The following is a 56,849-nucleotide window of genomic DNA, read 5'->3' as shown; positions in this document are numbered from 1 at the left end:
GATGCCGGTGAACCTCGGGACGATCAACCAGTTCTTCCAGGCCGCGTACACGCCGGACCAGGCCCGTGCGCTCGTCAAGGAGCAGGCGGGCGAGTTCGATGCGAAGTCCGCGACGAACTTCGAGGAGAAGGGCATCGCCCTCGTCGGGCGCCCGCTGTTCGAGGCGTTCTTCCGCGACTACACCGCCAAGCAGTGGCAGACCGACCCGCAGAAGCTCTCCGGCGACATCATCAGCCGGCTCCCGGTGCGCTACACCTACGACAACCGCTACTTCAACGACACGTGGGAGGGGTTGCCCACCGACGGCTACACCGCGTGGCTCGAGCGCATGGCCGACCATCCCCACATCGAGGTGAAGCTGGACGTCGACTACTTCGACGAGTCCCAGCCGCTGAACAAGAAGGCCACCGTCGGTCAGGTCCCGGTGGTCTACACCGGTCCCGTCGACCGCTACTTCGACTATGCCGAGGGCGCGCTGAGCTGGCGTACGCTCGACTTCGAGCAGGAGGTGCTGGACGTCCGCGACTTCCAGGGCACCAGCGTCATGAACTATCCGGACATGGATGTGCCGTACACCCGCATCCACGAGTTCAAGCACTTCCATCCGGAGCGCAAGGACGTCTACGAGTCCGAGAAGACCGTCATCATGCGGGAGTTCTCCCGCTTCGCCGAGCGCACCGACGAGCCCTACTACCCGGTGAACACCCCGACCGACCGCGAGGGCCTGCTGGCCTACCGCGAGCTCGCGAAGGGGGAGAAGGACGTCCACTTCGGCGGACGCCTGGGCACGTACCAGTACCTCGACATGCACATGGCCATCGGGTCGGCGCTGTCGCTCTGGAACAACACTCTCTCCTAGACTCGGAATCGTGAGTCACGCTGCTGTCGGGGCGCCCGGGACGCCCCGGCGCTATCTGCATTCGCTGTGGCTGCTGTCGGCCCGTGACCTCAAGGTCCGGTACGCGACGAGCTTCCTCGGCTACGTGTGGTCTGTTCTCGACCCGCTGGTGATGAGCGCGATCTACTGGTTCGTGTTCACCCAGGTATTCCGTCGCGACGTCGGGGAGCAGCCGTACATCATCTTCCTCATCAGCGCGTTGCTGCCGTGGGTGTGGTTCAACAGCTCGGTGTCGGACTTCACGCGGGCGTTCAAGAAGGACGCCCGTCTCGTCCGCTCGACGTCGATCCCGCGCTCCATCTGGGTGAACCGCATCGTGCTCAGCAAAGGCATGGAGTTCCTGTTCTCGCTCCCGGTGCTGGTGCTGTTCATCGTGGTCAACCTCCTGTTCGAGAGCCATCCGGACCAGGTGGTGCAGATCGGCTGGGGCGTGCTCTGGGTGCCGGTGGCGATCCTCATGCAGACGGTGCTGCTCGTCGGCCTCGGCCTGCTCGTCGCGCCGCTGTGCGTGCTCTACACGGATCTCGAGCGCACCACGGCGCTCATCCTCCGGGCGATGTTCTACGCCACCCCGATCATCTACAACGTCACGGACCTGCCTGGCATCTTCCAGACGCTCGGCGCCTTCAACCCCCTCGCCGGGATCTTCATGCTGTATCGCATGCCGTTCTTCCCGGACCAGTGGAACCCGTTCACGCTCACGGTCAGCGCCGTGATGTGCGTGCTGATCCTCGCGCTCGGCGTCTGGGCGTTCCGACGCCTCGAGCGCCCCGTGTTGAAGGAGCTGTGATGGACGCCGCGATCGACGTGCAGGGCCTCGGTGTGCGCTTCCGCCGCAACCGTCGCGGGCAGCGCAGCTTCAAGGACCTGTTCGCCGGAGCGTCCCGACGCTCGCGTCCCGGAGAGTTCTGGGCGCTCCGCGACGTCTCGTTCACCGTGCAACCGGGCGAATCGATCGGCGTGGTCGGGCGGAACGGTCAGGGCAAGTCGACGCTGCTCCGCCTCGTGGCTGGCGTGCTGCTGCCCGATGAGGGCTCTGTCAGCGTCAACGGCGGGGTCGCCCCGCTCATCGAGATCACCGGCGGTTTCGTCGGCGATCTGACGGTCAGGGAGAACGTCCGGCTGACGGCCGGGCTGCACGGCATGTCGAAGGACGAGGTCGCCCGCCGGTACGACGACATCATCGCCTTCGCCGAGCTCGCCGGATTCGAGGAGACGCCGTACAAGCACCTCTCCAACGGCATGAAGGTGCGCCTCGCGTTCTCCGTCGTCTCCCAGCTCGACGAGCCCATCCTGCTCGTCGACGAGGTCCTCGCGGTGGGCGACAAGGCCTTCCGTGAGAAGTGCTACAAGCGCATCGACGAGCTGCTCTCGGACGGTCGCACGCTGTTCTTCGTCAGCCACAACGAGCGCGACCTGCGCCGGTTCTGCACCAGGGGACTCTATCTGGACCGCGGCACGCTCGCCCTGGATGCACCGATCAACGAGGTGCTCGACCGCTACAACGCGGACTACTCCGTCTGAATCGTGCTCGGGCCCAAGGGGCGTCAGAGTCCGACGAGGCTGCGCAGGTCTGCCGCGGCAGCGCGCGCGCTGTCGATGGCCCCTGGCACGCCGGAGCCGCCCTCGATCGCCGCGCGCAGTGCCGTGAGCCGCTGGGCGTAGGTCTCTACGCCGGAGCGCCAGGAGTCCTGGATGGAGGACGGCGGCAGGGCGTCGCCCAGGCGCTGGGCGTCCTCCTGGAGGGAGTCCACGACGGGAAGCGCATCCTGACCGCTCGCCCCGGCGACGATGTCGAGACCCCGATCGGCGGAGTTCAGCCACCCGGACACCTTGTCGCGGAACACCTCGACCGTCGGATCGCCGATCGGGGGCGCCGTCGTGATCGGCGTCGGCTCCGGGGTCGCGGACGGGGTCGTCGTCGGAGTGGGAGTGGCGGTGGGCGTCTCGGAGGGGGTGGCCGTCGGAGACGGACTCGTGCTGCCGACGGGCTCAGGGCCACCGTCGCGCGGGAGCAGGAAGAACAGCAGGATACCGACGATCGCGAGCGCCGCGACGCTCAGACCGACGATCAGCCACACCCGACCGGTGCGCTTCGGTGCTGGGGGGAGCGGGGCCCACCGCACCTCGGGCTGGGGGTCGTCCATCTCAGGCCTCCAGAGGGCTCATCGGCTCCCAGGTGCGGTCGCGGCCGATGCGTCCGCCGTCCCTGAGGCCGCGGAACAGGTTGCTCGTGCCGCGGACCGTGCGCTCCACGAAGACCAGCCGGATCAGCTCCTTGAAGAACGTCGCGGTGGTTCCGAGGCCGAACAGCACGGGGTTGTAGACGCCGTGCGCGCGGTAGTACTGCTTGATGAACGCCCGGTTGCGCATGATGTAGTACCGGTACGCGTTGCTCGACGCGTTCATGTGCCGGATTCCCATGTCCCACTGTCGGATCTCGCGGGTGCGGCGCAGCACGAACTCGTCGACGATGACCGCGGTGGTCCGGCGTGAGGCCAGCCAGCCGTACATCTGGTCGTCCCAGTAGATGAAGAAGCGGGGGTCGGGGAGGCCGATCTGCTGCACGATCGAGCGGTGGATGAACATGCCCTCGAAGCAGCCGCTGTTCATCTCCTTGTATCCCGAGGAATCGAATCCCGCCGGAGCGAAGGGGATCGGGATGCCCATGCGTTCCGCGATCCGGTACTGCCAGTAGAACTCGCTGCCGTCGTAGTCGTAGCGCCGTCCCTGGATGCTCTTGAAGCGCGGCGCCCACGCCCCCATCCGGGCGAGGCCGTCCGGGAGCACCTCGACGTCGTCGTCCATCATCCAGATCCACTCGGCGCCGAGGTCGTACGCCGTGCGCATGCCCTCGCTGAACCCGCCGGAGCCTCCGGTGTTCACGTCGAGTCGACGGTAGACGAGCTCGGTGCCGATGTCCTCACGGAAGGACTCGACGACATCGGTCGTATCGTCCGAGGAGGCGTTGTCGATCACGATCACGCGGCCCGGCTTCGGGTCCATCGCGGTGATGCTGGTGAGCAGGCCCGTCAGCAGGTGCGAACGGTTGAAGGTGACGATGACGATCGCGGCGGACGCCGGATCGAAGGGTGAGGCCTCGGTGGTCATGCCTTCTCCTCGAAGATCTGCTGCCAGGATTCGGGCGAGACCAGGTCTGGAAGGGCATCGCGGTACTGCCGCTGGAGCTCCGGCCATCGCCGCCGCAGTTCGGCATGCAGCCGGACGGACTCCCGCAGCATGCGGCGGTACTTGGCACGGTCGCGCGTGTAGATGTTCTTCCCTGAGCCGTCGGCAGCGCTGACGAGCGCGCTGTCGTACGGCGGGACGCGCCACCAGTGCGCGTCTTCCTTGCCGAACTCGACCTCCGGCTGCGCGATGTTCGCGGGGTCGGGGCGGTGCAGCCAGTGCGAGACGAGTGTCTTCAGGGTGAAGATACGCAGCCGCAGACCCGTCGGGCTGTCGAACTCGTTCTTCGGCAGCCGCTTGAACACCTGACGGCCGCGGCGCGAGTGCAGCACCCTGGCCGGATCGCGGTGAATCACGGTCTCGGGATACTCGGCTGCGAGGGCGCGCGCGGCGGGCATCGCCGTCGCGAGGTTCCTGCGCATGTGCGCGGGGCCGGAGAGCACGTCCCGGAGCGCGCGAGCCCGCAGCGCCACGGGGTAGTACTGCATCATCATGAGGTGTTTGAGGTCCACGCGCCGACTGTGCACGATGAGGCGCCCGCCGCGCGGCGCCGTGGAGTGCAGCAGCCCGGCGACGATGCGGTTCCGGGCGTGGAAGTAGGCCTGCCAGTCGATCGAGTCGTCCTTGTTCACCCAGGACACATGCCACAGCGCGACCCCGGGCATCGCCACGGTGGGGAAACCGGCCTCACCGGCGCGGAGACAGAACTCCGCGTCGTCCCACTTGATGAACGCGGGAAGGGAGAGCCCGACCTCGCGGACCGCATCGAGCGGGATGAGGCACATCCACCAGCCGTTGTAGTCGGAGTCCATGCGCATGTGCAGCAGCGGCGACTGGCGCAGGTTGGAAGCACCGAAGTCGTGCGGCATCTTCTCCTGGTAGAGGTTGCGCCACATGAACGGACCCTCGTCGACGACCTCCGCCCAGCCGTGCAGCTTGGGGCGATCGAGGAGGTCGAACATGTGCCCGCCGACGAGCACGGGCGTCGTGGCGAACTGACCGAAGACGATGGAACGGCGCAGGGACTCCGGCTCGATGCGGACGTCGTCGTCGAGGAGCTGCACGAAGTCGCTCTCCGGGCGCTGCAGGGACTCGTGCATCGCCCTGGCGAAGCCGCCCGAGCCGCCGAGGTTGCCCTGGCGGATCACCTGCAGGGTCTCCCCGAGACGCTCGGCGACCTCCGCGTAGCCGTCCTGGTCAGCCACGAGCTGCGTGCCCTGGTCCACCAGGAAGATGCGGTCGACGAACTCCAGGGCATCGGGGGAGGCGGCGAGCGCCCGGAGGGTCTCGACGCAGTAGTCGGGCTTGTTGTAGGTCGTGATGCCGAGCGAGGCCTTGCCGGTGCGGGCAGGTTCGTGCTCGGTGGTCCACTCCGCGCCCTCGAGCACGGCGGGCTTCTCGTCGGCGACGATGTCGAACCAGATCCAGCCTCCGTCGCTGTACTGCGTGAGGTCGAGGTCGAAGGAGGTCGTCGCCTCGCCGGTGACCTCACGCGTCGCCACGCGCTGACGCACCCCGGAGCCGTTGGAACGATAGACGAGGATCGTGGCCGGCCCTGTGGTCCTGACGGTGAGCTGCACCTCGCGGACGCTGGTCCAGTGCTGCCAGTACGACGCGGGGAACGCGTTGAAGTAGGTGCCGAGCGAGACGCGCCGTCCTGCGACGATGCGTGCGCGGTGCCGACCGAGGATGTTGCCCAGGTGTGCGCGGCTGGAGACCCGGACCGGTTCTTCCTCGATCACGGACCACGTCTCGGGGTCCGCGTACAGCGGGAGCAGGTCGGGGTCGCGATCGAGCGGGAAGACGACGTTCTGAAGGACGTGGGCCACAGGGAGGTTCTCCGTTGTTGGTGCCGCGGCCGCTGCCGGAGGGCAGCGCGGGACTCGACGAGCAGTGAGTAGCCTACCGGTGGTCGCCTTCGGATCTGCGGAGAGCCGAACCCTGGCGCTCGGCGCGGCTGGTTAGACTGACCGCGATGAAGGTACTGATCACCGGCGGGGCCGGCTACATCGGATCGACCGTGGCGACGGCATGCATCGAAGCCGGGATCGAGGTCGTGGTCCTCGACGACCTGTCCACCGGGCTGGCGGCTTTCGGCGCGGGGCGCAACCTCTACGTCGGCGACATCGCCGACGCCGCCGTCCTCGACCGGCTGCTGGCGGAGCACCCCGACATCGATGCCGTCGTGCACTGTGCCGCCCGGATCGTCGTGCCGGAGTCCGTCGCCGATCCGCTCGGCTACTACGACAGCAACGTCGGCAAGACGATCACTCTGCTCCGACGCCTGCGCGACGCCGGTATCGCGCGCATCGTCTTCAGCTCGTCGGCGTCGATCTACGCGGGGGAGACCGGCGACGGGGTGGATGAGAGCGGCAGCCTCGCCCCTTCGAGCCCCTACGCGGCGACGAAGGCCATGGTCGAGCAGATCCTCGCGGATGCGGCCGCCGCAGGCGACTTCCGGGCGATCGCGCTGCGCTACTTCAATCCGATCGGTGCCGACCCAAAGCTGCGGACCGGACTGCAGAATCCCACGCCGTCGCACGCGCTCGGCAAGATCATGCAGGCGCGGGCGGCCGGCGAGCCGTTCCCGATCACCGGCACCGACTGGGCCACCCGCGACGGATCGGGCCTGCGGGACTACATCCACGTGTGGGACCTCGCGCTCGCACACGTCGCGGCGGTGACCAGGTTCGATGATGTCGCGACGCCGGAGCAGCCGTATCAGGTGATCAACCTGGGCACCGGCGACGGTGTGACGGTCCGCGAGCTGGTTCAGGCCTTCGAGAGGGTGACCGGGGACCCGCTGCCCGTCGTCGAGACCGATCGCCGGCCCGGGGACCAGGCCGGCGCCTTCGCGATCGTGGAGCGGGCGCGCGAGGTGCTGGGGTGGCGCGCGGAGCGCTCCGTCGACGACGGCGTCCGCGACGCCCTCGCCTGGGCGGAGAAGCTCCCCACCGTCCGCTGACGGCGCGCCGTCACTCCTGCGGGCGCAGAGTGGGGATGGCGCCGGTATGCGCGGCGTCGATGTTCTCGCGCCATGAGCGGGACTGCCCGGCGCGCAGGGCGCACAGGGCGAGCATGAACCACCCGGCGCCGACGAGTGTGAAGCTCTCGAACATCGAGTCCACCGCGAGCGTCACGAGCGTGATCGGCGTCCAGGCGTAGACGACGGAGCGGCGGACGCTCGCGACCAGCCAGGAGCGGATCAGCGCGATGCCGCCGAGCAGGAGGAACAGCACCAACCCTGCCGCGCCGAGCTGCAGCAGCACGTCGAAGAAGGCGTTCAGTGCGCTCTGATGCCGGTCGTCGAGCTGGAAGTTGATGAACGTGAACGGATACTCTCCTCGGGCCCAGTCGCCGAACCACCCCCATCCGGTGATGGGCTTGACGGCCACGAAGTCGAGGATCATGTTCCACAGCTCGGCCCGCATGGAGAAGTCGGATCCGGCGTCGAGCAGCGCGATGATCTGGTGACGCAGGGCGAACGCGACGGTGAGTGCGAGGGCGACCAGGACGCCCAGCGTCCATTGCACGAGGTTCCGACGGGCCGGGGCGGTATGGCGGACGATGGTGAGCGCGACCGTGACGATTCCGACGGCGACGGCCAGCACGAGCACCGTCGGCGAGGAAGACAGGAAGGCCAGGCCGCCGGCGAGGGCGACGGAGACCACGGCGAGAGGCGGATCGACGGACTGGGTGCGCCACTCGATCACGAAGGTGATCAGGGCGAGCACGGCGATGAAGCCGAGCATGTTCCGGCTGCCGAACAGTCCCTGGACCGGGCCGCCGGAGGCGAGATTGCCCTGGATGTCCAGGAAGGCGAACGGGAGGTCGAGGAGCACGCCCGAGAGGATCTCCACGCCGAGGGAGATCCCGAGCAGGACGCGGAGGGTGTCGCCCAGCGCGCGGACGGTCTGCAGTGTGTCGCGGATGTGTCCGATGGTGATCGCGAGGAATGCGTAGCCGAAGAGCGAGAGCCAGCCCAGGACCGTGTCGGAGCGGTCGGTCGTCCACACCAGGCTCACGAGAGCCCAGGCGAGGAAGGCCAGCAGCGAGGACGGCGCGATGCGCAGCGGGGACAGCTCCTCTCTCCGCACCCAGAGGATCGCGGCGCCGAGCAGGCACAGTGCCGTGATGATGGTGGCGAGGGTGACGGCCGACGTCATCCGTCCGATCGCGAACGAGCCGAACACGGCGGTCAGTGCCGCCAGCGTGAACGCCCGCGCCATCTCCGCCGAGCCGAGGAGCCGGGCGAACGGGTGTGCCACCGTCACGGCACCCGCCGCGGCGTCGCGCCGCGTTCGAAGACGAGATCCCGCTCACCGACGCCCACCAGCGGCACCGACTTGAGCTTGAACGACAGCATCACCAGGAGCAGCCACCCCCACAGCATGATGGGGGTCGACTCGGTGAGCCCCTGCACCAGCAGCACGACGGTGAACAGGCTGGGCAGCAGCGTGAGCGGGGAATAGGGGCGCCGCGCGTCGAGGTCCCACCGGGGACGGTCGACGGCGAAGAACCACGAGCGCCACAGGAGGCTGGCGTAGGCCACGGCCATCAGCACGACGCCCACGATGCCGAGCTGCAGCAGCACGTCCAGCCACATGTTGTGGGCGTGGAACACGGTGATCCCATGGTCGACGATCCAGCCGTCGAAGGCCGGGTCGGTGGGCACCCACGGGCTGGAGAAGCCGTTGCCGATGACGGGGTGCTCGCCGACCCGTTCGAGGACAGCCGCCCAGATCTTGTCGGAGCGGCCGGTGAGGTCGGCGCTGCGGCCGAGGAGGCCGAGGAGGGGCTCGCGCAGCAGCCACACGGCGAGACCGCCGAGGACGGTGGAGCCGATCGCGACGATATAGATCCGGGTGCGCGCGGTGGGCGAGGCGGCTCGACGCATCAGCAGGGCGACGACGAGGACCACGGCGGCCGCGGCGGCGCACACGAGCGCGGTCGCCGACGCGGTGCGGACGAGGAAGTATGCCGCGAGGAGCATCCACAGCGCGAGCGTGGTCCGCCAGCGGGCTCGCGCGGCGAAGAGCACGCCGAAGGTGATCAGCGCGAACAGCGACACGATGCCGAGCAGGTTCGCGTTGCCCAGGATGCCCTGGATGCGTCCGCCGTCGAAGAGGTTGTCGCGGACCCAGTACCACTGGGGGTCGATCTTCCCGGCGGGGATGTCCGCGAAGTTCGGCAGCAGGGGACCGTGGAGGACCAGCGACACCCACAGCTCGAGGGCGAGGGAGAGGCCGAGGATCCATTTGAAGGCCGAGGACAGGGCGCGCACGATCTCGTGCCAGGTGAGCGCGTGTGCGATGAACAGACCGTTCACCGTGACCGCCGCCAGGAGCACACCCGTGGCGACGGTGGGGACACGCCACTGCGACCAGGCGACCGAGAGGAGGGCGAGTGCCGTGTAGCCGATGGCCGCCCACGGCAGCCGACGCCAGCGGAAGGACTGCGGGCGCTTCCTGGCGAGCATCGGGACGCCGATCGCGAGGGTGGCTGCGCTGAAGAGGGCGAGCACGATGGCGGCCCCGATCTCGCCGACGAGGTTGTACACCGCCGAATGCGCGAAGGCCACGAACAGGACGGCGATGACGTATCCACGCAGCAGGAGATGCCCCGTGGACTCGCGCTCTGGCGCGGTGGGCGGGGCTGCCACCGGGTGCTTTGTGTACTGGGCCATCGCGACTCAGGCTACCTCGACGCACCCGGATCCGACCTGTCCGTCGCGCCGGGCTCTACGCTGGGGGCATGCTGCGCAGCCTCACCAACGTGCCCCGCGACTACGCCTGGGGATCGTCTTCCCTCCTCGCCGAGCTCGAAGGCCGCACCCCGACGGGCGCGCCGGAGGCCGAGGTGTGGTTCGGCGATCACCCGGGCGATCCCGCCGACCTCGCGGACGGCGGGACGCTGGACCAGGTGACCGGGGGCACGCTGCCGTACCTGCTGAAGCTCCTCGCCGCCGCGCGGCCGTTGTCGATCCAGGTGCACCCGACCAGGGAGCAGGCGCAGGAAGGCTGGGCGCGGGAGAGCTCGCTGCCGCTGGACGACCCGCGGCGGAACTACCGCGACGCCAATCACAAGCCGGAGCTCATCGTCGCCCTGAGCGACCGCTTCGAGTCGCTCAGTGGCCTGCGTCCGGTCGCGGACACGCTGCGACTGCTCGACGCCCTCGACGACGTTCCGGGCGTGCGATCCCTGCGGGAGCGGCTCTCGGGTGAGGGCGACCCGCTCCGAGACGCGATCGGCTGGCTGCTCGGCGGAGAGGCGCAGGGCGAGGTGGAGGAGATCATCTCTGCCGTCGTCGGCGCCGCCGGTGGTGATGCAGGGGAGGAGGAGCCGGCCCTGCGCGCCGTGGCCGCTATCGCCGAGACCTCGCCGGGCGACCCCGGGGTCGTCGTCGCCCTGCTCATGAACCACGTGGTGCTGCGCCGCGGCGAAGGTGTCTTCCTGCGAGCCGGCCTGCTGCACGCCTACCTCTCTGGCCTCGGCGTGGAGATCATGGCGGCGAGCGACAACGTGCTCCGCGGTGGTCTGACGCCCAAGCGCATCGACGTCCCTGAGCTGCTCGCCGTGCTGGACACCACCCCCGGCGAGGTCCCGGTGCTGCGGCCCACGGTCGGCGAAGCCGTGACGACGTACTCCGTGCCCGTCCCCGATTTCTCGCTCCAGCGGGTCCGGATCGATGACGCGGCGGTCACACTGGATGTCTCCGGCCCGACGATGGTGCTGGCCACGGCCGGATCGGTCCACGTGACCGCGGAGTCCGGCGAGGAGACCGCCGTCCCGGTCGGCACGGTGGCGTTCGCCGACGCCGACGAGCGCTCCCTCACGCTTTCCGGTGCCGGAGAGGCCTTCGTCGCGACTCCCGGCCGCTGAGGCGTCGTCCCGGGTCCGCGACACGCCGAGGAACGTCCAAGAACCTTCAAGAATCGCTTGAGGGTTTACGATCCGCGACTTGACCGGAGCGAATGACACGGGTGTAATTAGGTGAGCACGGCCCGCCAGGGGGGCGGTTTCTGAAGGGTTGGAGGTCGAGATGACGGGTTACCGTTCCGATGTGCCGGAGAACTGGTTCGTCGATCCAGTCAACCTCGGTGTCCCCGGGGTCCGCCGGTCCGACCAGGACGACGACAACGCCCTCGCCTGGCAGAGCGATGCGCTCTGCTCGCAGACCGACCCCGAGGCGTTCTTCCCGGAGAAGGGCGGCTCGACGCGGGATGCCAAGCGCATCTGCACGGCGTGCGACGTCCGTGGCGAGTGCCTCGAGTACGCGCTGGCCAACGACGAGCGCTTCGGCATCTGGGGTGGTCTCTCCGAGCGCGAGCGCCGCAAGCTCAAGCGTCGCGCCAGCTGACCCGACTTCGCGGCGCGGCTTCCCGGGCGCGCCGGGAGCGGTGCGCATCCCGGCGTGACGCCCCGCATAGGCTGACCACGTCATGCCAGCCCGAGTCCATGCCCTCATCGTCGCGCGCCCCGGCCCCTCCGCCCGCGCCCAGCTCCTCCGCACGCTCGATGCCGTGCGTTCGCAGACGCTCCCGCCCGCGGCCGTCACGCTGATCATCTGCGGTGACGCCACCACCGCACGGGAGAGCGAAGCCGTCGCCGCCACCGTCGAGGGCATCATCGAGGCGCGCGCGTCGACCTCGTTCGCCGAGGCCCTCGATCTGGCGCGCCCGCGAGTCCTCGACGGATCGGCGATCTGGATCCTCGCGCAGGACACCGCCCCGCACCCGCGTGCGCTGGAGCGCCTCACGGGCATGCTGGAGCGGTCGCCGTCCGCCGCGATCATCGCGCCGAAACTCGTCGCCACCGACAATGAGCGCGAGATCGTCTCCTTGGGCGTGAGCATGACCACGTTCGGCAGGTCGGTCGAGCTGGCGGCGGGGGAGTTGGACCAGGGCCAGCACGATCGGATGGACGACGCCCTCGGCGCCGACATCCGGGGCCTGCTCATCCGCGGAGAGGTGCGCGAGGCGCTTCGCCCCGATCCCGCCCTCGGGGGTGCGGATGAAGGCCTCGACCTCGGCGTGCGGGCGCGACTCGGAGGTGGCCGTGTCGTCCTCGCTCCGGCTGCGAGGGTCTCCGCCGCCCCCGACGGCCCTGCGGCGCTTCCGGCGGGACGGGCGCGCCGTGCCTTCGTCACCCGCCTCGCGCAGCTGCATCGCCGCCTCGCCTATGCTCCTGCCGCCACCGTGCCGCTGCACTGGCTGACGTTCCTGCCGCTCGCGCTGTGGCGTTCCCTCACTCATCTCATCGGCAAGCGGCCGGAGGCCGTGTTCCCGGAATGGGGGGCGGCTCTCCTCGCGATGATCCGTTTCGGCGCCGTCGCCCGATCGCGCGCCCGGATCCGTTCGTTCCGATCCTCCACCTGGGCGAGCATCGCCCCGCTGCGCGTCACCCCCACACAACTGCGTCGCCGGCTCGACGACGGGCACGGCAGCGAGCACGGTGCCGTCAGCGAGCTCCGCTTCTTCTCCGGGGGCGGAGCCTGGGCGGTGCTGGCCGCGCTGGTGGTGAGCATCGCCTGCTTCACGAGTCTCCTGGCCTGGCCGGCGCTGGGCGGCGGCGGCCTCCTGCCCTTACGCGAGACCGTCGTCGCGCTGTGGCAGGACGCGGCATGGGGTCTGCGCGGGATCGGCGTCGATCTCGTCGGACCGGCGGACCCGTTCGCCGCGATCATCGCCGTCCTGGGCTCGCTGTGGCCGGGCGCGCCCTCCTTCGCGATGGTGCTGCTGTGGATCCTCGCGCTGCCGCTCGCGGTCCTCGGCGGATGGTTCGCCGCGACCCGGGTCACCGATCGGGCCGGACTGCGCATCTTCGCCGGCATCGCGTGGGCGCTCGCGCCGACCTTCCTCACCGCGCTCGTGGACGGGCGGCCCTCTGCCGTGCTCGTCCACCTTCTGCTCCCGTGGCTGTTCCATTCGGCGGTGGTCGCCCACCGGTCCTGGGGCGCGGCCGGTAGCGCGTCCCTGCTCCTGGCGGCGGTCGTCGCCTGCGCACCGGTCCTGGCCCCTGCCCTCGCGGTGCTATGGGTCGTGGCTCTGGGGATCGTGCTCGGCACGGCTCAGTTCCGAGGTGCGGGCCGCCTGCTCTGGCTTCCCCTGCCCACCGCGGTGCTGTTCGCTCCCCTGATCTTCTGGCAGCTCGCCCACGGCACGGCCCTCGGCCTCCTCGCCGATCCCGGCCTGACGTGGCTGGGGCCGCAGGCGTCGGCCGACGCCGCCGGACGCCTGGCGATCGCCGGGGGCTTCCCGACGAGCGATCTGGCGGGCTGGGCGAGCGTCGTCCCCGGAACCTGGGCGGCACTGCTCTGCGCACCGCTCGCGCTGCTCGCGCTGGGGTCCGCCGTCTCCCCTCGATGGCGGGCGGGCATCACCCTGCTGGTCGTCGCACTCAGCGGACTCGCGACCGCCTTTCTCGCCGTCGGAATCAGCGTCGCCGCCGCGGGGGGCACCCCGGTGCCGATCTGGCCCGGCACCGGTCTGAGCCTCGCCTGGATCGGCGTCGTGGGTGCCGCGACGATCACGCTCGACACGGCGATCACGCTGCCGCGCCTGCGCGTCGCCGCCACAGGGGTGGCCGCCCTCGCTCTCGTGGCGTGCGCCGTCCCTGCCCTCACCGCCTTCCACACCGACCGCTCCGCACTGACGAACGGCCCCGAGTCCACCCTTCCCGCCTATGTGCGAGCCCAGGCTGCCGGGGACCGGCCGATCTCCACACTCATCCTCACGCCGCAGAACGACGGCGGTCTCGCTGTCGACGTGGTGCGCGGCCCCAGCGAGACCCTCGGCTCGCAGACGACGATGCTCTCGACGGCGGTCGAACCGCAGGGGACCGACATCGCGACCCTCGCCGTCGACCTCATCTCCGCCCGCGACTTCGACGCGCCGGCGGAACTGCTCGCGCAGGGGATCAGCTACGTCCTCCTCGCGGAGGCGCCGGGCGAGGGGGATCGCGCACGCACACTGCGCACGGCGTCCGTCGCCGCGATCGACCAACGGGCCGGCCTCGTGCAGGCAGGGTCGACGGATCGAGGAGTCCTCTGGCGCCTCGAGGGCGAGCCGGCGGCGCCGGCATCGCTGAGCGCCACCCAGGAGGGCACCGCCCGGCTCGTCGTGACGGTGCAGCTCCTGGTCCTGCTCGCCGCGCTGCTCCTGTCCATCCCGACGCGCGCGTCGCGTCGGGCCGCGCGGGCGCAGTCGCGGATCGTCGGCAGGGCGCCGGAGGAGCCGCTGGTGCTCCCGCGCCATGCGGAGGACACCGTGCCAGACGCAGCCGACGTGCCGCCGGTCGGCACCGTCGAGGATCCGCAGGACGAGCCCGCGCTCGCCGACGAGGCGCTCGCCCCGATCGCCGACGCGCACCCGACCGACGAAGACCATGACGACGTGCCGGACGGCGATCCCACCGAGGACCATGCGTCCGCCGAGACTCGAGGAAGCACCGGCACCGAGGAGGACCACCGATGACCGGCACCCGTGCGTTCCGCGTCGCCGCGACCAGTGCGCGCGTCGTCACCGGAGTCGTGGTCGCCGCGGCCTGTGTGCTGGGCGTCGCGACCGCCGTGCACGCCCCTTGGCCGACAGTGACGCACGAGCCGGCACAGCAGCAGGTGACTCCGCTCCCCGGGGACAGCGTCCTGGTGTGCGCGGGAGATTTCCGCGCTCTCGGTCGCAACACGGCCGCCCCGTCGGAGATGCGCCGGGCGGCGACTCCTGAACTCACGGCAGGGGGCACGAGCGGTGTCCCGTCGCAGGCGGGGCTCGCCGTCCCGGATCTGGTGGACGGGCAGGAGGTGCCCGTGCTCACCGGCGCCGTCGAGGGACGCACGGCGCCGCTCATCGCGGGAGCCGAGTCGTCCACCCTCGCCGCGGATGACCTCGCCGGCTTCGCGGCCTCGCCCTGCGGGATCCCGCGGCTGGAGTCGTGGCTCATCGGCGGGTCGGTGGGCACCGGAGCCGAGGACGTGGTCCTCCTCGCCAACGCGTCCGATGTCCCCGCGACCGTGACCCTCGCCGTCTACGGATCGGCGCGTGGCGGTCGTACCGTCATCGTCCCTCCGCGCACGCAGACGGCGCTGCCACTGACCTCCATCGCCGCAGGGAACGACATCCCCGTCGTCAAGGTGAGCGCGGTCGGGGCACCGGTCCGCGCTGTCCTGCAGTCTGCACTGATGCAGGTGCTCGACCCGGTGGGGGCCGACCAGCAGGAGGCGGTGCCCGGTCCTCAGCAGCGCGTCGTGCTCCCGGGCGTGCAGGCGTTCGCCGCGACGGGGGACCAGGGGGACATGACGGTGCTGCGACTGCTTGCTCCCGGCGCGGACGCGCTCGCCCAGGTCCGGGTGACCGCCGAGGGCGGCGGCGCCGGTCTGGACGAGTTCACGGTGCCGCTGACCGCGGACGAGCCGGCCCAGGTCTCGCTCAGCGGCCTCGAGCCCGGGACGTACACCGTGGAGATCGAGGCCGATGCCCCGGTCATCGCGGGAGTCCGTCAGCAGGACGGCTTCGGAGCCGATTCCGACTTCGCGTGGGTCACCCCCGCCCCCGAGATCGATGCGGAGGTCGCGTTCGCGGTGCCGGCCGGTCCGTCTCCGCGACTGCAGCTGGCCAACACGTCCGACGAGGACACCACCGTCTCCCTCTCGCCGATCGACGGTGGCTCACCCGAGGAGATCGTCATCCCGGCGGGGGAGACCCGCGGCATCGACGTCGCGCCCGACACGACCTATCTCCTCCGTCCCTCCGGCGAGGTGCACGCCGCCGTCACGATGACCGCGCCCGGCGCGGTTGCCGTGCTCCCGGTTCCGCCGTCCCCTGGCGTCGAGACGTCGATCACCGTCTACCCCTGACGAGCCGGATCAGTGGTCGTGGCCCAGATCCCACGGCTCCCGGCCGACGTACTCGGCCGCCGCGCGGAAGACAGCGCTCTCGATCGCCATCCGTCGATGCGCGGCGTCGTCGTGACCGGGCGGAAGAAGGCGTTCGATGGGGATGCGGAAGAGGACGATCCTCCGCTGCTCACGGTCGAGATGCCAGCGCGGCACCTCGCCGTCGGCGTCGTACGACGGCAGCGCACCGATCTCGAACCGGACGTCCTGGAGCTCCGGCCACGTCCCGCGGAGGAACTCGACCGCGGTGCCCACGGTGAGATCGAAGCGATCGATGCGCCCGTCCAAAGGGGCGAGCGGAGGCTTGACGACCTCGCTGCGCCCGAGGCGCCCGTGTCGGCCGTGCCTGGCACCGCGGCGAGCGGTGGAGGCGGGGACGGAACGGCGACGGGGCATGTCGAAAAGTCTAGGCGCAGCGGCCGCTTCCGGCGCGGCACCGCCGCCACAGTCGGATGGGGTCGTACGCTGACGGAGATGGACGGACGACTGTGCTCGAAGGTCGGCTGCGCGCGTGAGGCCGTGGCCACCCTCACGTATGACTACGGCGACCAGATGGCCGCGCTCGGCCCGCTCGGCGCGGCGAACGATCCGCAGGCGCACGACCTCTGCGCGCCGCACGCCGACCGGCTCTCGGTCCCCGCGGGATGGCTCGTCGTCCGCCATGAGGCGCTGCGCGCATGAGCGTCGACCGCCACTGACCGGCGTAGCCGACGAGATCGTCAGACGCTCAGACGACGACCGGTCAGGCGCTCCGCACGCCGGTCCGCGTTGGCGAGCGCACGGCCTTCCCGCTCCCGCCGGAGAACGGTGACACCGACCAGGACGAGCTCCGGCGGCGCAGCCGGCAGGGGGGAGATGAAGGGCGCGGCCTCGGTGAGCAGGTCGCGGGCCACCCGCTCCCGCGCAGCCGGGAGCATGCGGGGAGCGCTCACGAGGAACTGCGAGATGCGCCGGGCGAGTCGGTCCGGAAGGCGCGCCACATCGGCCACCTGCGCCCACGCCGTCAGCTGCGGAGGCAGCACCGGTGTGAGCGTGACCAGCTTCGGAGTGCGCACACGCTGGCTGTACGTGCCGGCGACGAGGTCGCCGAGGCGCTGGGATCGTGCGGTGAAGGCGCCGACGAGCACCGCGAGGCCGCCGAAGGTGAGGTAGATCTCGAGGACGCCGAGCAGCGCGCGGATGAACGCGTGGCGGAATCCGGCCGCTCCGCCGTCCATCCGCACGATCCTGCCGCCGACGGCGAGCTTTCCGAGGCTGCGTCCCTTCAGCGCCACCTCCATCGTGATCGGCAGGACGACGAAGCTGAGGACGAGGGAGGCCACGAGGGCGATGCGGTCCGTGGCCGGGTCGAGCACGCCGATGTCGAGGAGCCAGATGCGCAGGAGGATCGATCCGAGGAAGACGGCATAGCCGAGCAGCATGTCGATGACGGCCCCGGCCGCCCGAAGGAGGAACCCCACGGGCTGGACGTCGATCGCGACCGCCTCCCCGGAGAGCACCTCGTCGGAGACGTCGATCTGCGCGGACATGAGTACAGTAAATCAGGTGGATGCCGATGCCCTCACCGATGCGCGCCGGTCCGAATGGGAACGGTTGGACACCCTCAGCCGCGCCCGTCTGGACGGCGCCGGGGTCGATGAGCTCATCGTGCGGTACCGCGCCGCCTCGGCCGATCTCGCGGAGCTCAAGACGTCGGTCGGGGAGTCGCCGCAAGGCGCCTACCTCTCCACGATCCTCGTGCGCGCGCGGCTCCGGCTCACGGGTGCTGCCGACAGCATCCTCACGCAGACGTCGCGGTTCTTCCGCCTCCAACTTCCCGCAGCCCTGTACCGGCTGCGGTGGACGACCCTCGTCATCGCCCTCGCCTTCGTGGCCGTCGCCGTCGGCACCGCGGCCTGGATCGCGAGCGACCCCGCCCTGGTCGCCACTCTGGGGCCGCCCGACACTCTTCAGCAATACGCCGACGAGAGCTTCACCGGGTACTACACGGAGAACCCCGCCGCGGTGTTCATGGGCATGGTCTGGACGAACAACGCCTGGATCGCGATGCAGTGCGTGCTGTTCGGCGTGACCGGGATCTGGCCCGTCTCCATGCTCGTGCAGAACGCCATGAGTCTCGGCACCTCGGGAGCGGTGATGGCCGTCCATGACAAGGCCGACCTCATGGTGCTGTACATCCTTCCGCACGGCATGCTCGAGATGACGTGCATCTTCGTCGCTGCGGCCGCCGGTCTGCACATGTTCTGGGCCTGGGTCGCACCCGGTCACCGCACCCGCGCGGAGGCGCTCGCGGAGGAGGGCAGGGCGCTGGCCACCGTCGCCCTCGGGCTCGTGTTCGCGCTCTTCCTCTCCGGACTCGTCGAGGGTTTCGTGACCGGATGGGCGCTGCCGTGGCCGATCAAGATCGGCATCGGGGCTGCGGCACTCGCCGTCTTCCTCATCTACATGCTCGTGGTCGGCCGACGCGCGTCTCGTCGCGGCGAGACGGGTGATCTCGTGGAGTACGAGTCCGGCACGCCGCGGCTCGTCGCCGGGTGAGGGTCGGCCTCCGCGGTCAGAGCCGCCCCGCCGCCTTGAGCTCGAGGTAGCGGTCGGCGATCCGCGGCGGAAGGTCTTCGGGATCCGCGGCGATGGCCTCGCCACCGGCCCGACGGATCGCGTCGGCGACGTTCTCGGCGTCCCGCAGCGTGCGCTCGGCGGCGGCGGCGAGGTAGACGTCCTCTCTGGACTGCCTGGCGCGGGCGAGGGCGGCGATGCCGTCGTCCGTCACCGAGCCGACCAGCACCGTCATGGCCCGGGAGGCGTCGGGGAAGGCGCCGAGGAAGCCGCGAGCCGATTCGGCGGCGTCTTGCGCCGTGAGGACGACGAGAAGGGAAGGGCGCGTGGTCAGCGTACGCACCGCTGCGAAGGCCGCATGCCAATCCGTGTCCACGAGTCGGGCGTGCACCGGAGCCATCGCATCGGTGATCGCGGGCAGGAGCGCAGCGCCGTCCACTCCGGTCACCCGTGCCCGGGTGACCCTGTCGTGCATGAGGAGGTGGACGTGATCCCCCGCCCGTGCGGCGAGCGCCGACAGCAGGAGCGCCGCCTCCAATGCCGCATCGAGCCGCGTGCCGTCACCGACCCTGGCGGCAGCCGTGCGCCCGGTGTCGACGATGAGGACCACATGCCGGTCCCGCTCGGGACGCCACGTGCGGAGCATCGTCGTACCCGCCCGCGCCGTCGCCCGCCAGTCGATGGAGCGGACGTCGTCCCCGCGGACGTACTCGCGCAGCGAGTCGAACTCGGTGCCCTGGCCGCGGACCTGGATGCTCGTGTTGCCGTCGAGCTCGCGCAGGCGCGCCAACCGGGAGGGCAGATGCTTGCGTGAGGTGAAGGCCGGGAGCACGCGGATCGCGCCGCGGACGGGGTGCTGCGCCTGTCGGCCCGCGAGCCCCAGGGGGCCTCGGGAACGGAGCGCGACGAAGGCACTGACGAGCTCGCCCCGGCGCCGCGGACGCAGGGGGATGTCCACCCGCCGTCGTTCGCCGGGCGGGATCCGCAGGTGCTGCCGCTCGGACGGCGCTCCCGCAGTGGGCTGCCAGGCGTCGCGGAGGAGGACGTCGAGCAGCCGGGCCCCGCGGTTCTCCACCGCCACGCTGACCGGGATCAGCTCGCCGAGGCGCGCGCGCGACGGGACACGGCGGGTGACGGTCGCCGCGCGCGGGTCCCCTGCGAAGACGAGATCGACGGCGACGAGGAGGGCGCAGAGACCCATCCACCCGCCCAGGACGGCGTAGGGCGGGAAGCCCGCCAGTCCGGCGAGGACCAGCGGCACGATGCCGACGGCGAGGGCGACGGCGAGACGGCCCGTGACGAACACCTAGATCGGCACCCGGGTCTGCTGGACCACCGACGTCAGTACGGCGTCGGCGGACACGCCCTCCATCTGGGCGTCGGGGCGGAGCTGGAGGCGATGCCGCCACACCGGCACGAGCATCGTCTGGACGTGGTCGGGGGTCACGGCGGTGGAGGCGTTCAGCCACGCCCAGGCCTTCGCCGCGGCGAGGAGGCCGGTCGAAGCGCGGGGGCTGGCGCCGAGCTCCACGGACGGCGACTGCCGCGTCGCCCGGGCCAGATCCACCACATAGCCGAGGACGTCGTCGGTCACGTCCACCCGGGCTGCGGCGCGCTGGGCGGCTCGGATCTCGTCGGCGCCGATCACAGCCTCCACTCCCGTGAGTTCGCGCGGGGAGAAGCCTTGCGCGTGGCGCCGGAGCACGGCCACCTCGGCATCGCGTTCCGGCATGCCGACCACGAGCTTCATCAGGAAGCGGTCGAGCTGGGCCTCCGGCAGCGAGTACGTCCCCTCGTGCTCGATCGGGTTCTGCGTCGCGGCGACGAGGAAGGGATCGGGCAGCGCGCGGCTCACACCGTCCGCCGAGACCTGGCGTTCCTCCATCGCCTCCAGGAGTGCCGCCTGTGTCTTCGGCGGTGTGCGGTTGATCTCGTCCGCCAGCAGGATGTGGGTGAAGACCGGTCCCGCGCGGAAGTCGAACTCCCCGGTCCGGGCGTCATAGACGAGAGACCCTGTGACGTCACCCGGCATCAGGTCGGGCGTGAACTGCACCCGCTTGGTGTCGAGGCCCAAGGCGCGTGCGAACGAGCGCACGACGAGGGTCTTCGCCACCCCCGGCACCCCTTCCAGCAGCACGTGGCCCCGTGCCAGGAGCGATACGAGGAGACCGGTGACGGTGCCGGCCTGGCCCACCACCGCTTTGTCGACCTCGCTGCGGACGTGGTGCATGGCCTGCCGCAGCGCGGCGTCGTCGGCGGGACTGTTCTCGTCGGTCACGGGGTCTCCTCGGCTTCGGTCGTGAAAGGGATGCGGGGTGGACGGATGCTCATCCGCGGCTCCCCGGGGACTGTGTGCTCGTCTCCACGGCTGTCTCCAGCTCGTCCAGGCGTCGGGCGAGGACGACGAGCGCGGCGTCATCGCCGGGCGGTGGCCCCGCCAGCAGGCTCTGCAGTGTGCCGCGGGGGATCCGGAGGCGATCGGCGGCGGCGTCGGCGATCTCGTCCGCGTCCGCATGCACGGCCAGCCCGAGACGTCGCGCGAGTCGTCTTCGGGTTCCTTCCCGGAGCGCTTCGGCGGCGTGCGGGGCGTCGGCGGCCCTGGCGGTGAGGCGGGCGCGTCCGTGCATGGTCTCCGACGCACGCACGGTGACGGGGAGCGTCTCGGCGACGAGCGGACCGAATCGCCGGCCTCGGGCGATCGCGACGGCAAGGCCGGCGGTGAGCAGCAGCAGGATCGCCGGCGTGACCCATTCGGGGGTGAGCGTGCCGAGGGTGTCGGGGGTGGCGGTCTCGATGTCGGTGTCCTCGAAGGACGGCACGTACCAGACGACCCGGTCGGTCTGCCCCAGAAGGGCGAGGGCGAGCGCGGCGTTGCCGTCTTCGGCGAGAGCCGCGTTGCTGAACAGCTTCACTCCCTCGACGACCGCGCGGTATCCGTTCCTCTCGTCGACGAGGACGGCCGCGGCGCCGTCTTCGCCGAAGCAGCCGGTGACGCCGTCGGCGGGGGCGAAGAGCCGATCGGGGCGGATCTCGCCGATCTCGGCGAAGGCGGGCACGGCGCACCCGGCTGATCGCGGCGACGCCGGGCCGGAGGCGTTCTCACCGATGGCGAGCTCGCTCAGCAGGTGTGTCCCCGTGGAGAGGAAGACGACACGGTCGGCCGGGGCGAGGATATCCGCCAGCGCGTCGTCCGAGAGGGCGTAGGGATTGGTCAGGGCGAGGGTGCTGTCCGCGTCGAGAGCGGCGACGGCTGCGGCCCGGGAGCGGACCACCTCCACCTCGACCCCCTGATCCCGCAGGATCTCGGCCAGGGCGAGGGCGCCGGTTCCCGAGCGGCTCTCCGGGTCGAGGGTGCCGCGCGCGCCGGGTCCGCTCGCCGCGAGCTGGGAGGCCGCGAGGGCGACCGCGATCACGAGTGCCGCGACGAGGAGCCATCCGAGGACGGAGGCGGTGCGACGCCGCGGACGCTCGGCGGTGCCGCCGGCAGCGACGTCGGGTGCGGTCGTCGTCATGCGGGCACCTCCTCGGGGCGGCGGGCACGGAGGCGCTCGTCGGTCGCAGCGAGGTGCCGGTAGTCGTCCTCGGTGGCCGGGTGCCGGAGATAGCGCACATCGTCGAAGCACGCGGCGGCGTGCCGGAGGGCGTCCGCCTCATCGGCGAACACCGCGCTCGCGGAGCGGGCGAGCGATTGCGCGGTCGCGCCGGGCGCCGGATCGATGAGGTCGCGCTCGAGCAGGTTGCGGGCGATCGCGCGATACCGGAGCACGACGGCGGTGTCCCAGTCCTCCTGGCGTGCGCTGCGCTCGGCATCGGCGCGGAGCTGTGCGGCGCTGCGGTCGTCGGCGGCACCGAGAAGGTCGCCGGGCGTGCGCCGGATCGTCCGGGAGCGACGGGGGCGTCCCCAGACGATCAACGCGGTGACCAGGGCCGCGGCGATGAGGATCGTGACGACGATGAGCGCGGTCGGGCCGACGTTCGCCCCGTTGTCTCCGCTGAAGAGATCGGTGAGGAAGCGCATCACATCGCGGGCGAGCAGATCGAACCAGGTGGGCTTGGCGTCCGCGTACCGCGGGTTGGACAGCTCCTCCTCGGCCCAGCGTCGTGCTTCGTCCCCGTCCGGGACGAAGACGTCGTCGAAGCGCCGCATCATGGCTGCGGGGCGCTGCCCGGAGCCGTCCATCCGCCGCCTGCCTCGGCGGGGGGTGAGGCCGGAGGCGCCGGTGCGGGCGGGGGCGGCGGGGCGAACGAGGGGGGAGCGGGAGGCACCGTCTGCGCACCCGGCGCCGGATACCCGGGAGCCCCGTATCCGGGAGCACCGTACCCGGGGGTGCCGTACCCGGGGGCACCGTATGCCTGCGTCATCATGACGTGCTCCGGCACCTGGCGCGGCGGGGGAGCGCTGGTGACGGCCCGCGAGGGATCGACCGCGAAGGGATCGCCGAGCTGCTCCTCGGGGATGCCGAGGTCTCGGCGCTCGACATGGGAGAGGAGGGCCTGGTCGAGACCCTCGTAGCGCATCCGGCAGTCGAGATAGACGAGGACGCCGCCGGTGCTCTGCACGACGATGGCGATCGCCTGCAGGATCAAGAGGAGCACCTGCGGGGCGAGGAGGGCGAAGACGTACCCGACGACCGCGCTCGGCTCACTGGCTCCGGTCGGCGCGATGACGGTGCCGAGGAACGAGGAGAGCATGGCGGTCGGGAAGCTGACCACCTGCATCGCCAGGCCCATGATCAGGCTGATGAGGAAGGTCACGCCGAACGCGACCCAGAAGCGGCCGCGGGTCAGGCGCCAGGACCGCACGAACGCCCCCCGGAATCGCGCGCGCTCCAGCACGAGGATCGAGGGGACGAGCAGCAGCTTCGTCGACAGCCACACCGTGAGCGGGATCGCGGCCAGGCCCAGGAGGACCACGACGAGCACGACGATGCCGATCATCTCGGGGGTGCCGCCGAGGCCGCCGGCGATGAGCGCGCCGATGACACCCGCGACGATCGCGAGGCCGCCGAAGAGGGCGAGCACCGAGAGGGACGCGAAACCGGCGAGCCGCCAGAACGCCGGGAGCATCCGACGCCACAGCATGCGCAGCGTCGCCTTGACGCCGACCGTGGCATAGCCGACCTCGGCGGCCACGACGCCCTGCATGAGAGCGGTGAAGGCGATGGATGCGAGCCCGACGAGGAGCCCGGCGAGGAGGTTGATGGCGATCGTGCCGGCGAACACGGCCTCGAAGTCGGGGGAGGAGGGGGAGACCGTCTCCAAGCGGGAGAACGTCGTGAACAGGACGACGCCCATCACCCCGGCGGTGGCGATGACGACGATGAGCTGGATGACGACGGCGAACCCGAACAGGACCTTGGGGTTGTGCCGCAGCGCCGCGAAGGCCTTGCCCAGCAGCATGCCGAAGGTCAGCGGGTGAAGGGGGATGATGCCCTTCCGGGGAGCTGGGGTCCACGTCTGGCCGCTCACGGGCCTCCCTCCGTCGTGCGCTCCCATCGTGTCATATCCTCGCGCTGAGGCGCAGACCTGCGGAGGGCGGGACTCGGTGCCATAAGGTAACAGTTATGACCTCACGCATCCTTGTGGTCGACGACGACACCGCGCTCGCCGAGATGATCGGCATCGTGCTGCGCACGGAGGGATTCGAGCCGGTGTTCTGCGCGGACGGCGCACGCGCCGTCGACGAGTGGCGCGCGCAGCGTCCCGACCTGGTGCTCCTCGACCTGATGCTCCCCGGTATGGACGGCATCGAGATCTGCACGCGGATCCGCGCCGAGTCGGGGGTGCCGATCATCATGCTGACGGCACGCAGCGACACGGCCGACGTGGTGCGCGGTCTCGAGGTCGGGGCCGACGACTACATGGTCAAGCCGTTTAATCCCAAGGAGCTCGTGGCGCGCATCCGCACCCGGCTGCGGCCGACGCCGCAGGCCTCCAGCGAGCAGCTGCGGATCGGCGACCTCACCGTCGACGTGGACGCACACGAGGTGCGCCGCGGGACGACGCCGATCGCCCTCACGCCGCTGGAGTTCCAGCTCCTCGTGGCCCTCGCCTCCAAGCCCCAGCAGGTGTTCTCCCGGGAGATGCTCCTCGAGCAGGTTTGGGGGTACCACTACAAGGCGGACACCCGGCTCGTGAACGTGCACGTGCAGCGTCTGCGGGCGAAGGTGGAGCTCGACCCGGACAACCCCAAGATCGTCATGACGGTCCGCGGCGTGGGCTACCGCGCCGGCAGCGTCACCTAGGGACCCCATGGCCGCGACGACAGCGACCACGGCCGTCGCCGTCCTCCGCGACTGGCGCGGTTGGCCGGACGTGCTGGCGGCGCTGTGGCGACGGTCGCTCCGGTTCCGCACCCTCGCGATCACCCTGATCGCCACGTCGTTGGCGATCTTCATCACGTGCGTCACGATGGCGCTCGTCATCCAGAACGACCTCTTCGTGTCCCGGAAGAACGTCGCGCTGGAGGACGCACGGCGAGCGGTGGACCAGGCACAGTCGCTCCTGGACGTGGCGGAGGTGGGCGACGATCCCGCCGCTCTGACCGATCTGTGGAACGGCATTCCCGACACCCTCTCCCGGACGTCGAGTGCCGACCTGCTCGCCGGCTTCAAGATCCAGGACGGCTCGGGGGCGGTCCGGCTCAACGGGTTCACCGCCGGCCTCACGCCGGATCTGCTGAGCCCCGAGCTGCAGGCCAGGGTTCGCGAGTTCGACGACCGTCAGGCCTGGCAGTCCGTCGCCCTGCCCACGGAGGACGGCGGCGTGGTGCCGGGCATCGTCGTGGGGCAGCAGCTCCAGGTGCCGCAGGCCGGATCCTTCGAGATCTACTTCGCCTACGACCTCGCCGACGCCGACCAGACCCTCGTCTTCGTGCAACGCACCCTGTGGATCGCCGGGATCGGGCTGGTGGCCATCGTCGCGGCCATCTCCTGGATCGTGCTGCGGACGGTGTCCACCCCGATCGTCCAGGCGGCGGAGACGAGCGCGCGGCTCGCGGCGGGCGACCTCGGGGTGCGGCTGGAGGTGCACGGCGAGGACGAGCTCGCGACCCTCGGCCGCTCGTTCAATGCGATGGCCGACAGCATCGAGGCGCAGATCAAGGAGCTCGGCGAGCTGTCCATGGTCCAGCAGCGCTTCGTGTCCGACGTGTCGCACGAGTTGAGGACCCCGCTGACGACGATCCGTCTCGCCGCCGACATGCTCAACGACCAGCGCGACGAGTTCGACCCCACGACCGCACGCACCGCCGAGCTCCTGCACGCGCAGGTGCAGCGGTTCGACACGCTGCTGGCCGACCTGCTGGAGATCAGCCGCTACGACGCGGGGTCCGTGCAGCTCGAGCTGGAGGCGACGAGTCTCGCGCAGCTCGCCGAGGACGTCATCGAGCAGATGCGGCCGCTCGCGGAAGGACACGGCACGGAGGTCCGTCTGGTGGCGCCGGGGGGCTACTCGCCGGTGGACATGGACCCACGCCGCGTGCGGCGGGTGCTGCGCAATCTCATCGGCAACGCGATCGAGCACGGAGAGGGACGCCCGGTCGTCGTCACGGTGGACAGCAACCAGCACGCGGTGGCGGCGGGTGTCCGCGACTTCGGGCTCGGCATGGACCCCGGGGACGCGGAACGGGTGTTCGATCGTTTCTGGCGGGCCGATCCGTCGCGTCAGCGCACCATCGGCGGCACGGGGCTCGGTCTGTCGATCGCCCTCGGCGACGCCACGCTGCACGGCGGGACCCTGGCGGTCTGGTCGGAGCTCGGCGTCGGCTCGCACTTCGTGCTCACCATCCCGCGCCACGACGGAGTGCTGGACGGTCCGAGCCCGATCCCGGTGGAGCCGCAGGAGCCGCTCGCCGAACTCGGCGATGCCACGCAGCCGATCTCCATCGCCGAGGCCTACTCCGATCTGCTCGACGGGAAGGATCAGTCATGAGCACGCGCGTGAGGAGTCGATTCGTCCGCGGCGCCGCTCTGGCTTTGGCCGCGCTCCTGCTTCCCGCGTGCGCCGGGCTGCCGACGAGCGGAGACGTCGCCGTCGGGCTGGAGCTGGGGGAGTCGCCTGACGACGTCGATGTGCTCCCGGTGGCCTCCGGTCCCGTGGCGGGGGCGGGGCCGGAGGAGATCGTGGAGGGGTTCCTCGAAGCCGGCATCACCACCTCCGACAACTGGGCGACGGCGCGGGAGTTCCTGGCCCCGCCGCTGCAGCGCAGCTGGCGGCCTTCGGCGGGGGTTTCCATCGACGCCGGACCCGAAGCCCGCACGTTCACCTCCGACCTCGCAGACGACCAGATCGAGGACGCCGAGGAGGCCGAGGTCCAGGTCCTGCTCGAACTGGTCGCGAGCGTCGACGACTCCGGGGCGTACAGCGGCGCCCCCGGCGATTCGAGCGTGCCGTTCGCTCTCGCCCGTGGCGAGGACGGCGAGTGGCGGATCACCGAGGCACCGGACGGCGTGGTGATCGACCAGAGCAGGTTCCCGAACGTGTTCGAGGGATACTCGCTGCAGTGGTTCGACGCGCGCTGGTCGCGGCTGGTCCCGGACATGCGATGGTTCCCGCGGCGCCAGAGTCCGGCGACGACCGTCACGCAGGCACTCGTCAGCGGCACGCCGGCGGAGTGGCTCGATCCGGCTGTGCAGACGGCTTTCCCCGCAGACGTCCAGCTGGCCCAGGACGCGGTGCTGATCACGGGGCAGGCGGCGGAGGTGGCGTTGACGCGCCCCGCGGCGAGCCTGGACGACACCACTCTGGCCCGGATGCGCACACAGCTGCAGGCCACCCTGAAGGCCGCGGGGGTGAACGTCACCCAGGTGCGTTTCAGCGTCGACGGCAGAGCGCTCGATGCGGGCGTCGTCGACGTCGTGGCCACCACGCCGGAACCGGGGACGCTCGTGCTGGAGGACGGCAGGTTCGGTCGCATCGTCGGTGACGAGATCGCATCGATCCCCGGGATCAGTGCGCAGATCCAGGCTGTTCCGCAGCCGATCTCGGCGATCGACGTGGCCGCGGACGATGCGACCGCCGCGCTGCAGCTGGACGACGGCCACGTGTACCTGGCGACCGAGGATGCCCGCAACGAGCTGGATGCCCGCCCGGGTCTCGTGCAGCCGTCCCTCGATCCGTATGGCTACGTGTGGTCGGTGCCCGCGGGGGCGCCACAGGCACTGCTCGCGGTCGGCCCGGACGTCATCGGGCACGAGGTCGCCGGCGCGTGGCCGAATGCCTCGGCCATCTCCGACATCCGCGTCGCCGCCGACGGCGCCAGGATCGCAGCGGTGGTGCGCGTCGGCGGCCAGCTCTGGGTCGTCGTCGCGGCGATCGTCCGGGACGGCGCAGGGGTCCCCACAGAGCTCGGAGAGGTGCGGCAGCTGATCCAGCTCACCGAGCCGTCGACCGGGCTCGTCTGGCTGGGACCCGATCGCCTTGCCGTGCTCACGGACTCCACGACGCCCCGGCTGATCGTGCAGCCGGTCGGCGGACCGGCATCGGCGGAGAGCGCGCCCAGCGATGCCGCGTCCATCGCCGGTGCCAGGACTCCTGCGGGCGTGCGCATCCTGGACACCACGGGGCAGTTGTTCGCGCACGCCGGTTCGGCGTGGCGGGAGATCGCCGAAGGCGTCTCCGTCCTCGCCACACGCGCCGGCGAATGACCGTTCCTGCACGGAACGGGATCCCCCTGGACCAATCTCACCGCTGGCACGGGATGACACGCGAGCACGTCTCCGGCGGCAGGATCTCGGCATGGGGATCACGACACGGATCGGCGCGCTCGCCGCGGAGACCGGGGCGTTGCTGCTCGCGGCGAGCTGCGCGGGGTGCGAGCAGCCCGGAACCATGCTGTGCGACCCCTGCCTGGGCGCTCTCGCTCCCGTTCCGCGGGAGGTGCGGACCCCTGACGGGCTGCGTGTCCAGGCTGCCCTCGTCTTGGACGGCCCCGCCGCTTCCTGCATCCGGCGGCTGAAGGGCGCGGGGGAGACCGTGCTGGCCCGGCCGCTGGGTGTCGCACTCGCCGCCGTGCTCCTGCCCGCCCTCGTGCCGGGGGCGTGGGTGATCCCCGTCCCCACCTCCCGGGCCGCGTTCCGCCGGCGCGGCTACCGGGTGCCCGAGCTCCTGGTGCGGCGCGCCGGCGCGGAGCCGCAACGCGTCCTCGCGCTCACCCGGCGCGTGCGGGATCAGCGGGAGCTGCCTGCTGCGGCGAGGTCCGACAACGTCCGCGGGGCGATGCGCGCGCGCCGACAGGGGCACGGTGCGTCTGCGGTCCTGGTCGACGACGTCGTGACCACGGGGGCCACGCTCGACGAGTCCACGCGAGCCCTCACCGCCGCAGGATTCGTCGTCATCGGCGCCGTCGCGCTCGCCGCCACGCCGTCGCCGACCGGATCCGGATGAGGTTCATCGGAGACTCACCGGAGACACAGGGTCTCAGGCCGTGACATCCGCGGCGGGTCGGACTACGGTGGGGTGTCACAAGGCGACCACGGTCCGCCCTTGGCCGGGTGGACCGGGACAAGGAGGCAGCAATGGAAACGAGCATCGTGGGCGTCGGAGTGGGCATCACCGATCGCTTCCGCACCGTCGTCGAAGAGAAGATCGCCAAGATCCAGACCCTCGCCGCCAAGGCGCAACGTCTGGATGTGAAGGTCACGCACCGGGTCTACCGCAACGGTCGCATCCCGGACGAGACGGTCGAGCTGACGCTGGTCGGGAAGGGGCCCGTGGTCCGTGCCGAGGCGGTCGACGGAGACAAGTTCGTGGCGCTCGATCTCGCGATCGACAAGATGACCGAGCAGCTGCGCCGCGCGAAGGAGAAGCGCGTCGACGGACGGCAGCACCCCCGTGGCCCGCACTTCGAGAAGGGCAGCGGATCGCTCGAAGGCATCGACGTGCAGCCGGCCTCCGCCGAGGTGCTGCATGCCGTGGCGACGGGCAGCATCCCGGTGCAGACCGAGGAGGAAGAGGACTACTCCCCGGTGGTCATCCGCACGAAGAGCTTCGAGGCGGAGTGGATGACAGTGGAAGAGGCCGTCGACCGGATGGAGCTCGTCGGTCACGACTTCTTCCTCTTCGTCGATGCGCGGACCGATCACCCGAGCGTGGTCTACCGCCGCAAGGGCTGGGACTACGGTGTCATCGCCCTCAGCACGCAGGCTCCGCCCGCCGAGGCGCTCGCCTCCTGACAGGACCGAGAACGGCCCGATCCCCGCGGGGATCGGGCCGTTCTCGCGTGGAGGGGCGTCAGTCGAAGATGCCGTCGAGGATGCTGCCGATGACGAGCCCGCCGAGGATTCCGGAGGCGAGATCGCCGCCGCCCATGCCGCCGCCGCGACGAGGACCGCCACCCCAGCCGCCGCCGCCCCAGTCCTGGTCCTGCGGGCGGGAGGAGTCGATGTCGCGCTGTGCCAGCTGGAGAGCCTCTGCGGCGAGGTGAGCCACCCTGCGGGCCTGGGCCAGTGCCGCTTCGCGGGTCTCCTCGGCGGGCAGCAGAGCCGGCAGGTCGACCCGGAGCCGCTCAGCCTCCGCCAGCCGTGTGCGGGCGTCGGCGCCGATCCATCCGCGGTGGCCGGCGATGAGCCCGCGGGCGACACCCAGCTGGCGGTCGGCGTCGTCCATCGCGTGCTGCACCTGCGCGATGGACGGCAGGGGGTTCTCTGCGCGGTGTCGCGCGGTGGCGATGGCGTGGTCGAGGCCCGCGTTCGCTTCGCGCAGCTGCGAGAGCTCGGCGAACGGGTCGTTGGGCTGGCCCGAGGGAGTGAGCGCGGCCAGAGCCGCCTGCAGACGGGCGACGGCTTCCGCCACCGCGGGCGTGGAGGGAGCGGTCCGCGCCGCGATGAGGTCGTTGCGGGAATCGGCGATCACCTCGGCGAGGGTCGATTCGGCGCGCAGCGCCTCGATCTCGAAGTCCTCCACGGCATCGAGCAGGGCGCCCGCGCGACGCGTCGCCTCGGTGGCCGTCTCCAATGCGAGGTTGGCCTCCTCGTTCTGCTTCGCGGCACGGCGGCGCTCCGAGATGTCGGCGCTGTGGGTGGCGAAGCGGATCAACTGCTCCGCCTCGGCGGCGCTCGCGGTGATCTGGTGCATGGCGGAGTCGGAGTAGCGGGCGGACAGCCGGGACACGGTCTCGTCCGTCTGCGGGATGCGGGCGCTCAGCGCCTCCGCGTCCGCGCGTACCTGCGCGATGATCTCGGGCGCGCGCCGCACCTTCGCGACGGACTCCGCGAGCACGGTGGTCTTCTCGTCGAGCAGGTCCTGGGCCCAGTCGCAGAGCTGCAGGATCCGCGCGTTCCGCGTGCGCAACTCCTCGTCGGTGTCCGGGATCTCGTCGTGGTTGAGCTGGTGGAGCTGGAAGGCCTCCCGCAGGTGCGTCCGCACCGACAGCAGCGCGGCCTTGAGGTCGGCGGTGAGGGACTCGCCGAGCTCGGCCTCCGCGAAGACGAGCTCGTCGGAGGTGGTGCGGATGCGCTCGTCGGCGGCGACGAGTGCCTGCTCCGCACGCCGGGCGAGGTCCGCGTCCTGCGCGGCGAGTTCTTCCTGTTCGCGTTTGCGTCTGCCCCAAAATCCAGCCATGTGCCGATCCTAGTTTCCCGGGCGCGTGCGCGGGCTGAGCATCCGCTCCAGGCGAACGGCGGGCGTCGTCGGCGAACGCTTCAGGCGGGGACCGCGACGGGGTCGCCGCCGGTGACGGCGGACGGCACCGTCTTCGCCGGGCGCCCTCTCTTGGGGCGTTCGGTCGTGAGCTCCAGGGCCATCTCCGGATGCGGGTGCTGCGCGAGTCGTGCCTCCGCCTTGTCGAGCCACCGCAGCTCGGCCTCCGCCGCGCAGACGAGGGAGTCGAGGACGAGCGACCACGCGAGGTCCTCTGGGCTGCCCGCCGCGAGCCCGGGGGAGGGCGTGCGGCGCAGCTCGTCCAGCCGCTGCTGTGAGGCGTCGCGCTGGTTGCGGAGGATGGTCGCGGCATCCACTCCGGGCAGGGTGGCGGCGACGGCGAGCTTCACGGCGAGCTCCTCGCGCGTCGCCGGGGCGCGGAGCACCGGAGCGGCGAGCCAGCGCGCCGCTTCGGCCGACCCCGCCGCAGTGATGTGCCAGTAGACATGGCCGTGGTCGTCGGCCTCCCCGCGCTGGACGAGACCGTCGCGCTCGAGCCGCTCCAGGGTGTTGTAGATCTGGCCGACGTTGAGCGGCCACGTCGATCCGGTCCGGCGGTCGAACTCGTGGCGCAGCTGGTAGCCGTAGCAGGGGCCCTGATCGAGGATGGCGAGCAGGCTCTGACGTACGGACATGACCGGTCTCCTGAAAGCTGGCGGATGGAAAGCAGTGCCGAGTATATGCATACCGGGCAACTTCCCGGACGCGGCGCGGCGGACCCATGCAGGCGACGTGGAGGTCACAGGCCGGTAACATGGCAAAGTATGCCTGGCGCTCGCCTCACGGCGGCCGGCGAATGACCCAATGACAGGGAGATGACATCCGTGGCGAATCCTCTTGAGAAGCTGCTGCGCGCAGGTGAGGGGCGGATCATCCGCCGTCTGAACCAGGTGGTGAAGGCGGTGAACGCCCTCGAGGAGGACATCTCCCAGCTCACGGACGATGAGCTGCGCAACGAGACCGCCGAGCTGCGCGCCCGCTACGAGAAGGGCGAGACGCTCGACCAGCTCATGCCCGAAGCCTTCGCCGCGGTGCGTGAAGCCGCCAAGCGGACGCTCGGCATGCGCGCCTACGACGTGCAGATCATGGGTGGCGCCGCCCTGCACCTCGGGAACATCGCCGAGATGAAGACCGGTGAGGGCAAGACGCTCGTCGCGACCTTCCCCGCCTACCTGAACGCGATCGCCGGCGAGGGCGTGCACGTCATCACCGTGAACGACTTCCTCGCGAGCTACCAGGCGGAGCTCATGGGTCGCGTCTACCGTGCGCTCGGCATGACGACCGGGATCATCGTCTCCGGCCAGACGCCCGCCGTGCGGCGCGAGCAGTACGCGGCCGACATCACCTACGGCACGAACAACGAGTTCGGCTTCGACTACCTCCGCGACAACATGGCCTGGCGCAAGGAGGACCTCGTCCAGCGCGAGCACTTCTTCGCGATCGTCGACGAGGTGGACTCCATCCTCATCGACGAGGCCCGTACGCCGCTCATCATCTCCGGGCCGTCCTCCGGCGAGGCGAACCGCTGGTTCGCGGAGTTCGCCAAGATCGCCCGCACGCTCGTCGCCGGCGAGGACTACGAGGTCGACGAGAAGAAGCGCACCGTCGGCGTCCTCGAGCCGGGCATCGAGAAGGTCGAGGACTATCTCGGCATCGACAACCTCTACGAGTCCGCCAACACGCCGCTCATCTCGTTCCTGAACAACTCGATCAAGGCGCTCGCGCTGTTCAAGAAGGACACCGACTACGTCGTGATGAACGACGAGGTCATGATCGTCGACGAGCACACCGGGCGCATCCTCGTCGGGCGCCGCTACAACGAGGGCATCCACCAGGCGATCGAGGCGAAGGAGGGCGTGCCGGTCAAGGCCGAGAACCAGACCCTCGCCACCGTCACGCTGCAGAACTACTTCCGCCTCTACGACAAGCTCGCCGGCATGACCGGTACCGCCGAGACCGAGGCCGCCGAGTTCATGTCGACGTACAAGCTCGGCGTCATCCCGATCCCGACGAACAAGCCGATGATCCGCAAGGACCAGCCGGATCTGGTGTACAAGAACGAAGCAGCGAAGTTCGCGCAGGTCGTCGAGGACATCGCGGAGCGCCACGCGAGCGGGCAGCCCGTGCTGGTCGGCACCACCAGCGTCGAGAAGAGCGAGTACCTGTCGCGCCTGCTCGCCAAGAAGGGCGTCAAGCACGAGGTCCTCAACGCGAAGAACCACGCGCGCGAGGCGGAGATCGTCGCCCGCGCCGGCCGCCTCGGGGCCGTCACGGTCGCGACGAACATGGCCGGTCGAGGTACCGACATCATGCTCGGTGGAAACGCCGAGTTCCTCGCGGTGCAGGAGCTGAAGGCGAAGGGCCTCGACCCGGTGGAGACGCCGGAGGAGTACGAGGTCGCCTGGGACGAGACCTACGAGGCCATGAAGAAGGTCGTCGAGGAGGAGGCCGAGAAGGTCATCGAGGCCGGCGGCCTCTACGTGCTCGGCACCGAGCGCCACGAGTCCCGCCGTATCGACAACCAGCTCCGTGGCCGTTCCGGCCGTCAGGGCGACCCGGGCGAGAGCCGGTTCTATCTGAGCCTCACCGACGACCTCATGCGGCTGTTCCAGTCGGGCGCCGCCGAGGCGATCCTGGCCCGCACGAACTTCCCCGACGACGTCCCCATCGAGTCGGGCCTCGTCTCCCGGGCGATCCGCAGCGCGCAGTCGCAGGTCGAGGCGCGTAACGCCGAGATGCGCAAGAACGTGCTCAAGTACGACGACGTCCTCAACCGTCAGCGCGAGGCGATCTACGCCGACCGCCGCCACATCCTCCAGGGCGACGACATCGCGGATCGGGTGCAGCACTTCATCGAGGACGCGATCAGCGGCGTCGTGAAGGACCACACCGGCGAGGGCCACAACGAGAGCTGGGACTTCGACGCCCTCTGGACCGAGCTGAAGACCCTGTACCCGGTGAGCGTCACGATCGACGAGGTCGTGTCGGAGGCGGCCGGGCGCAAGGGCGGCATCACCGCCGAGGGCCTCACGCGCGAGCTGCTGTCGGACGCGAAGATCGCCTACGAGAAGCGCGAGGAGTCGCTCGGCGAGGCCGCGACCCGCGAGCTCGAGCGTCGCGTCGTCCTGCAGGTGCTCGACCGCCGCTGGCGCGACCACCTCTACGAGATGGACTACCTCAAGGACGGCATCGGCCTCCGGGCGATGGCGCAGCGTGATCCGCTCATCGAGTACCAGCGCGAGGGCTACGCGATGTTCCAGTCGATGATGGGCCAGATCAAGGAGGAGTCGGTCGGCTACCTCTACAACCTCGAGGTCGAGGTCCGTCGCGCCGGCGATGCCGAGACGGCAGAGGTCGAGGCCAAGGGGCTCGCCACCGACGGCGGAGAGCAGCGCCTGGAGTACTCGGCGGCGAACGACGCCGGAGAGGTCGAGGTCCGCAACGACCGCGGGCAGGTCCAGCAGGCCGCGACCGACAGGATGCGCCAGGCCGCGGCCCGGGCGCAGGCTCCGCAGCAGGCCGAGCCGGAGGAGGCGCCGCGCGGCGCCTTCGGGCAGCGCACGGAGGCGGCCGCCCCGGCGGCGGGCAACCGCGAGCAGCGGCGCGCGCAGAGCAAGAAGAAGAAGTAAGCCTTCGGGTGACGAGGAGGGCCAGTCCGTGCGGATTGGCCCTCCTGTCGTCCCTGTAGGCTTGATCGATGACACCATCGCGCACCTTCGACCAGTCGTCGAAGCTCAAGAACGTCCTGTACGAGATCCGCGGAAACGCCCTCGTCGAGGCGGCGCGATTGGAAGCAGAGGGCCACCGGATCCTCAAGCTCAACACCGGCAATCCCGCGATCTTCGGCTTCGACGCCCCGCATCAGATCGTGCACGACATGCTCGCCGCGCTCCCCACAGCCCACGGGTACAGCGACAGCAAGGGCATCATCTCCGCCCGGCGTGCCGTGGTGAGCCGGTACGAGGAGATCGACGGGTTCCCCCGTTTCGATCCCGATGACGTGTACCTCGGCAACGGGGTCTCCGAACTCATCACCATGACCATGCAGGCGTTGCTGGACGAGGGGGACGAGGTCCTCATCCCCGCCCCCGACTACCCGCTGTGGACGGCCATGACCAGCCTCGCCGGCGGGACGCCCGTCCATTACCTCTGCGACGAGGATGCGGGCTGGCAGCCCGATCTCGAGGACATCCGGTCGAAGATCACCCCGCGGACCAAGGCCCTCGTGATCATCAACCCGAACAACCCCACCGGGGTGGTCTATTCGCGACAGGTGCTGGAAGGTCTCGTGCAGATCGCGCGCGAGCACCAGCTCCTCATCCTCTCCGACGAGATCTACGACCGCATCCTCTTCGACGACGCGGTGCACGTCCCGACGGCGACCCTGGCCCCCGACCTGCTCTGCCTCACGTTCAACGGGCTCTCCAAGACGTACCGCGTGGCCGGCTACCGCTCCGGCTGGATGGTCGTCACCGGGCCGCAGGACCACGCCAAGGGCTTCATCGAGGGCATCACGCTGCTGGCGTCGACGCGGCTCTGCCCGAACGTCCCGGCGCAGCACGCCGTGCAGGCGGCGCTGTCCGGCGTCCAGTCGATCGACGCCCTCATCGCTCCCACGGGGCGTCTGCATGAACAGCGCGACATCGCTTGGGAGGGGCTGGAGGCCATCCCCGGCGTGTCCTGCGTGAAGCCTCAGGGCGCCCTCTACGCGTTCCCCCGCCTCGACCCGGACGTGCATGAGATCCGCGACGACGCCAAGCTCGTCTACGACCTGCTGGTGTCCGAGCACATCCTGCTCGTGCAGGGGACGGGTTTCAACTGGCCGACTCCGGACCACCTGCGCCTGGTGACCCTGCCAGAGCCGCGAGTGCTGAGCGAAGCCGTCGAGCGCCTCGGGAACTTCCTGTCGAGCTACCGGCAGTAGCCTCCACGGAGACGGAGGGGTCGAGACCGGCCGCGAGCCGACGCATGGCGGCGACCAGCGCCGACCGCGGCGCGACATCGGAGATCGGCCGGGCATGCAGGAGAGCCGCATCGACGGCACGACGGTCCAGCGGGAGGAAGGCGATGTCGGTGAGCCCGGCGAACCGCTCCAGCGTGCGTCGGATCTGGCTTCGGGCGTCGAGGCCGAGCGGCCCGGGACGGACCTGGTTCACGACGACCGTCACCGGCGTCTGGCCGACCAGACGCCGCAGCTCCGCATGGTCGCGCAGGAAGCGGCTGATCCCCAGCGGGTCCGCCAGGGCCACGGCCACGACCCGGTCCGCCTCGCTCAACGTCGCGACGGTCGCGGCGTGCCGCCGCGGGCCGACCACGTCGTACATCGCCTCCTCGTCCGTGTCGACGGCGGCTGAGACGTCCACCACGGTCTCTTCCGCCCACCTGCGGCAGACCGACAACGTCGCCCGCATCCGCGCGTCGGAGAGCTCGGGCCAGCGGCTCGGACGGTTGAGGCCCACCAGCACGTCGACCTCGGCGCCGCCTGCCGCGAGCCGGGCGGACAGGCGGGTCAGTTCGGCCGGATCGAGCGCACCGGCCTCGGCGCGACGGCAGGCTGCCGCGAGCCCGGGGGCGTCGTCGTCCATCCCGAGGAGCAGAGCCAGAGAGGGCGCCACGGTGTCGGCGTCGATCAGCGCCGTCCGGCGTCCGCGCCGCGCGAGTTCCACGGCGAGCTGAACGGCGATCGTGGAGCGTCCTGGCGCTCCGTGCGACCCCCAGATGGCGGTGAGGCGGGCCGCCGCCGTCGATGGGCCCGCGGCGGGGGGCCGCACATCGGCGGAGAGCGCTGCAGCGATCTCCCACCCCGGGGCATCCGCGCGCAGGGGCGGGGCGAGGCCCATCCGCATGACCGCCCGGCTGTCCGTGCCCCCGAGGGTGACGATGCGGACGCCGGCGCGATCGCACGCCGAGAGGAGTTCGGGGGTCAGCACAGCCCTGGTCGCGGGGGTGACGACAGCTTCAACATCCGGTTGCAGACGGGCGATGATCGCGGACGCGGACGCGGACGCGGACGGGAGGCTGAGCGCTGAGACGCCCTCCCATTCGAGTTCGGCGACCAGCTCGTCGGCTCGAGGCTGGGTCACGGCGAGGAGAACGACGCTCACGACCCGGCTCCGACCGGGACGACGGAGAGCGCGGCGCCACCGGTGACCGCGGCGAGGACTGCAGCGACGTCGCTCCGATCGATCACTATCTCCAGCTCCGCCGCGTTCTCCGCCAGCAGTCCCTCCGGCTCGAGGACAGCGCGGACGACGACGTCTCCCACGAGGATGCGGGGTTCATCGTACGAGCGTCCGTCCTCGCGCAGCGGTGCCTGCCAGATCTCCACCTCGGTTCCCGCCGCGACGTCCTCCGGGAGGCCCACGCTGCTCTCGACGACGACCGTCGTCGTGCGGCTGTCCGATGCCGTCGCCGTCGCCGTCCTCGGCACCAACTCGCCCTCCGTCAGCGTTCGGACGGCGACCTGTCCCGACGGGAGCTGATCCGGCCGGAGGTACTCGTCGGACGCCGCGCCGAGCGCCACATCGACCGTCTCGAAATCGGTGGCACGGAGGACCTCCCCGCGAACGATCGTGCGTCGTGCCTGGAGCACCGGGACCGCCTGGTCCGACGATGTGAGGACGAACCAGACGCCGGCGATCGATGCGAGGACGAGCACGATGCCCACCGCGAAGCGGGCATCACCGCGGAAGCGACGAGGGGAGCGGGAGAGCGGGGCCATGGCGATATGGTCACAGAAGCAGGGGGCAGGGCCGTCGAGTTATCCACAGGCTCGCTCCTGCCCGTACGGCGTCAGCCGTGGGCGCCCAGAATGAGGGCATGACACCCCCGCACCCGCACACCCCCCGGTTCCTCGCGCCTGCGCAGGTGGCAGAGCTGCTGAGCATCGACGTGGACGAGGTCATCGCGCTCGTCCACGCCGGTCATCTTCGCGGTGCCCCCCTCGGCGCTCCCGCGCGCTGGCGCATCGAGGAGCCGAGCATCGAGGAGTACCTGGCCGCGCAGACGGAGGAGGCGCGCCGGATGGCCCTGTGGCGGCAGTCGCAGGCCGCGAGCTTCCCCGAGCTGTGGGGCTCCTCCGCGGCGCGGCACCGCTGAGCGTCAGAGCGTCGCCGTCCCCTGCACCCGGATCGCCGCCAGCGCCGCATACGGCACCATCCTGAATCCTCGGACGGCGTCGGTCCGACGAGCTGAGCCGCTGTCATGCTCGGCGAGGTCGAGATGATCGGCGGCGGCGCGATCGATGGTCCCGTGGAGGTCGTCCCCGACGAGGAGACGGAGGTGCACCGGGAGGCGACGACGGGCGAGGTCGCGGAGAGCGAAACCCAGCGACATCCGCTCGCGGAGCGTCGGCGCTCCCGGGCTCTCGTCGACGAGGCTGCTCAGCATCGAACCATGGTCGACGGTGACTCCGAGGACCGACGTCATCGGGATCAGCAGCATGGAGCTCGGCACGCGCGCGCCCTGGGGCACTCGGGAGACGGCGGCGAGCCAGTCCACTCCCAAGGACCGCAGCCCGACGGGGACGCGGGTCCCGTCGGCGAGGTGAAGCGTCGTGTCGGTGCGCTCGTCGCACAGATGCCGCAATCGTGCGCGTAGATCGAGCCGGGCGATGCGGAGCCGCTCGGATTCGGCGTCGCGGGCGGCGCGTTCCGCCTCCCACTCCGCGGCGAGCTGTCCTTCCAAGTCGTCGAAGAGGGATTCCCAGTGCACCCGACCGAGCGTAGGGGCGGGTGTCACCTCCTCCGAGTTATCCACATCCCTGCCGAGACCGCACTCCTTCCGGCCTGTGGTGCGGTCGTCTACGGGTTGTCCACAGACCTGGGCCGGTGGCGCCCGCGGCGCACCGGGAACGTGTTCTACTGACGGCTCGCCGACCCCTTCGAAGGGAGATCGAGATGATGCTGGCCGAGTACTTCGGACCGCAGCCCACCCCGGCCGACGAGCTTCCGGACCCCGCACTTCTCGTACGGAGCCTCACCCAGGGAGCGCTCGAGGCGCTGGCGGGGGTGCGGGAGGTGGACCAGCTCGCCCGGTGGTTCAGCGAGGAGGCCTACCGCAGCGTGGTCGTCCGGGCCAACCTCGCCGCCCGCGCGCGCAGCGCTCGTGGTGTCGCGCCGACCCGGCCCACCTTCGTCATCCGCACTGTACGGGTGACCCACCCGCGGGACGGCATCGTGGAGGCGGTCGTGGTGGTGGCGGGGCCGGGGCGCACACGCGCCGTGGCCATCCGGCTCGAGGGGCTGGACCGACGGTGGCGCGCGACGTCGCTCGCCATCCTCTGAGGCGGGGGAGCCTAGGCTGGTGAGGTGTCAACCCTCAGTGATCTCGCCCAGGCCCAGGGCCTTCTGACCGACGACGACGTGGAGTGGCTGCACCGGCTCGCCGGCGACGGACAGCTCCTCGCGGACCTCGCCTCCGCCGACATCGTCCTGTGGATCCAGACGGACGACGGATCGTTCGTCGCCGTCGCGCACGCACGACCGAGCGGCGCGGCGACTCTCTTCTACCGCGACATCGTCGGGGAGCGGGTGCGTCCGCAGTGGCGCACGCAGGTGCAGGGCGCATTCGAGACGGCGGAGATCGTGGACTCCTCCTCGCCCGACTGGTTCGAGGAGACACCGACCAGGGTCCGCGCCGTCCCGATCGTCATCGAGCGTCGCGGAGAGGACAAGGCTCCCCGCGTGATCGGCGTGGTCACCCGGCACACCAACCTCGGGGAGGTGCGTACACCGTCGCGTCAGCAGATCACCTTCGACGAGTGTGCCAACGACCTGTTCCGCATGATCGCGGACGGCAGCTTCCCGGACCCGGCAGCCCCCACGTCGCCGCGCCGTGGCGCTCCGCGGGCGTCCGACGGTCTGATCCGGATCGACGTGGACGGCATCACGACCTTCGCCAGCCCCAACGCACTGTCCGCGTTCAATCGGATGGGCTTCGACGATGAGCTGGAGGGGGAGTCCCTTGCCGAGGTGACCACCCGGCTCGTGCCGCCCTCCCGGCAGGTCGACGAGTCGCTGCCCGTGGTGGTGACCGGGCGGGCACCTTGGCGGACGGACATCGAGGCGCGTGGCGTGACGGTCTCGCTCCGCGCCATTCCCCTGAAGGATCACGGCACGCGCATCGGGGCCATCGTGCTCTGCCGCGATGTCTCAGAGCTGCGCCACCAGGAGCAGGAACTCATCACCAAGGACGCGACGATCCGGGAGATCCACCACCGCGTCAAGAACAACCTGCAGACCGTGGCCTCCCTGCTCCGGATCCAGGCGCGGCGCACGCACTCCGACGAGGCACGAGATGCTCTCACGCAGGCCATGCGCCGCGTGGACGCGATCGCGGTGGTGCACGACACCCTCGCCCAGGGGCTGACGCAGAAGGTCGACTTCGACGAGGTCTTCCATCGGGTACTCAAGCTCGTCGCCGAAGTGGCGTCGGCTCCCAACACGCGCGCCCGCACCCAGTCGACGGGACACTTCGGCGTGCTTCCGAGCGAGTACGCCACTCCGTTGGCCCTGGCCCTGACGGAGGTCGTGACCAATGCGGTGGAGCACGGCCTCGCCGGGCAGGAGGGTGTCGTGACCATCGACGCCAAGCGCACCGAGGACAACCTCCGCGTGACGGTCCGCGATACGGGCCACGGGCTCCCGGAGGGCCGGATCGGTCAGGGCCTGGGCACGCAGATCATCCGCACCCTGATCCAGGGCGAGCTCGGCGGAACGATCGACTGGCGGGGGAGCGAGGGTGAGGGGACCGAAGTGGTCATCGACATCCCGCTGCGCTGGCTCGAGCGCTGACGCTCTGCCGGAACATGCAGAAGCGGCCTGAGACGATGTCTCAGGCCGCTTTCGCGAATCTCAGGAGGCGCGACGGGCGCGTGCGGCGCGACGCTTGAGCGCGCGGCGCTCGTCTTCGGACAGCCCGCCCCAGACGCCCGAGTCCTGGCTGGTCTCCAGGGCGTACTGCAGGCAGATCTCGGTCACCGTGCACGTCGCGCAGACGGTCTTGGCCTTCTCGATCTGATCGACGGCCGGGCCGGTGTTCCCGACGGGGAAGAACAGTTCGGGGTCGACGGTCAGGCAGGCGGCCTTGTCACGCCAGTCCATGGGGGCTCCTCGGTGTGGATTTCATGAGATGTCGCGATGCGACCTCTCGATTCGGGTGACGGTTCGGGTTCCGCTACCCTGTTGAGATACGGGCGGATGCCCGCTGATTGTGATGCGAACGCGAACGTTCGCCCCACGCCGCTGTGGGAGCACATGACTTTCTCTATTCTGTTACATGAATACCCTGAAATCAAGGGTTTTCTCGTCATTCGATCCCCGGGAGGACCCCCGTGCGCGCACCGGGAATCGCCCGCGCCGCCGCCGCCGTCCTGGCGGTCGAGGCGGTCGCCCTGCTCGTGTTCGCCGCGATCGAGATGGCCGGACTCGGGGCGGGGGACGCCGCGTCGCTGCCGACGGCCATCGCTCTCATCGTCCTGACGCTGATCGGTGCAGCGGCGCTCGCCGCCTTCGCGTTCGGCACCCGGGCCGGACGCTCCTGGGCGCGATCGGGCGGCGTGGTGTTCCAGGTCCTCGCGATCGCCCTGGCGCTCGGAGCCCTCACGCTGCCGCCCATCCCGTGGGCCTTCGTGCTCGGACTCGGGATTCCCGCCGTCGCCGGCTTCGCGCTCCTCGTCGCCAGCGCACGCCGGGAGGGCTCACGCCGCGAAGCGGAGTGAGCGGGACCCGACCCGTCAGGCGTCGATGCCGAGCTGCTTGCGCAGCCGCGGGACGTGGCCCGTGGCCTTCACGTTGTACTGCGCGCTCGTGATGACGCCGTCTTCGTCGAGGACGAATGTCGAGCGGATCACGCCTTCGACGAGCTTGCCGTAGTTCATCTTCTCGCCCCAGGCGCCGTACGCCTCGTGCACCGCGTGGTCGGGGTCGCTGAGCAGCGGGAACGTGAGACCGTCGCGGTCGCGGAAAGCGGCGAGCTTCGCCGGCTCGTCCCGCGAGACGCCGACGACCTGATACCCGGCGCCCTGCAGCGACGAGATGCTGTCGCGGAAGTCGCAGGCCTCCGTCGTGCACCCCGGCGTCATGGCGGCCGGGTAGAAGTACAGCACCGTCTTCGTGCCGCGGAGGTCGGCCAGGCGGACGGTGTTCCCGTCCTGGTCGAGCAGGGAGAAGTCGGGGGCGGCGGTTCCGGTTTCCAGGCGTTCGGTCACGGACCCAGCCTATCGTCCGGGGGGCTGCTCCGCCTTGTCCGCGAAGGTCTGCAGGAGGCGCTGCAGGGAGTCAAGGCGAGCGCGTCCCGTCTCGCTCAGCTCTCCGCGGTCCGCCGCCTCGATGAGGGCGCAGTCCGGCGCGTCGGGGAGGTGGGTGCAGCCGCGCGGGCAGTCCTCCGCGATGACGGCGAGCTCGGTGAAGGCGGCGAGGATGTTCGCGGGGTCGACATGCCCGAGGCCGAAGGAGCGGACGCCAGGGGTGTCGATGACCCAGCCGGAGCCGTCGGCGCTCTCGTAGCGCAGGGAGACGGTGGAGGAGGAGGTGTGTCGCCCGCGGCCGGTGACCTGGTTCACGTGTCCGGTGGCGCGGCCCGCGGTGGGCACCAGGGCGTTCACCAGCGTCGACTTGCCGACACCGGAGTGTCCGACGAACACCGTCGAGTGGCCGATGAGCGCAGCACCGATCTCGTCGATCGGCATCTCGTCCTGCGCGCTGGTGAAGACCCGGAGGTCGAGGCCGTCGAAGTGGGCGAGGAACGGCGCGGGGTCGGCGAGATCGGTCTTCGTCACGACGAGGAGCGGACGGATGCCGGCATCCAGGGCGGCGACGAGGTAGCGGTCGACGAGCCGGGCGCGGGGCTCGGGATCGGCCGCGGCGACGACGACGAGCATCTGGTCGGCGTTCGCGACGATCACCCGCTCGACTTCGTCGGTGTCGTCGGCGCTGCGGCGGAGGAGCGAGGTGCGCTCGACGATGCCCACGATCCGGCCGAGCGTGCCCTCGTCTCCCGAGGTGTCGCCGACGACGCGGGCCTGGTCGCCCGTCACGATCGGCGTGCGTCGCAGCTCCCGCGCGCGGGCCGCGGTGATCGTGCGCTCCTGCGCGGTGTCCTCGTCGAGGAGCACGGAGTACCGGCCCCGGTCGACGCCCAGGACCCGGCCGATCTGCGCATCTTCGTGGGCAGGACGGCGTTTGGTGCGCGGCCGGTTGGCCTTCGGGTTCGGACGCGTGCGGATGCTGCTCTCGTCGTAGTCCTCGAAGTCGTCCTCGAGGTCGTCGGCGTCATTCAGCCAGCTCACCTGTCAGCCTCGCAGCATCCGCTCCCAGAGCATGGTGAACTCCGGGAGGGTCTTGGCGGTGGTCCCGATGTCGTCGATCACGACGTCCGGGACGCGAAGTCCGATCAGCGCGCCGGTCGTCGCCATCCGGTGGTCGTGGTGCGCGGCCCAGGTGCCGCCGCGGAGCGGACCGGGAACGATGCGGATGCCGTCGGGGAGCTCCTCGGCGGTCCCGCCCAGCGCGCGCAGGTTCCCGACGAGCGCCGCGATCCGGTCGGTCTCGTGGAGGCGGATGTGTCCGATGCCGCGGATGGTCGTGGGGCCGTCGGCGAAGGCCGCGAGACCGACGAGGGTCGGCGTGAGCTCGCTGGCGGCGGAGAGATCGAGATCCAGTCCGCGGATTCCGGAACCTGCTCGCACGGTGAGCACCCCGCCGTGACGGCTGACGTGCGCACCCGCCGCCTGCAGGATCTCGGGGAGCAGCGCTCCGGGCTGGGTCGAGTGCGCCGGCCAGCCGGTGATCGCGACGGAGCCGCCGGCGACGAGGGCCGCGGCGAGGAACGGGGCGGCATTGGAGAGATCCGGTTCGATCGGGATCTCCTTGGCGCGGGGGACTCCGGCCTCCACCAGCCACTCGCCGACCGCGGGGCGCTCGATGCGGATGCCGCGGCGGCTCAGCGCCTCGATGGTCATGTCGATGTGCGGCAGGCTCGGCAGCCGCTCGCCGGTGTGCACGAGGTGCAGGCCGACGTCGAAGCGCGGCGCGGCGAGCAGCAGCCCGGACACGAACTGGCTGGAGGCCGACGCATCGATCTCCACGCGGCCACCGCGGATGTGGCCATGGCCGCGGATGGTGAAGGGAAGGGCCCAGGTGCCCTCGTCGTCGATGTCGACGCCCAGGTCGCGCAAAGCGCTGATGAGCCCGCCCATGGGGCGGTGCAGAGCCGTCTCGTGCGCGGTGAGGTGGACATCCTGCTCGGCGAGGCCCGCCAACGGCGCGATGAAGCGCATGACGGTACCGGCCTGACCGCAGTCGATCGTCGTGCCGCCGCGGAGCTTGCCGGGCGTGATCACGAGGTCGGGACCGAACTCATGACCGGCCTCGACCTCCTCGATGCCGACGCCGAGTGCGCGGAGAGCCTCCACCATGCGCTGCGAGTCGTCCGAGTGCAGCGGGGCGATCAGGCGACCGGGGCCGTCCGCGATCGCCGCGATGAGGAGCTCGCGGTTCGTGAGGGACTTGGAGCCGGGGATCGTGAGCTCGGCGTGCACCGGGCCGTCGATCGTGGGCGCGGGGTAGGCGCCCTGCACACGGGTGGGGGAATACCTTTTGGCGCTCATCGGTTCTCACCTTAGTAAACGCAAGGCCGTCCTCGTGAGAGGCGGCCCCCATGCGAAGGGAAGAGGATGCCTGCGACGCTGGAACGCGAGGTGATCGACCTCAGCCGCCTAGACTGGCCGGTGATGGACGACACCGCAACCGCAGCCACCGTCGGCGACCCTCGGCGCGAGTTCGAGGAGCAGGCGCTCCCCTTCATGGACCAGCTGTACGCCGCCGCGATGCGTATGACGCGCAATCCCGCGGACGCCGCCGATCTCGTGCAGGAGACCTTCGTCAAGGCCTACGGCTCCTGGTCGACCTTCGCGCAGGGCACGAACCTCAAGGCGTGGCTGTACCGGATCCTCACCAACACGTACATCAACATCTACCGGAAGCGGCAGCGCGAGCCCTTCCAGGGCACCATCGACGAGCTCGAGGACTGGCAGCTCGGCGGCGCGGAGTCCACCACCGCTTCGCACAGCCGGTCGGCGGAGGCGGAAGCCATCGATCGCATGCCGGCGTCGGTCGTGAAGGATGCGCTGCAAGCGGTTCCGGAGGACTTCCGGCTCGCGGTGTACCTCGCCGACGTCGAGGGCTTCGCGTATCAGGAGATCGCCGACATCATGAAGACCCCCATCGGCACCGTGATGAGCCGTCTGCATCGTGGCAGGCGGATGCTGCGGGAGCTGCTGGCCGACTACGCCGCGGAGCGGGGAATCGCCGCGGCTGACCCGAGGAGCAAGAAATGAGCGACTGCGGCTGCGACAAGGCCCGTCAGGATCTGGAGGAGTACCTCCGCAACGAGGTGTGCAAGACCGAGCACGCCGAGATCCGCGAGCACCTGGAGAACTGCCCGGCGTGCCGGGACGAGGCGCTGGTGGCGACGACCCTCACCGAGGTCATCGCCCGCGCCTGCAAGGAGACCGCTCCGGAGGAGCTGCGCGACCAGGTGTTCGCCCGGCTGCGCGAGGTCCAGGCCGCTCAGCACTGAGGTGTCCGCGGGCGCGCGGCGCGTCGGAGACCGCCCGTAGGCTGTGTGCATGGCCCTCATCGATGCGCGCGGGATCCCCGCTGACCAGACTTCCGTCGACCGCCTCGCGGGGGAGGACCTCGACTATCGGGTCCTGGATACGACGGACGCGACGCGGGTCGCCGCCTTCCAGCGCGCCATGGCCCGTGGGTTCCTCGGCGCCGATCCCTCGGAGGCGGCTCGCGAGGAGGGCGTCGGCACCCTGAGGAGCCGGCGCAACATCGGCGTGTACGAGACCGACGCATCCGCCGACCGCTTCCCGGTGGCGACCATCGATTCCTGGGTGACGCCGCTGACCATCCCCGGCGGCGAGATCGGGATGTGGGCGATCAGCGGGGTCACGGTGGCCGGCACGCATCGCCGCCGTGGCATCGCGCGGGCCCTGCTGGAGGGGGAGCTGCGCGCCGCCGTCGACGCCGGCCTCCCGGTCGCCGGACTCACGGTGTCCGAGGCGACCATCTACGGGCGGTACGGCTTCGGTTCGGCCGTACCGGTGTCGCGCTTCACGGTGGACGTCCGTCGAGCCGGCTGGGCGGGACCCGTCCCCGCTGGTCGGGTCGAGTACCTCGAGCGCGAAGAGCTCGCCGAGGCGCTGGCGGAGGCGCACGAGCGCGCCCGTACCGCGCGGTCGGGTCAGGTCCCGGGGTGGGCGGCCCGCTGGGCGGGCATCAGCGGGCTCGCGAGCACCGACACCGATCGGGACCGGGTGCGCGGCGTCCGCTATCGCGACGAGTCCGGTCAGGTGCGCGGCGTGATGGCCTTCCACCTCAGCGAGCGCGGCGGCACGTTCCGGTTCGCGCTGCACGTGCGCCTGCTCGTCGGCGAGACGGCGGAGGCGACCGCTGCGCTGTGGCGGTTCGCGCTCCAGCACGACCTCGTCGACGAGGTGACCGCCGATCTCCGACCGCTCGACGACGCCCTGCCGTGGCTGGTCGCGGATCCGCGCGGCGTCACCCAGGAGGTGCACGACCACGGTTGGCTCCGCGTCCTGGACGTCCCCGCCGCGCTCACGGCCCGGACCTACGCCGCGCCCCTGGACACCGTGCTCCGCATCGAGGACGCCCTGGGATTCGCCGCGGGCACCTGGCAGCTGCGCGTCGACGCGGAGGGGCAGGCGCACATCGAGGATGCTCCGGGCGCCGAGGCGGACCTCGTCCTCGACGTCTCCGCGCTCTCGTCGATCTATGCGGGCAGCGTCCGCGTCGCCGCGCTGCACGGAGCGGGCCGGATCATGGGCCCGGTCGACGCCGTCGAGGCACTGGACCGTGCGTTCGTCGCCTTCCCGGCGCCGTCCCTCGACATCTGGTACTGACCCAGGGACCGAGAAGGGCGCCCCGGCCGAAGCCGGGGCGCCCTTCGTCGTCGGAGAGGCGGTCAGCCTAGGGTGACCGCCGCGCGGATGAGCGCGGCCTGCTCGGTCGCGTGCACCTTGGACGAGCCCGTCGCCGGCGAGGCCGACGCCGGACGCGAGACCGGGCGGAACGAACGGTCGCCGGGGACGTCTGCGAAGGCCAGAGCCAGGAACGGCCAGGCGCCCTGGTTCTCCGGCTCCTCCTGCACCCACACGAGCTCGGCGTTCGGGTACGAGTCGGTGATCTTCTTCAGCTCGTCGATGGGCGTCGGGTAGAGCTGCTCCAGACGCACGAGGGCGACCTGCGGGTTCGGGTTCTTCTCCAGCTCGGCGCGGAGGTCCCAGTGCACCTTGCCGCTGTGCACGAGGACGCGCTTCACGGCGGAACGGTCGAGACCGCGGTCGTCGTCGAGGACCGGCTCGAAGCGGCCGCCGGTGAACGCCTCCACCGGGCTGGTCGCGCCGCGCAGGCGCAGCATCGCCTTCGGCGTGAACACGATCAGCGGCTTGCGCGGGCGGGCGTAGGCCTGCCGGCGCAGCAGGTGGAAGTGCGACGCCGGGGTCGATGGGCGCGCCACGATCATGTTGTCCTGGGCGCACAGCTGCAGGAACCGCTCGATGCGTGCGGAGGAGTGGTCCGGCCCCTGGCCCTCGTAGCCGTGGGGGAGCAGGAGCGTGACGCTGGACTGCTGACCCCACTTCTGCTCCGCGGCGGAGATGTACTCGTCGATGACCGACTGGGCGCCGTTGACGAAGTCGCCGAACTGCGCCTCCCACAGCACCAGGGCCTCGGGGGCCTCCACGGAGTAGCCGTACTCGAAGCCGAGCGCGGCGTACTCGCTGAGCAGCGAGTCGTAGACGAAGAAGCGGCCCTGCGCGTCGGACAGGTTCGACAGCGGCAGCCACTCCTGGCCGTTCGCACGGTCGTGCAGCGCGGCGTGCCGCTGCACGAAGGTCCCGCGGCGCGAGTCCTGGCCGGCCAGGCGCACCGGGGTGCCCTCGACCAAGAGCGAGCCGAAGGCGAGCAGTTCGCCGAAGCCCCAGTCGATGTTCCCGTTGCGGCTCATGTCGAGGCGCTTCTCCAGCAGCTGCTGGATCTTCGGGTGCACCGTGAAGCCCTCGGGCTTGTTCACGAACGCGTCGCCGATGAGGCGGATGACCTCGGCCGGCACGCCGGTGACCTCGGGGGCTCCGACCTGGTCCTCGACCTGCGGGGCCTCTTCAGGGGCGATCGGGGTCGCGCCGGTCTCGGCGGCGTGCGTCTCGGCGAAGGCGATCTCCAGACGGTTCTGGAAGTCGGCCTTGGCCTCGTCGTACTCCTCCTCGGTGATGTCGCCGCGACCGACGAGGGACTCCGTGTAGAGGCGGCGGACGGAGCGCTTCGCCTGGATGAGATCGGTCATCAGGGGCTGCGTCATCGAGGGGTCGTCGCCCTCGTTGTGCCCGCGTCGGCGGTAGCAGACGAGGTCGATCACGACGTCGCGGTGGAAGCGCTCACGGTACTCGAACGCGAGCTGCGCAACATGGATGACGGCCTCGGGGTCGTCGCCGTTCACGTGGAAGACGGGCGCCTGGATCGTCTTGGCCACGTCGGTGGCGTAGACCGACGTGCGGGCGTCGCTCGGCGTCGTGGTGAAGCCGACCTGGTTGTTGACGACCACGTGGATGGTGCCACCCGTGCGGTAGCCGCGCAGCTGCGACATCTGCAGCGTCTCGACGACGACGCCCTGGCCGGCGAAGGCCGCGTCGCCGTGGACGAGGATCGGCAGCCAGGCGAAGGTCCCGATGGGCTTGCGGTCCTGCTTGGCGCGGACGATGCCCTCCAGCACGCCGTCGACCGTCTCCAGATGGGAGGGGTTGGCGGCGAGGTACACCGGCAGCGCCGAGCCGTCGTCGGCGACGAACGTGCCCTCGGTACCCAGGTGGTACTTGACGTCGCCCGAGCCGCGCTGGTTGCCGGGGGTCTGCGTGCCCTCGAACTCGCGGAAGACCTGGCCGTACGTCTTGCCGGCGATGTTGGTGAGCACGTTCAGGCGGCCGCGGTGGGCCATGCCGATCGCGGCGCCCTCCAGCCCGGCCGTGGCCGCGCCCTGGAGGATCTCGTCGAGGAGCGGGATCAGCGACTCGCCGCCCTCGAGCGAGAAGCGCTTCTGGCCGACGAACTTCGTCTGCAGGAAGGTCTCGAAGGCCTCGGCCTCGTTGAGCTTGCGCAGCACGCGCAGCTGCTCGTCGTGGCCGGGCTTCTGGTACTTGACCTCCACCTTCTCCTGGAACCAGCGGCGCTGCTCCGGGTCCTGGATGTGCATGTACTCGATGCCGAGCGTGCGGCAGTACGAGTCGCGCAGCACGCCGAGGATGTCGCGGAGCTTGGCGACGCGGCGCCCGCCGAACCCGCCGGTGACGAACTCGCGGTCGAGGTCCCAGAACGTCAGGCCGTGGCTCTCGATCTCCAGGTCGGGGTGCGAGCGCTGACGGTACTCGAGCGGGTCGATGTCGGCCATGAGGTGGCCGCGCACGCGGAAGGAGTTGATGAGCTCCTGCACGCGGGACTGCTTGTCGACGCGCTCGGCGAGGTCGACCGCGATGTCGGGGTTCCAGCGGATCGGTGCGTACGGGATGCGCAGCGCCGCGAAGATGTCGTCGTAGAAGCCGCGCTGGCCGATCAGCAGCTCGTGCACCTTCTTCAGGAACTCGCCGGAGCCGGCGCCCTGGATGACACGGTGGTCGTAGGTGCTCGTGAGCGTGATGGTCTTGCCGATCGCCAGCTCGTTGAGCGTCTTGTCGCTCGCGCCCTGGAACTCGGCGGGGTACTCGAGGGCACCGGCGCCGATGATGCAGCCCTGGCCCTTCATGAGACGCGGGACGGAGTGCACCGTGCCGATGCCGCCCGGGTTGGTCAGCGAGACCGTCGTGCCCTGGAAGTCGGCGGCGGTGAGCTTGTTGGCGCGGGCGCGGGTGACGAGGTCCTCGTAGGCGGCGAGGTACTCGGTGAAGGTCATGGTGTCGGCACGCTTGATGCTCGGGACCATGAGGGCCCGGGTGCCGTCCGGCTTGGGCAGATCGATCGCGATGCCGAGGTTGACGTGCGCGGGGGCCACGACGGAGGGCTTGCCGTCGATCTCGGCGTAGAAGACGTTCTGGCTGCGGAACTCGTCGAGGGTGCGGATGAGCGCCCAGCCGATGAGGTGGGTGAAGCTGACCTTGCCGCCGCGGGTGCGGGCCATGTGGTTGTTGATGACGATGCGGTTGTCGATCATCAGCTTGGCGGGGACCGTGCGGACGCTCGTCGCGGTGGGGACGGTGAGCGATTCGTCCATGTTCGCGGCGAGGGTCTTCGGCAGACCGCGCAGCGGGGTGACCTTGTCCTCCTCGGAGGGTTGCTGCGTCTCCTTGGATTCCTGCTTCGGCTTCGGCGCCTGGGCGGGGATCGGCGCGGCGGCCGCCGGCTTCGCGGTGGTGCGGGCGACGGGTTGTGCACCGATCACGGGGATGGGAGCGGTCACGGGGTGCGCCGGTGCCGTGGTCGCGGCGGGAGCGGCAGCGCCTCCGGCGGCGGTGGTCTCGGAGTGGTACTTCTCCAGAATGGGCCACCACTCCTTGTCGACCGAGTCGCGGTTCTCCTTGAACTGCTCGTAGAGCTCTTCGACGAGCCAGGAATTGGCTCCGAACCCCCCGTCGCCACCGACGCCGGTCACCTGGTTCGACACGCTCTATCGCCCTCTTTCATCGCTGAAGATCTCCGATGCGGACGCACGACGCAGGATGCGCTCGGGCCCGCACACTCTCGACCACCAAGCCTAACCTGTTTCGACCGCAGTGACGTCGAAGAGACCGACCCGTGCCGCGCCGATCTGGGTACCGTGGAGGCATGGAGTTCTCAGGTGCGCAGCCGACCGTCGATCTGACCTACTCGGACGTCTTCCTGGTGCCGCGCCGTTCGGCCGTCACCAGTCGCCTCCAGGTCGATCTCGCTCCGCACGACGGCACGCCGGCGACGCTGCCGCTCGTCGCCGCGAACATGAACTCGGTGACCGGGCCGCGGATTGCCGCCGTGCTCGCGCGCCGCGGGGCACTGGGCGTGCTGCCGCAGGACCTCCCGCTCCAGGAGCTCGACGCCGCGATCCGCGACGTGAAGGGGCAGCCGGTGCTCTGGGACACGCCACTCGTGCTGCCCCCGGGGGCGACCGTCGCGGACGCTCTCCGCCTGCTCCCCGCCGCGGCGGGCCATGGGATCGTCGTGGCCCACGGCGCGGCGCCGATCCCCGTCGACCGCATCGTCGGCGTGCTCCCGGCCACCCGCCTCGCGACCGCGCTGCCCGACGCGCAGCTCGGCGACCTCGTGCACCGCGGGACGCCGTCCATCGACGCGGACGACATCGGCTCCGAGCGGCATGCCTTCGACGTCATCACCGAGGCGGACGTCGAGATCGTCACCGTGGTGCACCACGGACACCTCGTCGGGACGCTGAGCGCCCGCAGCGCTCTGCGCGCCACGCTGTACCGGCCGGCCGTGGACGCCGGCGGACGCCTCGCCGTCGCTGCGGCGGTCGGCATCAACGGCGACGTCGGCGCCAAGGCGAAGGCGCTCGCGGCGGCCGGGGTGGACGTGCTCGTCGTCGACACCGCGCACGGGCACCAGGAGGGCATGCTCCGGGCGCTGCAGGAGGTCGCCTCCCTCGGGCTCGGACTCCCCATCGTCGCGGGAAACATTGTCACGGCGGACGGCGTGCGGGATCTGGTCGACGCGGGCGCCTCGATCCTCAAGGTCGGCGTCGGCCCAGGGGCGATGTGCACGACCCGGATGATGACGGCCGTCGGTCGCCCCCAGTTCTCCGCGGTGCTGGAGACCGCGCAGGCCGCCGCCGAGGCCGGAGCGCACGTCTGGGCCGACGGCGGGGTGCGCTACCCGCGGGACGTCGCCCTCGCGCTCGCGGCGGGTGCGGCCTCCGTCATGGTCGGCTCCTGGTTCGCCGGGACGATCGAGGCCCCGGGCGAGCTCCAGCGCGACACGGACGGGCGCCTGTTCAAGGAGTCCTGGGGCATGGCCTCGACCAAGGCTGTGCAGGCGCGGTTCGGTCGGCTCGACGCCTACGAGCGCGCACGCAAGGAGCTCTTCGCCGAGGGCATCTCCTCCTCCAAGATCTACCTGGACCCGCTGCGCCCGGGCATCGAGGATCTGCTCGACATGATCACCTCGGGCGTGCGGTCGTCCTTCACGTACGCGGGTGCATCGACCGTGCCGGAGTTCCACGACCGCGCTCTCGTGGGACTGCAGTCGGCGGCCGGCTACGAGGAGGGCAAGGCGCTGCCGGTCAGTTGGTGATCACCTGCCGCGTCCACAGTCCGCTTCTGTAGAATCGAGCGCACTATGGACGACCCTCCCAGTTGCCGAACATCGCCCCACCGTCCCGTTCTCTCCCCGGAGAGGAAGATCTGATGGACTACATCATGTTGGGCGTGGGGCTTCTGCTCACGGTCGGCACCGGCCTCTTCGTCGCGAGCGAGTTCGCGCTCGTGAACCTGGACCGCGCGGATCTGGAAGCGCGGCAGGCGCGAGGCGAGTCCCGCCTCTCGCTGACGATCAGCGCCCTGCGGCACACGTCGACGCATCTCTCCTCGGCGCAGCTCGGCATCACGCTGACCACGCTGTTGACCGGATACACGATGGAACCGGCGCTGTCCAACCTCCTGCGCCCCACGCTGGTCGCCTGGAACATCCCGGAAGCCGCCGTCGCTCCCATCGCGACCGTGGTGGCGATGTTCGTCGCGACGGTGCTCTCGATGATCCTCGGCGAGCTCGTCCCGAAGAACTTCGCGCTGGCGCTGCCCCTGGCCACGGCCAAGCTCGTCGTGCCGTTCCAGATCGCCTTCACGACGGTGTTCAAGCCGGCGGTGGTCGTGCTGAACGGCAGCGCCAACGGCGTGCTGCGCAGCATGGGCATCGAGCCCAAGGAGGAGCTCTCCGGCGCCCGCAGCGCGGAGGAGCTGTCCTCGCTCGTGCGACGGTCGGCGAGCGCCGGAGTGCTGGAGGCCGACACCGCCACGCTGCTCGATCGCACGCTCACCTTCTCCCGGCTCACGGCGGCGGACGTCATGACGGCGCGCCCGAGCATGCACGCGATCGCCGCCGGCGACTCGGTGGACGACGTGATCCAACTGGCGCGGCGCACCGGCCACAGCCGCTTCCCGGTCTTCGACGAGGACCTCGACGACATCACGGGCGTCGTGCATCTCAAGGCCGCCATCTCGGTGCCACGGGAGCGCCGGGCCGAGGTGCCCGTCGGCGCCCTCGCGACCGACCCGCTCCGCGTGCCGGAGACCGCCCACGTCGACGCGCTCATCTCCGACCTCCGCGGTCGCGGCTACCAGCTCGCGGTCGTCGTCGACGAGTACGGCGGGACGGCGGGCATCGTGACGCTGGAGGACCTCGTGGAGGAGCTCGTCGGCGAGGTGTCCGACGAGCACGACCGGACCAGGGCCGGCATCATCCGCAACCGCGACGGGGTGACCTTCCCCGGCGAGCTGCGTCCGGACGAGCTGCGCAGCCGTGCGGGCGTCGAGGTGCCGGAGGGGGATGTCTACGACACGGTCGGCGGCTACGTCATGAGCGTCCTCGAGCGGGTGCCGGTGGTCGGCGACGAGGTGCCTCTGGAGAGCGGCACGCTGCAGGTGGTCCGCATGGACGGACGCCGGGTGGATCGGGTGCGTTACGTCCCGAGACCGGACACCGTCGTCATCGAGGGGGTGTCCCTGTGAGCGATTGGGGAGGCCTCGCCTGGCTCGTCGTCCTGCTGGCGGCGAACGCGTTCTTCGTCGGCGCCGAGTTCGCGGTGATCTCCGCGCGGCGCTCGCAGATCGAGCCGAAGGCGGAGCGCGGCTCGCGCCCGGCCAAGACGGCGCTGTACGCCATGGAGCACGCGACGCTCATGCTCGCGACCTCGCAGCTCGGCATCACGATCTGCTCGCTGCTCATCCTGAACGTCTCTGAGCCCGCCATCCACCACCTGCTCGCCGTGCCACTGCACGCGCTGGGCTGGTTGGACGGCGCGGTGGACATCGTGTCGTTCACGATCGCGCTGCTCATCGTGTCGTTCCTGCACGTGGTGTTCGGCGAGATGGTCCCGAAGAACCTCGCGTTCTCCGTCCCGGACCGTGCCGTGCTGCTGCTGGCGACGCCGCTGGTGTGGGTGTCGAAGGTGTTCATGCCGGTGATCTGGCTGCTGAACGCGGCGGCGAACGGCGTGCTGCGCCTCTTCCGCGTGGAGCCGAAGAACGAGGCGGCGTCGACCTTCACCCTCGACGAGGTCGCGACCATCGTCAACCAGTCGCGCCGTGAGGGTGTGCTCATGGACACCGCGGGCACGGTGACGGCCGCGGTCGAGTTCACCGACAAAAAGGCGCGCGACGTGGCCGTGCCGCTGAGCGACCTCGTCACGCTGCCGCAGACCACCACACCGGACGACATCGAGAAGGCGGTGGCCCGCTACGGGTTCTCGCGCTACGTGATCGTCGACGACGAGGACGTCCCCATCGGCTACGTCCACCTCAAGGACATCCTGCGGGCCTCCGAGGGACCGGATGCCGAGGCCAAGGTGCTCGAGCCGATCCCCGGCAAGCGCATCCACCACATGGTGCCCGTGCAGGAGGACACCGACCTGGAGGACGCCCTCGCCGTCATGCGCCGGGCGGGGCGCCACCTGGCCAAGGTTCGCGACGCCCGCGGCGAGACCACGGCCGTGCTGTTCCTGGAGGACATCCTCGAGGAGCTCGTCGGCGAGGTGCAGGACGCGACCCGTCGCGTCCGCGGCCACTGACATCCGGATACGCGAAGGCCGCCGGCTCCCTCGGGAACCGGCGGCCTTCGTCGTGGGCGTCAGCGCCAGTGCGCCCGCTCGTACTGCGGCGGCCAGGCGACCTCGTCGCCCAGCTCGTGTGCGGCCCGCAGCGCGAAGTGCGGGTCGCGCAGCCACTCCCGTCCGGCGAAGATCGCGTCGGCCGCACCGTCGACGAGCACCTGCTCGGCCTGCGCGGCGGCGGTGATGAGGCCCACGGCCGACACCGGGATCCGCCCGCCCTGGCGGACGGTCTCGGCGAGGGGGACCTGGTAGCCGGGGGAGACGGTGATGCGCTGGTGCGCGACGAGGCCGCCGCTGGAGACGTCGATGAGGTCGGCGCCGCGCACGGTCGCCCAGGCGCCCACCGTCGCGGCCTCCTCGGGCGTGAAGCCGCCCTCGGCATGATCGGTCGCCGAGATGCGGACGAACAGCGGCACGTCGTCGCCGGCCGCCTCGCGCACCGCGTCCACGACGCGCAGCAGCAGCCGGGCCCGGTTCTCCAACGAGCCGCCGTACTCGTCCTCCCGGAGGTTGGACAGCGGCGACAGGAACTGGTGCAGGAGGTAGCCGTGGGCGCCGTGGATCTCGATGACGTCGAAGCCCGCCTCGAGCGCCCGCCTGGTCGCCGCGGTGAACCCGTCGACCACGCGGTCGATGCCCGCCGCGTCCAGCGCGACCGGCGCGGCGAATCCTTCGTAGGCCACCGGCGACGGCGCGGTGGTCGTCCATCCGCCCGCGGCGGCGGGGACCGAGCCGCGCTCGTCGGCCCACGGCCACCAGGTCGAGGCCTTCCGCCCGGCGTGCGCGAGCTGGATGCCCGCGGCGGCCCCGCGGTCGTGGATCGCGCGCACGATCGGGGCCAGGGCGTCGCGCTGCGCGTCGTCCCAGAGGCCGAGGTCGCGAGGGGAGATCCGCCCCTCCGGGACGACGGCGGTGGCCTCGGCGACGATGAGCCCGGCACCGCCCGAGGCGAACTGCGCGAGGTGGGTGTGATGCCACTCCTGCGCCACGCCGTCGACGGCGCTGTACATGCACATGGGGGACACCCAGAGGCGGTTGCGGAACGTGGCGGAGCGGATGGTCAGCGGGGAGAAGAGGAGACTCACCGTTCGACGGTACCGCCGGCGCGGACGGGAGAGGGCCGTCGGGCTAACGTGGAGTCATGAGCGACGTGCGCGAGTGGTCCCGCAGCGACGCGGCGCGGTTCTTCCGCGCGCCGACCGCCGAGGATGACAAGTACTCGCGGGGCGTCGTGGGCATCCGCACCGGATCGGCCGCCTACCCCGGCGCCGCGGTTCTGGGCGTCGAGGCCGCCTGGCGCACCGGTGCCGGATTCGTCCGCTACGTCGGCGCGCCGTCGGCGGTGGCGGCGGTGCTGGCACGACGCCCGGAAACCGTCGGCGGGCCCGACGCCGGACGCACGCGGATCGGTGCCTGGGTGATCGGCTCCGGGACCGATCCGGACGACCGGAGCGCGGCGGAGGCGCAGGCGCTGCGCGAGATCGTCGACGGCGACGTGCCCGTGGTCATCGACGCCGGAGCGCTCGATCTGGCGCCGACCGCCCGCGCCCCGTTCGTCGCCACGCCGCACGGCCGGGAGTTCGCGCGGCTGCGCGAGCGCGTCGGCATCGACGGGGCAGGGGAGGATCTCGCAGACGTCCGCGACGTGTCCGCCGCGATCGACGGCGTGGTGCTGCGCAAGGGCGCGCGCACCGTTCTCGCGGCACCCGACGGCACGCTCATCGCCGTCGAGGCGGGGACCGGCTGGCTCGCGACGGCCGGGACGGGGGACGTGCTGGCGGGGATCGTCGCCGCCGTGATCGCCGCGAATCCGGGCAGCCCGCTCGTCGAGTCCGCCGCGGCGGCCGT

General features: G+C 70.8%; 51 protein-coding genes (1 of these 51 running past the window's edge). 28 read left to right on the top strand and 23 right to left on the bottom strand.

Annotated features, from left to right (window positions below; genetic code table 11):
- The 3 genes in view from glf to DW296_RS02855 are tightly spaced (at most 10 nt apart) and all read left to right on the top strand, a layout consistent with a single transcriptional unit that may run on beyond the window.
- Positions 1 to 859: the 3' portion of a UDP-galactopyranose mutase gene (gene glf / locus DW296_RS02865; protein ID WP_136051008.1), read on the top strand. It extends 278 nt beyond the left edge of the window; 859 of the gene's 1,137 nt are visible here — the last part of the coding sequence; its start codon lies beyond the left edge, outside the window; the stop codon is at positions 857 to 859.
- A 10-nt stretch (positions 860 to 869) separates the two neighbouring features.
- Positions 870 to 1,688 carry an ABC transporter permease gene (locus DW296_RS02860; RefSeq protein ID WP_136051007.1) on the top strand — a complete coding sequence of 273 codons (819 nt, stop codon included), beginning with the start codon at positions 870 to 872 and terminating at the stop codon, positions 1,686 to 1,688.
- Positions 1,688 to 2,422 (top strand): ABC transporter ATP-binding protein, encoded by a 735-nt coding sequence (locus tag DW296_RS02855; RefSeq protein WP_085607131.1) that lies wholly within the window; start codon positions 1,688 to 1,690, stop codon positions 2,420 to 2,422. Before DW296_RS02860 ends, DW296_RS02855 begins: the two co-directional genes overlap by 1 nt.
- Positions 2,423 to 2,445: 23 nt before the next feature.
- Here DW296_RS02855 and DW296_RS02850 read toward each other — a convergent pair whose 3' ends face one another.
- From DW296_RS02850 to DW296_RS02840, 3 genes are read right to left on the bottom strand one after another with little or no spacing between them, the layout of a single operon-like run.
- Positions 2,446 to 3,045, bottom strand: a complete 600-nt coding sequence (locus tag DW296_RS02850; protein ID WP_136051006.1) for a hypothetical protein — start codon at positions 3,043 to 3,045, stop codon at positions 2,446 to 2,448.
- A 1-nt stretch (position 3,046) separates the two neighbouring features.
- On the bottom strand, positions 3,047 to 4,009 hold the full coding sequence (locus DW296_RS02845; protein ID WP_136051005.1) for a glycosyltransferase: 963 nt from the start codon (positions 4,007 to 4,009) through the stop codon (positions 3,047 to 3,049).
- The gene (locus DW296_RS02840) at positions 4,006 to 5,916 is read right to left on the bottom strand and encodes a glycosyltransferase (protein WP_136051004.1); all 1,911 of its coding nucleotides are present in this window, start codon (positions 5,914 to 5,916) and stop codon (positions 4,006 to 4,008) included. Before DW296_RS02840 ends, DW296_RS02845 begins: the two co-directional genes overlap by 4 nt.
- Before the next feature lie 146 nt (positions 5,917 to 6,062).
- On the opposite strand from DW296_RS02840, the gene galE reads away from it, so the two are divergent.
- On the top strand, positions 6,063 to 7,052 hold the full coding sequence (galE, locus tag DW296_RS02835) for a UDP-glucose 4-epimerase GalE (RefSeq protein ID WP_136051003.1): 990 nt from the start codon (positions 6,063 to 6,065) through the stop codon (positions 7,050 to 7,052).
- Between the two features lie 10 nt (positions 7,053 to 7,062).
- On the opposite strand, the gene DW296_RS02830 is transcribed toward galE, so the two are convergent.
- Together DW296_RS02830 and DW296_RS02825 are read right to left on the bottom strand one after the other, a co-directional pair.
- The gene (locus tag DW296_RS02830) at positions 7,063 to 8,361 is read right to left on the bottom strand and encodes an O-antigen ligase family protein (RefSeq protein ID WP_240742965.1); all 1,299 of its coding nucleotides are present in this window, start codon (positions 8,359 to 8,361) and stop codon (positions 7,063 to 7,065) included.
- A complete protein-coding gene (locus DW296_RS02825; protein WP_136051002.1) occupies positions 8,358 to 9,773 on the bottom strand; it encodes an O-antigen ligase family protein in 1,416 nt (471 codons plus the stop codon). The genes DW296_RS02830 and DW296_RS02825 overlap by 4 nt, the downstream gene beginning before the upstream one ends.
- Before the next feature lie 68 nt (positions 9,774 to 9,841).
- Here DW296_RS02825 and manA point away from each other — a divergent pair, with 68 nt between their 5' ends.
- From manA to DW296_RS02805, 4 genes are all read left to right on the top strand, one after another.
- Positions 9,842 to 10,969 carry a mannose-6-phosphate isomerase, class I gene (gene manA, locus DW296_RS02820; RefSeq protein ID WP_136051001.1) on the top strand — a complete coding sequence of 376 codons (1,128 nt, stop codon included), beginning with the start codon at positions 9,842 to 9,844 and terminating at the stop codon, positions 10,967 to 10,969.
- A gap of 160 nt (positions 10,970 to 11,129) precedes the next feature.
- A complete protein-coding gene (locus tag DW296_RS02815; RefSeq protein ID WP_060921730.1) occupies positions 11,130 to 11,447 on the top strand; it encodes a WhiB family transcriptional regulator in 318 nt (105 codons plus the stop codon).
- An 82-nt stretch (positions 11,448 to 11,529) separates the two neighbouring features.
- Positions 11,530 to 14,562, top strand: a complete 3,033-nt coding sequence (locus DW296_RS02810; RefSeq protein WP_136051000.1) for a glycosyltransferase — start codon at positions 11,530 to 11,532, stop codon at positions 14,560 to 14,562.
- Positions 14,559 to 15,941 (top strand): DUF5719 family protein, encoded by a 1,383-nt coding sequence (locus tag DW296_RS02805; RefSeq protein WP_136050999.1) that lies wholly within the window; start codon positions 14,559 to 14,561, stop codon positions 15,939 to 15,941. The genes DW296_RS02810 and DW296_RS02805 overlap by 4 nt, the downstream gene beginning before the upstream one ends.
- A gap of 9 nt (positions 15,942 to 15,950) precedes the next feature.
- Here the strand turns inward: DW296_RS02805 and DW296_RS02800 are convergent, their stop codons facing one another.
- On the bottom strand, positions 15,951 to 16,376 hold the full coding sequence (locus tag DW296_RS02800) for a hypothetical protein (RefSeq protein ID WP_240742964.1): 426 nt from the start codon (positions 16,374 to 16,376) through the stop codon (positions 15,951 to 15,953).
- Between the two features lie 78 nt (positions 16,377 to 16,454).
- Here DW296_RS02800 and DW296_RS02795 point away from each other — a divergent pair, with 78 nt between their 5' ends.
- A complete protein-coding gene (locus tag DW296_RS02795; RefSeq protein WP_025103036.1) occupies positions 16,455 to 16,661 on the top strand; it encodes a DUF3499 family protein in 207 nt (68 codons plus the stop codon).
- 38 nt (positions 16,662 to 16,699) lie between these two features.
- On the opposite strand, the gene DW296_RS02790 is transcribed toward DW296_RS02795, so the two are convergent.
- The gene (locus DW296_RS02790; protein WP_136050998.1) at positions 16,700 to 17,509 is read right to left on the bottom strand and encodes an RDD family protein; all 810 of its coding nucleotides are present in this window, start codon (positions 17,507 to 17,509) and stop codon (positions 16,700 to 16,702) included.
- A gap of 16 nt (positions 17,510 to 17,525) precedes the next feature.
- Between DW296_RS02790 and DW296_RS02785 the strand changes: the two genes are divergently transcribed.
- On the top strand, positions 17,526 to 18,518 hold the full coding sequence (locus tag DW296_RS02785) for a stage II sporulation protein M (RefSeq protein WP_136050997.1): 993 nt from the start codon (positions 17,526 to 17,528) through the stop codon (positions 18,516 to 18,518).
- 16 nt (positions 18,519 to 18,534) lie between these two features.
- On the opposite strand, the gene DW296_RS02780 is transcribed toward DW296_RS02785, so the two are convergent.
- From DW296_RS02780 to DW296_RS02760, 5 genes are all read right to left on the bottom strand, one after another.
- Positions 18,535 to 19,842, bottom strand: coding sequence for a DUF58 domain-containing protein (locus DW296_RS02780; RefSeq protein ID WP_136050996.1), 1,308 nt, complete (start codon positions 19,840 to 19,842; stop codon positions 18,535 to 18,537).
- Positions 19,843 to 20,766: an AAA family ATPase gene (locus DW296_RS02775; protein WP_240742966.1), complete on the bottom strand. Its 924-nt coding sequence runs from the start codon at positions 20,764 to 20,766 to the stop codon at positions 19,843 to 19,845.
- Positions 20,767 to 20,863: 97 nt separating this feature from the next.
- Positions 20,864 to 22,048, bottom strand: coding sequence for a DUF4350 domain-containing protein (locus DW296_RS02770; protein WP_136050994.1), 1,185 nt, complete (start codon positions 22,046 to 22,048; stop codon positions 20,864 to 20,866).
- Entirely contained in the window at positions 22,045 to 22,716 is a 672-nt protein-coding gene (locus tag DW296_RS02765) for a DUF4129 domain-containing protein (protein ID WP_136050993.1), read from the bottom strand. The genes DW296_RS02770 and DW296_RS02765 overlap by 4 nt, the downstream gene beginning before the upstream one ends.
- Entirely contained in the window at positions 22,683 to 24,005 is a 1,323-nt protein-coding gene (locus tag DW296_RS02760; RefSeq protein ID WP_240742963.1) for a hypothetical protein, read from the bottom strand. The genes DW296_RS02765 and DW296_RS02760 overlap by 34 nt, the downstream gene beginning before the upstream one ends.
- A gap of 95 nt (positions 24,006 to 24,100) precedes the next feature.
- Between DW296_RS02760 and mtrA the strand changes: the two genes are divergently transcribed.
- The 5 genes from mtrA to hpf all read left to right on the top strand — a co-directional run bounded on the left by mtrA (position 24,101) and on the right by hpf (position 29,710).
- On the top strand, positions 24,101 to 24,781 hold the full coding sequence (gene mtrA / locus DW296_RS02755; RefSeq protein WP_025103044.1) for an MtrAB system response regulator MtrA: 681 nt from the start codon (positions 24,101 to 24,103) through the stop codon (positions 24,779 to 24,781).
- 7 nt (positions 24,782 to 24,788) lie between these two features.
- Entirely contained in the window at positions 24,789 to 26,468 is a 1,680-nt protein-coding gene (mtrB, locus tag DW296_RS02750; protein WP_136050992.1) for an MtrAB system histidine kinase MtrB, read from the top strand.
- Positions 26,465 to 28,183, top strand: a complete 1,719-nt coding sequence (locus DW296_RS02745) for an LpqB family beta-propeller domain-containing protein (protein ID WP_136050991.1) — start codon at positions 26,465 to 26,467, stop codon at positions 28,181 to 28,183. Before mtrB ends, DW296_RS02745 begins: the two co-directional genes overlap by 4 nt.
- Positions 28,184 to 28,274: 91 nt before the next feature.
- Complete coding sequence (locus DW296_RS02740; protein ID WP_136050990.1) at positions 28,275 to 28,922, top strand: ComF family protein; 648 nt, start codon at positions 28,275 to 28,277, stop codon at positions 28,920 to 28,922.
- 131 nt (positions 28,923 to 29,053) lie between these two features.
- A complete protein-coding gene (hpf, locus tag DW296_RS02735; RefSeq protein ID WP_136050989.1) occupies positions 29,054 to 29,710 on the top strand; it encodes a ribosome hibernation-promoting factor, HPF/YfiA family in 657 nt (218 codons plus the stop codon).
- Between the two features lie 58 nt (positions 29,711 to 29,768).
- Here the strand turns inward: hpf and DW296_RS02730 are convergent, their stop codons facing one another.
- Positions 29,769 to 31,097, bottom strand: a complete 1,329-nt coding sequence (locus DW296_RS02730) for a hypothetical protein (protein WP_136050988.1) — start codon at positions 31,095 to 31,097, stop codon at positions 29,769 to 29,771.
- A gap of 80 nt (positions 31,098 to 31,177) precedes the next feature.
- A complete protein-coding gene (locus DW296_RS02725; protein WP_136050987.1) occupies positions 31,178 to 31,810 on the bottom strand; it encodes a PadR family transcriptional regulator in 633 nt (210 codons plus the stop codon).
- Positions 31,811 to 31,999: 189 nt separating this feature from the next.
- Between DW296_RS02725 and secA the strand changes: the two genes are divergently transcribed.
- Entirely contained in the window at positions 32,000 to 34,804 is a 2,805-nt protein-coding gene (gene secA / locus DW296_RS02720; protein WP_136050986.1) for a preprotein translocase subunit SecA, read from the top strand.
- Positions 34,805 to 34,872: 68 nt separating this feature from the next.
- The gene (locus DW296_RS02715; RefSeq protein WP_136050985.1) at positions 34,873 to 36,099 is read left to right on the top strand and encodes a pyridoxal phosphate-dependent aminotransferase; all 1,227 of its coding nucleotides are present in this window, start codon (positions 34,873 to 34,875) and stop codon (positions 36,097 to 36,099) included.
- Here the strand turns inward: DW296_RS02715 and DW296_RS02710 are convergent.
- The gene (locus DW296_RS02710) at positions 35,990 to 37,279 is read right to left on the bottom strand and encodes an AAA family ATPase (RefSeq protein WP_136050984.1); all 1,290 of its coding nucleotides are present in this window, start codon (positions 37,277 to 37,279) and stop codon (positions 35,990 to 35,992) included. The genes DW296_RS02715 and DW296_RS02710 overlap by 110 nt on opposite strands.
- The gene (locus DW296_RS02705; protein ID WP_136050983.1) at positions 37,276 to 37,896 is read right to left on the bottom strand and encodes an SAF domain-containing protein; all 621 of its coding nucleotides are present in this window, start codon (positions 37,894 to 37,896) and stop codon (positions 37,276 to 37,278) included. Before DW296_RS02705 ends, DW296_RS02710 begins: the two co-directional genes overlap by 4 nt.
- Positions 37,897 to 37,994: 98 nt before the next feature.
- Here DW296_RS02705 and DW296_RS02700 point away from each other — a divergent pair, with 98 nt between their 5' ends.
- A complete protein-coding gene (locus tag DW296_RS02700) occupies positions 37,995 to 38,273 on the top strand; it encodes a helix-turn-helix domain-containing protein (RefSeq protein WP_060923181.1) in 279 nt (92 codons plus the stop codon).
- A 3-nt stretch (positions 38,274 to 38,276) separates the two neighbouring features.
- Here the strand turns inward: DW296_RS02700 and DW296_RS02695 are convergent, their stop codons facing one another.
- Positions 38,277 to 38,888: a hypothetical protein gene (locus DW296_RS02695; protein WP_136050982.1), complete on the bottom strand. Its 612-nt coding sequence runs from the start codon at positions 38,886 to 38,888 to the stop codon at positions 38,277 to 38,279.
- A 185-nt stretch (positions 38,889 to 39,073) separates the two neighbouring features.
- On the opposite strand from DW296_RS02695, the gene DW296_RS02690 reads away from it, so the two are divergent.
- Positions 39,074 to 39,460, top strand: a complete 387-nt coding sequence (locus DW296_RS02690; protein WP_071328294.1) for an Rv3235 family protein — start codon at positions 39,074 to 39,076, stop codon at positions 39,458 to 39,460.
- 24 nt (positions 39,461 to 39,484) lie between these two features.
- Positions 39,485 to 40,969, top strand: a complete 1,485-nt coding sequence (locus tag DW296_RS02685) for a sensor histidine kinase (RefSeq protein ID WP_136050981.1) — start codon at positions 39,485 to 39,487, stop codon at positions 40,967 to 40,969.
- Positions 40,970 to 41,029: 60 nt separating this feature from the next.
- On the opposite strand, the gene DW296_RS02680 is transcribed toward DW296_RS02685, so the two are convergent.
- The gene (locus tag DW296_RS02680; protein ID WP_017203224.1) at positions 41,030 to 41,278 is read right to left on the bottom strand and encodes a WhiB family transcriptional regulator; all 249 of its coding nucleotides are present in this window, start codon (positions 41,276 to 41,278) and stop codon (positions 41,030 to 41,032) included.
- A gap of 230 nt (positions 41,279 to 41,508) precedes the next feature.
- On the opposite strand from DW296_RS02680, the gene DW296_RS02675 reads away from it, so the two are divergent.
- Positions 41,509 to 41,895 (top strand): hypothetical protein, encoded by a 387-nt coding sequence (locus tag DW296_RS02675; protein ID WP_136050980.1) that lies wholly within the window; start codon positions 41,509 to 41,511, stop codon positions 41,893 to 41,895.
- A gap of 15 nt (positions 41,896 to 41,910) precedes the next feature.
- Here DW296_RS02675 and bcp read toward each other — a convergent pair whose 3' ends face one another.
- From bcp to aroA, 3 genes are read right to left on the bottom strand one after another with little or no spacing between them, the layout of a single operon-like run.
- Complete coding sequence (gene bcp, locus DW296_RS02670) at positions 41,911 to 42,384, bottom strand: thioredoxin-dependent thiol peroxidase (protein ID WP_136050979.1); 474 nt, start codon at positions 42,382 to 42,384, stop codon at positions 41,911 to 41,913.
- 9 nt (positions 42,385 to 42,393) lie between these two features.
- Positions 42,394 to 43,464: a ribosome small subunit-dependent GTPase A gene (gene rsgA / locus DW296_RS02665; RefSeq protein WP_136050978.1), complete on the bottom strand. Its 1,071-nt coding sequence runs from the start codon at positions 43,462 to 43,464 to the stop codon at positions 42,394 to 42,396.
- Between the two features lie 3 nt (positions 43,465 to 43,467).
- On the bottom strand, positions 43,468 to 44,784 hold the full coding sequence (gene aroA, locus DW296_RS02660; RefSeq protein ID WP_136050977.1) for a 3-phosphoshikimate 1-carboxyvinyltransferase: 1,317 nt from the start codon (positions 44,782 to 44,784) through the stop codon (positions 43,468 to 43,470).
- 123 nt (positions 44,785 to 44,907) lie between these two features.
- Between aroA and DW296_RS02655 the strand changes: the two genes are divergently transcribed.
- From DW296_RS02655 to DW296_RS02645, 3 genes are read left to right on the top strand one after another with little or no spacing between them, the layout of a single operon-like run.
- On the top strand, positions 44,908 to 45,513 hold the full coding sequence (locus DW296_RS02655; RefSeq protein WP_200839056.1) for a sigma-70 family RNA polymerase sigma factor: 606 nt from the start codon (positions 44,908 to 44,910) through the stop codon (positions 45,511 to 45,513).
- The gene (locus DW296_RS02650; protein WP_025103064.1) at positions 45,510 to 45,755 is read left to right on the top strand and encodes a zf-HC2 domain-containing protein; all 246 of its coding nucleotides are present in this window, start codon (positions 45,510 to 45,512) and stop codon (positions 45,753 to 45,755) included. The genes DW296_RS02655 and DW296_RS02650 overlap by 4 nt, the downstream gene beginning before the upstream one ends.
- 49 nt (positions 45,756 to 45,804) lie before the next feature.
- On the top strand, positions 45,805 to 47,106 hold the full coding sequence (locus tag DW296_RS02645) for a GNAT family N-acetyltransferase (protein ID WP_136050976.1): 1,302 nt from the start codon (positions 45,805 to 45,807) through the stop codon (positions 47,104 to 47,106).
- Between the two features lie 62 nt (positions 47,107 to 47,168).
- Here DW296_RS02645 and DW296_RS02640 read toward each other — a convergent pair whose 3' ends face one another.
- Positions 47,169 to 50,852: a multifunctional oxoglutarate decarboxylase/oxoglutarate dehydrogenase thiamine pyrophosphate-binding subunit/dihydrolipoyllysine-residue succinyltransferase subunit gene (locus DW296_RS02640; protein ID WP_136050975.1), complete on the bottom strand. Its 3,684-nt coding sequence runs from the start codon at positions 50,850 to 50,852 to the stop codon at positions 47,169 to 47,171.
- Positions 50,853 to 51,013: 161 nt separating this feature from the next.
- Between DW296_RS02640 and guaB1 the strand changes: the two genes are divergently transcribed.
- The 3 genes from guaB1 to DW296_RS02625 all read left to right on the top strand — a co-directional run bounded on the left by guaB1 (position 51,014) and on the right by DW296_RS02625 (position 54,959).
- Complete coding sequence (gene guaB1, locus DW296_RS02635) at positions 51,014 to 52,468, top strand: GMP reductase (protein WP_136050974.1); 1,455 nt, start codon at positions 51,014 to 51,016, stop codon at positions 52,466 to 52,468.
- A gap of 113 nt (positions 52,469 to 52,581) precedes the next feature.
- Positions 52,582 to 53,901 carry a hemolysin family protein gene (locus DW296_RS02630; RefSeq protein ID WP_136050973.1) on the top strand — a complete coding sequence of 440 codons (1,320 nt, stop codon included), beginning with the start codon at positions 52,582 to 52,584 and terminating at the stop codon, positions 53,899 to 53,901.
- Entirely contained in the window at positions 53,898 to 54,959 is a 1,062-nt protein-coding gene (locus tag DW296_RS02625; protein WP_136050972.1) for a hemolysin family protein, read from the top strand. The genes DW296_RS02630 and DW296_RS02625 overlap by 4 nt, the downstream gene beginning before the upstream one ends.
- Before the next feature lie 59 nt (positions 54,960 to 55,018).
- On the opposite strand, the gene DW296_RS02620 is transcribed toward DW296_RS02625, so the two are convergent.
- Positions 55,019 to 56,086: an NADH:flavin oxidoreductase/NADH oxidase gene (locus DW296_RS02620; protein WP_136050971.1), complete on the bottom strand. Its 1,068-nt coding sequence runs from the start codon at positions 56,084 to 56,086 to the stop codon at positions 55,019 to 55,021.
- 56 nt (positions 56,087 to 56,142) lie between these two features.
- Between DW296_RS02620 and DW296_RS02615 the strand changes: the two genes are divergently transcribed.
- A partial coding sequence (locus tag DW296_RS02615; protein WP_136050970.1) for an ADP-dependent NAD(P)H-hydrate dehydratase occupies positions 56,143 to 56,849 on the top strand: 707 nt, incomplete at its 3' end.

The organism is Microbacterium sp. K36 (assembly GCF_004794355.1).
Classification (GTDB): domain Bacteria; phylum Actinomycetota; class Actinomycetes; order Actinomycetales; family Microbacteriaceae; genus Microbacterium; species Microbacterium paraoxydans_D.
The sequence above is the reverse complement of the archived record's forward strand: the minus strand, read 5'-3'. Positions and strand labels throughout refer to the sequence as shown.

What these genes read in the sequence shown, in the direction of transcription:
- DW296_RS02800 (WP_240742964.1), bottom strand. Translation starts at nt 16,376, where the DNA reads ATGCCCCGTCGCCGTTCCGTCCCCGCCTCCACCGCTCGCCGCGGTGCC.
- DW296_RS02765 (WP_136050993.1), bottom strand. Translation starts at nt 22,716, where the DNA reads ATGGACGGCTCCGGGCAGCGCCCCGCAGCCATGATGCGGCGCTTCGAC.
- manA (WP_136051001.1), top strand. Translation starts at nt 9,842, where the DNA reads ATGCTGCGCAGCCTCACCAACGTGCCCCGCGACTACGCCTGGGGATCG.
- DW296_RS02705 (WP_136050983.1), bottom strand. Translation starts at nt 37,896, where the DNA reads ATGGCCCCGCTCTCCCGCTCCCCTCGTCGCTTCCGCGGTGATGCCCGC.
- galE (WP_136051003.1), top strand. Translation starts at nt 6,063, where the DNA reads ATGAAGGTACTGATCACCGGCGGGGCCGGCTACATCGGATCGACCGTG.
- DW296_RS02655 (WP_200839056.1), top strand. Translation starts at nt 44,908, where the DNA reads ATGGACGACACCGCAACCGCAGCCACCGTCGGCGACCCTCGGCGCGAG.
- DW296_RS02850 (WP_136051006.1), bottom strand. Translation starts at nt 3,045, where the DNA reads ATGGACGACCCCCAGCCCGAGGTGCGGTGGGCCCCGCTCCCCCCAGCA.
- DW296_RS02690 (WP_071328294.1), top strand. Translation starts at nt 39,074, where the DNA reads ATGATGCTGGCCGAGTACTTCGGACCGCAGCCCACCCCGGCCGACGAG.
- DW296_RS02795 (WP_025103036.1), top strand. Translation starts at nt 16,455, where the DNA reads ATGGACGGACGACTGTGCTCGAAGGTCGGCTGCGCGCGTGAGGCCGTG.
- DW296_RS02770 (WP_136050994.1), bottom strand. Translation starts at nt 22,048, where the DNA reads ATGACGACGACCGCACCCGACGTCGCTGCCGGCGGCACCGCCGAGCGT.
- DW296_RS02775 (WP_240742966.1), bottom strand. Translation starts at nt 20,766, where the DNA reads ATGCACCACGTCCGCAGCGAGGTCGACAAAGCGGTGGTGGGCCAGGCC.
- DW296_RS02645 (WP_136050976.1), top strand. Translation starts at nt 45,805, where the DNA reads ATGGCCCTCATCGATGCGCGCGGGATCCCCGCTGACCAGACTTCCGTC.
- DW296_RS02730 (WP_136050988.1), bottom strand. Translation starts at nt 31,097, where the DNA reads ATGGCTGGATTTTGGGGCAGACGCAAACGCGAACAGGAAGAACTCGCC.
- DW296_RS02740 (WP_136050990.1), top strand. Translation starts at nt 28,275, where the DNA reads ATGGGGATCACGACACGGATCGGCGCGCTCGCCGCGGAGACCGGGGCG.
- mtrB (WP_136050992.1), top strand. Translation starts at nt 24,789, where the DNA reads ATGGCCGCGACGACAGCGACCACGGCCGTCGCCGTCCTCCGCGACTGG.
- mtrA (WP_025103044.1), top strand. Translation starts at nt 24,101, where the DNA reads ATGACCTCACGCATCCTTGTGGTCGACGACGACACCGCGCTCGCCGAG.
- DW296_RS02630 (WP_136050973.1), top strand. Translation starts at nt 52,582, where the DNA reads ATGGACTACATCATGTTGGGCGTGGGGCTTCTGCTCACGGTCGGCACC.
- DW296_RS02790 (WP_136050998.1), bottom strand. Translation starts at nt 17,509, where the DNA reads ATGTCCGCGCAGATCGACGTCTCCGACGAGGTGCTCTCCGGGGAGGCG.
- DW296_RS02845 (WP_136051005.1), bottom strand. Translation starts at nt 4,009, where the DNA reads ATGACCACCGAGGCCTCACCCTTCGATCCGGCGTCCGCCGCGATCGTC.
- DW296_RS02815 (WP_060921730.1), top strand. Translation starts at nt 11,130, where the DNA reads ATGACGGGTTACCGTTCCGATGTGCCGGAGAACTGGTTCGTCGATCCA.
- DW296_RS02810 (WP_136051000.1), top strand. Translation starts at nt 11,530, where the DNA reads ATGCCAGCCCGAGTCCATGCCCTCATCGTCGCGCGCCCCGGCCCCTCC.
- aroA (WP_136050977.1), bottom strand. Translation starts at nt 44,784, where the DNA reads ATGAGCGCCAAAAGGTATTCCCCCACCCGTGTGCAGGGCGCCTACCCC.
- DW296_RS02650 (WP_025103064.1), top strand. Translation starts at nt 45,510, where the DNA reads ATGAGCGACTGCGGCTGCGACAAGGCCCGTCAGGATCTGGAGGAGTAC.
- DW296_RS02715 (WP_136050985.1), top strand. Translation starts at nt 34,873, where the DNA reads ATGACACCATCGCGCACCTTCGACCAGTCGTCGAAGCTCAAGAACGTC.
- DW296_RS02745 (WP_136050991.1), top strand. Translation starts at nt 26,465, where the DNA reads ATGAGCACGCGCGTGAGGAGTCGATTCGTCCGCGGCGCCGCTCTGGCT.
- hpf (WP_136050989.1), top strand. Translation starts at nt 29,054, where the DNA reads ATGGAAACGAGCATCGTGGGCGTCGGAGTGGGCATCACCGATCGCTTC.
- DW296_RS02725 (WP_136050987.1), bottom strand. Translation starts at nt 31,810, where the DNA reads ATGTCCGTACGTCAGAGCCTGCTCGCCATCCTCGATCAGGGCCCCTGC.
- DW296_RS02825 (WP_136051002.1), bottom strand. Translation starts at nt 9,773, where the DNA reads ATGGCCCAGTACACAAAGCACCCGGTGGCAGCCCCGCCCACCGCGCCA.
- DW296_RS02680 (WP_017203224.1), bottom strand. Translation starts at nt 41,278, where the DNA reads ATGGACTGGCGTGACAAGGCCGCCTGCCTGACCGTCGACCCCGAACTG.
- DW296_RS02805 (WP_136050999.1), top strand. Translation starts at nt 14,559, where the DNA reads ATGACCGGCACCCGTGCGTTCCGCGTCGCCGCGACCAGTGCGCGCGTC.
- DW296_RS02700 (WP_060923181.1), top strand. Translation starts at nt 37,995, where the DNA reads ATGACACCCCCGCACCCGCACACCCCCCGGTTCCTCGCGCCTGCGCAG.
- DW296_RS02855 (WP_085607131.1), top strand. Translation starts at nt 1,688, where the DNA reads ATGGACGCCGCGATCGACGTGCAGGGCCTCGGTGTGCGCTTCCGCCGC.
- guaB1 (WP_136050974.1), top strand. Translation starts at nt 51,014, where the DNA reads ATGGAGTTCTCAGGTGCGCAGCCGACCGTCGATCTGACCTACTCGGAC.